The sequence below is a fragment of the Nevskia soli DSM 19509 genome (assembly GCF_000711955.1).
Lineage (GTDB): Bacteria > Pseudomonadota > Gammaproteobacteria > Nevskiales > Nevskiaceae > Nevskia > Nevskia soli.
In genome coordinates, this window is record NZ_JONR01000042.1 from 1 (window position 1) to 44,596 (window position 44,596).

The window sequence follows — 44,596 nt, forward strand, 5'->3', positions numbered from 1 at the left end:
CGGCTGGAAGGCGTCACCTTCGAATTCAACAAGACCCGCCTGCGTCCGGACTCCCAGACCATCCTCAACTGGGTCGTCGGCATCATGCAGAAATACCCGGACATGCAGGTCGAACTGGCCGGCTACACCGACAGCATCGGCGGCACCGCGTACAACCTGAAGCTGTCGCAGCGCCGCGCTGAAGCGGTCAAGGCCTATCTGGTCGAAAAGGGCGTCGACGCCGGCCGCATCCAGGCCAAGGGCTACGGCAAGGAAAACCCCGTCGCCACCAACAGCACCGACGAAGGCCGCGAATACAACCGCCGCGTCGAACTGCACATCCTCAATTGAGCATCGGCAACGGACTTGCCGAAGCAAACGAAACAAACGGAGAAATAGTCATGTCAGGGAAACGTAAATTCGCAATGCTGGGCACGGTGATGCTGGCCGGGCTGGCGCTGGGCGCCTGTACCTCGAACGGTCAGGACCTGGGCGTCAACGACGGCGGCATCACCGCCGGCAGCAGCAGCAGCGGCGGTCCGCCGAACGACGGCACCGGTCCGACCACCATCAACCAGGGCGGCACGCCGACCAATCCCGGTACGCCGGTCACTGGTCACTTCATCTGCACCGGCGGCGCCAAGACCTACGGCAACGTCACCACCGCGGTGGGCTCCAACGGCCTGCTCGGCGGCCCGCTGACCACCCTGCTCGACCGGCTCGGCGGTTCGACCCTCACCACGCTGCTCAACAGTGTGACCGAGCCGAACAACATCATCGACGGCAACCTCAGCACCTTCTCGACGTTCTCGCTGACGGCGGGACTGCTGGGCGGCCTGCTGACCTCGGTGGACGAGTCGGTGGTCCTGCCGAGCGGCACCACGGTGCCGGCCGGCAAGTTCGCGGTGTTCGGCGTTTCCTTCCCCAAGGGCACGGTCGACCTGTCGCTGGTCAACAAGGTCGAGGTGGCTACCTACCTCAACAACAGCACGGGCACCAGCACCTTGCAGGAAGGCCTGATCCTGGATCAGTCGGCGCTGACCCTGCTCGGCGCCATCGGCGGCAGCACGCCGGCGGCGGTGTGGATCGGTGTGGAGACGACCAAGCCTTATGATCGTGCCACCATCTCGCTGACGCCGGGCCTGCTTTCGGTCAGCGTGGGCGATGCCATGCACGTCTTCGAACTGTGCGTCGACGGCCGGCTGCAGTAAGCAGCTGCCCGCGTAGAAGGTTGAGCGACAAACGCTCCCCCAATAGGGAGTGAAGCATTGAAGGGGCCGCCATGCGGCCCCTTTTTTATTGGGCCGCCGTTGTACCTGCCAGGCGGCGGCGGGACTGGCAGGTCTCACCTGCCGTCTTGCCCGCGTCATACTGTCGCCAACGAATCGCATTCAGGAAGCACGATGAGAGGCGAACCATCGAAGATCCGCCCGGGCCGCCTGGCCCTGGCGTGGCTGCTCTGTACCGCCTGCGGCTGCCTTGGCGCGGCGGCGTGGATGCCTCTCTACGGATGGCTGGGGACGGCCTTGCCGACGCTGCCGCCCATGGCGCACTGGCTGCAGGCGGTGCTGGGCCAGGTGCTGATGTACGGCAGCCTGTTCGCCTTCATCGGTGCGGGGATTTACTGCGGCATGCGTTTGTCCCGGACTTTCCTGAGCGCGGTCGAGCTGGAGGTGCTGTTCCGCTTGCCGCGCGATGCGGAAGGGCGCTAAACCGCGCCTTCATTCGTGGGTAGAGGTTCAGGCGGCCCGGGCCAGGGATTCCGCTGCTTCGTCCGGGCCGAAGAAGGCGCAGACCAATTGCCGCTGCAAGGGCGCGCTGTCGACACGGTTCACCGATTGCCAGAAGGCTTCGCTGCCGGCATGGCTGCGGCAGTACCACTGGATGTGCTTGCGCGCGACGCGCAGGCCGGCGGCTTCGCCGTAGAGGGTGTAGAGCGCGTCGAGGTGTTCGAGCAGCAGCTGGCCCACCTCGCGCGGCGAGGGTTCTGCCAGGTGTTCGCCGGTGGCGAGGAAGTGGGCGATCTCGCGGAAGATCCAGGGTCGGCCCTGCGCCGCGCGGCCGATCATCAGGCCGTCGACGCCGGTGTGGCGCAGCACGTCGCGCGCTTTCTCCGGGGTGTCGATGTCGCCGTTGGCCCAGAGCGGGATGCGCACCGATTGCTTGATGGCGGCGATGGTGTCGTATTCGGCCGAGCCGGCATAGAGGTCTTCGCGGGTACGGCCATGCACCGCCAGGGCGGCGATACCGCAATCCTCGGCAATGCGGGCGACGGTGATGCCGTTGCGGTGGGCGCGGGCCCAGCCGGTGCGGATCTTCAGCGTCACCGGTACCGGCACGGCTTCCACCACGGCGCGGCAGATGCGTTCGACCAGGGCCTCGTCGCGCATCAGCGCCGAACCGGATTCGGCGTTGCAGACTTTCTTCGCCGGGCAGCCCATGTTGATGTCGATGATCTGGGCGCCGTGGGCGACGTTGTGGCGCGCGGCCTCGGCCAGGCGCTGCGGATCGGCGCCGGCGATCTGCACGGCGATCAGGCCGGGTTCGCCGCGGTGGTCCATGCGGGTGCGCGACTTCGGCGTGTTCCAGAAGCGCGGGTCGTCGATGGTCATCTCGGAGGCGGCCAGCCCGGCGCCGAGGCGCTTGCACAGCACCCGGAACGGCCGGTCGGTGACGCCGGCCATGGGGGCCAGCGCCAGCGCGGGTTCGATGCGGTAGGGGCCGATCTGCATGGCGCTATTGTCGCCGATCCGGAGGAGGGCGGAAAAAGGAGCCGTGGCCGGGCTGATTGACGGCTGGGCGAGGCGGATTCTTCAAAACCTGCCCCGGACTCGATCCGGGGATGACAAACAAAACGCGATGCGCGGCTGCCTAGCTGCGCTTGTAGACGATCTTCTTGGCGCCGCCTTCGCAGCTGCCGACCACTTTTTGCTCCTTGACCTCGGCGGCGGGGACGACGTCGAGGGTATAGGTCTTCACGCCCTTGGCCTTGATCTTGGCGTCGATCTGCTCCTTGACCGAGTCGCAGGGCGTGGCCCAGGCGGCGGAGGTGGTGAGGAACAACAGTGCGGCGATGGCGAGCTGCTTGTGTTTCACGACGGGTCTCCCTGATATGGCTTGGTGGTGTGCCCCTTTAAGAGCTTATCCGTGAATAAATTGCACCGCCGTCGCAGGCGCGATTCATTCTGTTACAGGCTCTAAGACCATGCCAAGGTAGCAAGAAAACGCGGCAATTTCGTGCAGCGCCGATGAAATTCCGGCGCAGGGCGGGACGGGCCGTGATGCAGTTCACGGACTGGCTTTTTCCCGGCTCTCCTCTATATCCTCAGCGAAACCATCGGCTCCGTTTCATCCGCGGCCCGCTTGCTGGCCCTTCAGTATCGAGATCCCCATGCGCGCATTGATTCCGCTGTGCCTGATCCTTCCCGCGGCGGCGTTCGCGGATGCCGCGCCGACGGCGCCGGCGGATCCGTTCAAGCCGATGGCGTTCCTCGCCGGCCACTGCTGGAAAGGCGATTTTCCGAACCAGCCGCAGACCGACGAGCATTGCTTCGAATGGGTTTACGACGGCCATTTCCTGCGCGACCACCATGTGGTGCACGGCGACGGCCATCCCGACTACCAGGGCGAGACGCTGTATTACTGGGACACCGTCTCCAGGCAGATCCAGTACCTGTACATCGAGAACCAGGGCGGCTACAGCAAGGGCGGAGTGGAGGCCACGGCCGACGGCCTGATGTTTCCACCCACTACCTATAGCGACAACGGCCAGCAGCAGACTTACCGCAGCCATTGGCAGCGCAACGGCGACGATGCCTACGAATCGATCAACGAGCTGAAGACCAAGGATGGTTGGTCGGTGGCGTGGAAGGTGAAGATGCAGAAGCAGCCGGAGGCGCAGAAGTAAGATAGAGCGGCAGGCATTCAGATCTGCGAGGTACGCCTCCCGTCCAGCGGTGGGCGATGACCGGCACTAGCGCCTGACTGTGACGATTGACCAATACTCCATAACGGTAGAAGTGCTGCCGTCTTGATTTTCGTGCTGCAGGATTCGTTTCGAGATACTTCCATGAAAAAGCCGGTTGTGGTTTGGGTTGTGCAGATTGCCCTTGTCCTCATTGCTATTACATACGGGTTGCTGGCTCTTGGATCATTAGCCGGGGGTGCTTCAAGGTGTATATTCCCCCGTGCAAGGCGGCGGCGGTCTGTTGGTTGGTATGGCGGTCTTTTCCGGCGCCGTGTTGCTTCTGATTAAAGCATCGCGACAAAAGATTGCGCGCCGTTCAATAGTTTTGTTTTTTTGGGCGGTACTTGTCATCTATCCCATTACCAATGCGCTTATAGGTGCCGGTTTGTTTCCGCCCAAAGTGCGGATTCCAGATAATCAACTCTCTGGTGCAGCATTTGCGGAGGGTTTGCGCTATCTCTGTCTGCTCCTTCTAATTGTCTGGCTGTCGTTTACCAAGACTGCGAATGACTATCTGGCCGCGCAAGGTGACTCTAACAACATGCAAGCGAGTGATCAGCCGCCGATACGATGAGTCGTTGACTGCCCATTGGCTTTTCGAGTTAACGATTCATATGCATATGCGGAAAATGCGCTTCCGCGCTTGCAAATTGCGGCATAGCATGGTTGCAATCAAGGGATGGTAAAAACCCCTGCGGTAATAGGGTTTTTATGAAACTCCTGCTAATCTACGCAGGCAACACTTTCACAATTCAGAATCACACGAAACACAAGAAGGAGCACAATGAGCGATACGCTGACCCGCAAGGACCTCGTCGAAGTCCTGGCCAAGAAACATGACCTGCCGAAGTCCCGCGTCGATGCCCTGGTGGTTGACCTGCTGGAAGACGTGACCAAGGCCCTGAAGAAGGGTCACAAGGTTGCGCTGTCACAGTTCGGTATCTTCGAAGTGAAGAAGCGCCCGGCGCGCAAGGGCCGCAACCCGGCCACCGGCGCCGCGATCAAGATCCCGGCGAAGAAGAACGTGCGTTTCAAGTCTTCGGCTGGTCTGAAGAAGACCATCGGCGGCTAAATCCCGCGACGGTGTGAAAAGGGGAGCCGCGGCTCCCCTTTTTTTGTGGGTGTGAGGTCGTGCGAATTTTCCACCATGTGGAATCGCGGCAAGCGCGCGACGGTGATCGCCGCGCAGCAGTTCTTTACAAACGGGCGAATCTGCTGCCGGGCTGCGTGTCGGCGGATGGCGGCATCGCCGGATTGCGCCACTGGCACAGGGTCATGCCGGCCTCGTCCTGCACCGTGTAATGGCGCACGAGGTAGCTCATGCTCAGGCGCAGCAGGCGCGCTTCAGCGGTCAGCGAAGCGGGGAATTGCAGGCGCAGACGATCCAGTACCGCCTTGAGCCGCGCCAGGGCCGGGCGCAGTTCGCTGCCGAGCAGGCGCGCGGCTTCGTTGGCGCTCGGATAGGATGCCAGGGTGCGGCCGGAGGCCGAGAGCAGTTCGGCGTTCTGGAAATGCCATTGCGCCCCGTCCAGCAGGGCGTAGCGGACGATCAGCTCCGCACCGGCTTCCAGCTCTTGCTTGATGGTTGTCGCAGGCATCCTGCCTCTCCCGGAATCGGGACATGGAAACCCATGCCGCCGAACAGGGCCGCTCGCAAACGGGCGAAGTCGGCCGTCAGGAATTGTGACATACCTGCTTGCGGCAAATGTGACAGCGTTTTGAGCGGCGCAGCGCTCGGGTGACAGCCGGTAGCGTTCGGCCGGCGGCGTGGTGACGAGGATGACGTCATGTTGACGTCATGATTGTGGTGGGCCGGGACGGGCAGGCCATCGGCTATGCATCCGCCGCAATCCGTTACTTCATCCTGCTGATCACCTCCTACCTGTTTCCCCTGCTGCTGGTGGCGTTCTTCACGCGGCGCCGGCAGGGGCTGCACGATCTGGCGGTGGGCAGCGTGGTCTTGGATCGCCACAGTTACGACCCCGCGCACTTCGATTACGAGCAGGTCGGGAAAAGCCCGCGCGGCGGCGGCGCGGTATTGGTGTTGGCGATCGCGCTGATGGTGTTCGTGTTCTTCGGCGGAATCCTGGCGGCGATCGCCATCCCTGCCTACCAGGACTACACCCTGCGCGCGAAAATCCAGGCGCTGATCCAGCAGGCCGACCCGATCAAGGCGGCGGTGACCAGGCACTACGCCAGCAGCAGCGAGCCGGTGCAGTACGCCGATCTCGGCATGAGCGGGCCGCTGGCGCTGAAGGACGACCAGGGTCTGATCACCGTGAACGCGAATGGGGTCATCACCATCATGCTGGGCATGAAGCCGCCGATCGGGCAGAGCATCCGCCTGACGCCGACGGTGAGTTCGGCCGGCACCGGCTGGAGTTGCGTCAGCGACGACGTGCGCAAGATTTACCTGCCGCCGTCCTGCCGCTGAGGCACGACGGCCCGGAGCGAAACGGGGCTGTGCACGGTTCATGCTTGTGCTTGAGGCGGGAGATTCCGGGAGCACAGCATGTCCGACATGATTTATCTGGGCCGCGATGGCCGGCAGATGGGGCCTTTTGCCTGGGCGCAGATCGCGGCCATGGCTTCGGCGGGGCAGGTGCGGCCGGACGATCTGGCCTGGCACGACGGCATGGCGGGTTGGTTGCCGGCACACCAGGTGCTGACCCGGCTGGGGCTCAGCGTGAGCACCGAGCCGATGCCGCCTTTGTTCGTGGCGCAGGCGCCCGTCCGGCGTGCCGCGGCGAAGCCTGCGAAACCGGCGGTACCGAAAGCGGCCGGCGGCTTCGGCGGCAAGCTGGCGCGGCTGCTGCCTGGCAGATCGGCGTCCAGATCCTGATCGAGTCCTGGACTGCAACGCAGGTGCGATTCGTTGTGTTACAGGCTCTAAGATAGGCGCAGCGTCGGAGCATTTCCGGCCGCAGGAATATCCCGGAAATCGAACCGTCGCATGTCCGCCAAGCGTGAATCCAAGACGCAGCGTCCCTGGCTGCTGTATCTGCTGGAGTGCGCGGGCGACAAGCTGTATATCGGTATCAGCCCGGACCCGGAGGCGCGCTTCCAGCTGCACCTGCGCGGCACCGGGGCGAAATACACGCGGGCCAATCCGCCGCTGCGCATCCTGGCGGCGCAGGTTTATGCGGATCGCTCGGCGGCCTCGGCGGCGGAATATGCACTGAAGCAGCTGCGGCGCGATGCCAAGCTGCTGTGGGCGCGCGAGCGGGCCTGGCCGTTGGCGGCGAAGGTCGCGGCGAAAAAAGCCGTGGCGAAAAAGGCAGTGCGTGCGAAGCGGCCGGCGGCAGGAAAGGCCGCGGCGAAAGCCCCCAAAACTTCAAGCCGCCAGAAGCTGCGGTAGCGCGTCCGGGACGGAGATCAGCAGGCGCAGCAGTTCGTCGAGCCTGGCGCAGTCGTTCTCGCGGCGCACGGCGATGAACAGGGCGGCGGCTTCCGGGTAGCTGCGGCCGAGCCAGTTGAGCCACTGCTTGAGGCGGCCGGGCGCGAAGCGCGGCGGCAGCTTGATCAGCACCTGCCGCCAGAAGTCGCGCAGCAGCGGCACCACCTGCGCCCAGCTCATCGGCACCACGTCATGCCCGTCGCGCGCCGCTGCGATCTGCAGGGCCAGGTCGGGGCGGGCGATGAGGCCGCGGCCGAGCATGATGTCGTCGACGCCGCTGACGGCGCGGCAGCGGCGCCAGTCGTCCAGGCTCCAGATTTCGCCGTTGGCGAAGACCGGCACGGCGACCACGTCCTGGATGCGCGCCACCCATTCCCAGTGCGCTGGCGGCTTGTAGCCGTCGGCCTTGGTGCGGGCATGCACCACGATCTGCGAGGCGCCGCCGTCGGCCAGGGCGCGGGCACAGTCCAGCGCGTCGTCGGTATGGTCGAAGCCCAGGCGCATCTTGGCGGTGACCGGGATTTCCGCCGGCACCGTGCGGCGCACTTCGCGCACGATGGCGTGCAGCAGGCGCGGCTCCTTCAGCAGCACGGCGCCGCCGCGCGAGCGGTTGACGGTCTTGGCCGGGCAACCGAAGTTGAGGTCGATCACCGGTGCGCCGAGGGTGCAGGCGAGGGCGGCATTGTCGGCCAGGCATGCCGGGTCCGAGCCGAGCAGCTGCACCCGCATCGGCGTGCCGGCGCGGGTGCGGGCGCCGCCGGCCAGTTCCGGCGCGAGCTTGTTGAAGTAGGCCGGCGGCAGCAGGGTGTCGTTGACGCGCACGAATTCGGTGACGCACCAGTCGACGCCGCCGACGCGGGTCAGCACGTCGCGCAGGATCTCGTCGACCAGGCCTTCCATCGGTGCGAGTGCGATCTGCATGGGCGTTTCAACAGGGGTAGAGGCCCATTTTAAGGGTTTCGCGGCGGGGGCATATTCATGCCCCTCATTCCGGCTTGCCGGCGCGGCGGCGGGGCGGACGGTTCACTGTGTGATAATCGTAAGGCGGGCGAGGGGCGGCCGGTGGCAAGCTGGCGGCCCCGCGCATCACGATAGCCTCACCATTTCAGGGAACGAAGCCGAAGTGACCGAACCGAACGAGAACAAGCCCAGGATGGACTTGCCCGGCCTGAGCCTGCTGCGGAAGATTCCGCCGATTCCGCGCATTTCCTGGCGCGACCTTGCCGTCACGCTGGGGCCGGTGTTGCTGCTGAGCGTGGCCGCGATCCTGCTGGCGCTGCATTTCGTGCGCCCCGCGCCGCCGAGCAGCCTGACCATCAGCGCCGGGCCGGCCGGCAGCCGCTTCCAGACGGTGGCGGAGAGCTACCGCAAGATCCTGGCGGCCAGCGGCATCAATCTGGTGATCAAGCCGTCCAAGGGCTCGCTGGAAAACCTGGAGCAGCTGATCAATCCCGATTCGGGGGTGGATGTCGCCTTCGTGCAGAGCGGCCTCACCGTCGATGGCGATACCAGCGACCTGGTTTCCCTGGGCGGCGTGTTCTACCAGCCGCTGACGGTGTTCTACCGCGGCCCGAAGCCGTTGACGCTGCTGTCGGAGCTGGAGGGCAAGCGCATCGCCATCGGTTCCGAGGGCAGCGGCACCCGTACGCTGGCGCTGGCCATGCTCAAGGCCAACGGCATCGATGCGAAGGGCAAGACCAAGCTGCTCGACCTCGAAGGCGAGCCGGCGGTGAAGGCGCTGGATGCGCGCCACGTCGATGCCATCTTCCTCTCCGGCGACTCGGCCTCGACCGGCAGCATCCGCCAGATGCTGCATACCGATGGGGTGCGCCTGTTCGATTTTCCGCAGGCCGACGCCTACGTGCGGCGCTTTCCCTACCTGAGCAAGCTGTCCCTGCCGCCGGGCTCGTTCGACCTGGGCGACAACCTGCCGTCGGCGCCCATCTCCATGCTGGCGCCGACGGTGGAACTGGTGGCGCGCTCGGACCTGCACCCGGCGCTGTCGGACCTGCTGATCGACGCGGCGCAGAAGGTGAACGGCAAGGCGTCGCTGCTGCAGAGCGCGGGCGAGTTTCCCTCGGCCCTGCACCACGAGTTCCCGCTCAGCGACGATGCGGCCCGCTACTACAAGTCGGGCAAGAGCTTCGCCTACCGCTTCCTGCCGTTCTGGCTGGCCAGCCTGCTCGATCGCGCCATCGCGGTGCTGGTGCCGATCATCGTGGTGCTGGTGCCGGGCCTGCGCATCGTGCCGGCGCTCTACGGCTGGCGCATCAACAACCGCATCTACCGCCGCTACGGTGAGCTGATGGCGCTGGAGCGCGCGGTGCTGGAGCCGATGTCCGACGAGGAGAAGGAAGCGCTGGTGGCGCGCCTGGGCGAGATCGAGAAAGGCATCATCGGCACCAAGATGCCGGGCGCCTACGCCAACCAGATTTACGTGCTGCGCCAGCACATCAAGTTCGTGCGCGACCAGCTGACCGCAAGCGGTACGGTGGAAGCGCCCAGCCATCCACCGCCTAACCCGATCTGATTGGACCTGGGCAACAAGGCAAGCACATCGTGTTTTTGTGACGCGAGGTTGACGATCGCCGCGGCGAGTTATCATGAAGTCTCATCGCGGGCGGTTGCCGCAAGGTCACATGCCTGTTGGGGCTGTCAGCTAGGGAGTTTCCGAATGCTCGTCAGGGTTGCGATTGCGGCCAGATTGGTCGTGTCTTGCGCACTGTGCTTCGCACTTTCCGCCTGCGCACATGCGCCGCCCAGTGCGCCGAAGCCGCCGAACCCTTTGCAGGATGTGGCGACGGTTACGCTGGATCCATATATCAACCCCGGACGACCGTTTTTCGAATCGGCCAGTGATCGCTGGGCCATGGCGGCGGACCTGGCCTTGACTCCGCCGGGGCTCAGGCCATCCGAGGCGGCGAGATACTCTCAGGGCAGCCCGCCGACGTTTCGATCGATGCTGGAGGCGCATCAGATCGATGTCAACGCCATACTCGCTGCGCAGATACGCAGTGCATTGGCCGCCCAGACACGTTTTCGGGTGGTCGATAGCGACGCGGACGCCTCGTTGCAGATAACGATGCAAAGCTATGGGCTCGGGGTACGTACCGGATTCTCGGACAAGATGAGTGCGTGGCTACGATTCGAGGTCACGCTGACCGACAGAAACGGGCGCCTTCTTTACAAGGAGGACTTCAACGAGAGAAATACGGAGGCGACCCGATACACCCCGGATGAATTTGTCGCTGACCCTGAGCGCATCAGGGCCGCGTTCACCGACGCGGCAGCAGTGGTGGCGGGCATGTTGAAGGATTCAGTGATCGACTTTTCCCAGGACCCTGAGGCGAGGGTTCCCGAGTCTCCCAAGAACGCAGTGATCTTGAAATCCGCCGGCAAGTAGGAATAGCAGGTAGCCCGGGGACGGCGACAGTCAACGCGGCCGATGTGAAGCATCGTGGCGATGCGGACGGAACTCGAGCGCTGCGGCTTTCTGCCGGGATGGATTGCGCAGGGCAGGGCCTGGGACTGATCAGATATTCCTTAAAGGGCGCTGCTGCCGCCAGCGCCGGCCCGGTCCGCCGGGGTGCCGGGCGGGGAGACGAAGGCGGTGCCCGTGGGCATGGGACCGCCGCGTACCACGCCGATGAACATGGGCACCTCGATGATGAAGGTGGCCAGCACGCCGGCGGCGGTGAGGGCCTGGGCAACCCAGGTGGCGAGCAGGCCCCACGGCGGCACCAATGCCAGGAAGGCGACAAACAGAACGCTGGAGGCGAAGCCGCCGAGGGACATGGAGACGAACTGGGCGCGGCTGTTGCGCACATTGTCGAAGCGGAACAGGAACGGGGTTTCGGTCACGCTGGCGGGCAGGACGAAGGTGCCGCCGGCGATCCAGGCGCCGATCAGGTGCCCCCACTCGTGCAGCAGGTAGCCGACGAAGACGGTGAGCAGGCCGGTGGCGATGTGCGCCGCCGCCTGCAGCAGGCCATGCGGCTTGCCCAGGTTGAGGGTGTAAGCCCACAGCGCCAGCGTCAGCGCGATGATCAGGCTGTCGCGCAACACGAAGGCGAAGAAACGGTTCCATTGCTTGTGCATGTCAACTCCTAGCTGCGCGGTGGCAGCGGCAGCAGGGCCGATACCTTGCGCATGTGCTCGCGGTAGGCGGGGCGCCGCTCGACGCTGCGGGTGTCCATCAGGGGAATGCTGGCGAACAGGAACATGGCGCTCATGGCGAGGGCGCCGGGCACGATCCACCACCACTGCGCCGGTGCCGCGGCCAGGCCGAACAGCATCAGGCCCCACCAGAAGCTCAGTTCGCCGAAGTAGTTGGGATGGCGCGACCAGGCCCACAGGCCGCTGGTGATGAAGGTGCCGGGCTGGCGCCTGGCGATGAAGGCGTGCAGTTGCAGGTCGGCGATGGTCTCGATGGCGATGGCGCCGAGGGTGACGACGAAGGCCAGCGCGTCGAGCCAGTCCGGCGGCGCATCGGGGCGGCTCATCACGGCGTAGACCGGCAGGCAGCCGAGGAACACCTGCACGGTGGGGAACAGGTGGATGCCGAACAGGTCGGCCCACACCGCGGCCTTGCCGGCGCGGGCGCGCACGATGGGATAACGCCAGTCCTCGTGGTGCAGGCCGCCCCAGTACACCGACCAGTTGGTGGTGAGGCGGATCGCCCACAGCCACACCAGCGCCATCACCAGTTGCGCGCGCAGGTGGTGCCCGCTGCCGGGATGGCGCCACATCCAGTACAGCGCCAGCAGGGGCGGGATCACGCTCCAGTAGGCGTCGTAGAAGCTGGAATTGCGGTAGCGCAGGCTGAAGGCGAAGATCACCAGGGTGGCGGCGATGTCGGCGGCGAAGGCATCCCAGGCCTGCGGCAGATGCAGTCCGAACAGCACGGCTGCGCCCGCGGCGATGCACAGCGCATAGGCAAGGACAATCGGTGCGAAGTCCGATCTTGCGGCCATCCATCCCCCTCCAGGCTGTGTGGCGCGTGGTTATGGCGCCACTATGCCGCCCTGGCCGAGGGATGGGCCTCATCTGAGTGGATGAGGGTTGCTTGTCCTGTATTTATGAAAGAACCGCTGCCGCTGTTCCTGTTGCGCCCTCAACTCCGGGCCAGGGCGACGATGTCGCGGCTTTCCAGGATGGACTTGGGCGCGCCGCGCTTGGCCGCGACGAGCATGGCCCGGCCGACCGTTTCGGTGGTGGTGACGAGGTTGGGGAAGGCCCGGCGCAACAAGGTCAGCAGCGGCCCGAGCAGGCTGTAGAAGAACTGGTATGAGGGGGTCTTGGAGCGGATACCGTGCAGCGGCTCGATGGCCCCGGGGCGGAACATGTAGGCGGCCTTGAAAGGCAGGCGCAGCAGGGCGTTCTCGGTACGGCCCTTGACCCGCGCCCACATGCTGCGGCCCTGCTCGCTGCTGTCGGTACCGGCGCCGGAGACGTAGATGAAGGTCATCTGCGGGTTGAGCCGCGCCAGCGTTTGCGCCGCGGCCAGGGTGTAGTCGCAGGTGATGCGGGCGTAAGCGTCTTCCTTCATGCCGGCGGAGGAGACGCCGAGGCAGAAGAAGCAGGCGTCGAAGCCGGACAGATCGGCTTCGAGCGAGGCGTATTCCATCAGGTCCGCATGCACGACCTGGCGCAGCTTGGGATGACGGTTGCCGCTGGCGCTGCGGCCGATGGCGGCCACGGATTGCACCTCGGGATCGAGCAGGCATTCGCGCAGCACGCCCTGGCCGACCATGCCGGTGGCGCCGAAGAGGAGGATGTTCATGCCTGGATTCCTTGCTTACTGGATTGCCGATAGGCCAGTCTGCGCCGGTCAGCTGCGCGGAGACATCCCGTGGCCGCGAGTGATGATCCAGTTGCTGCGTTCCGACCACCATGCTGCGCTGGCCAGGAGCAACCAGGCGAGCAGGAACGGCCAGCGGGGTAGCGGGACCGCGTGCGGCGCGGCCGGTGACGGTTCGGTCGCGTGATCCTGAACCAGCCACTGCGTTGCCTGCCGGTCGCGCGCCGCGCGCAGGGCGGCGCCGTCATCGGCGGCGCGGATGTAGAAGGGCCAGCTGGCGCCCGCGCTTTGCAGGACGTGCCAGCCGGACTGGGCCGGCCAGTAGGCGGCGCAGTGTCCGGCATCGATGCTCAGCGCTACCGGTTCGCCGACACCGGGGGCGCGCACGGTGGCGGCGTCACCCAGTCCACACAGCACGGCGCGTTCGCCGGCCCAGGACTGTTGCGGCAGCTCGGGGCCGGGTGGTGGTGGCGCGTGCGGGCGCGCCAGTGGTGAAAGCAGGCTGGCCCACAAGGTGCCGTAGCGCGCCGGTTCGCCGATGAGTTGCAGGCGATAGCTGTCCACCAGGCGCAGGAGGCCGATACGGCCATGGCCGAGGGAGCGCTGCCAGGCTAGGACTTCGCCGTCGTCGGCGGAGAGCAGGGCCGCGGCATCGGGCGCGTCCACGGTGACCGGTGCTTCGGTGAAGGTCTGGCGTTCGTGCAGGCCCAGGCTGTGGTCGATTACGACGTCGTTGGGCATGTCATGCGGGGCCGCCGCGGCGGCGACCTTGTAGCCGAACGCGGCCCAGTCGGCGGCGGTGGCCTCGGCGGGCGGCACGTCGGCGCGCAACAGCAGGCCCAGGCCTTGTTCCACGGCGTTGCGCACGGCGGTTTTCTGCGCGGGCGGCAGCAGCTCCCAGGCGCGGGCGTCGATCAGCAGCAGGTCGGCGGCGGCCAGGCGTTCCGGGGTCAGCTCGATCTGGCCTTGATGGACCGCGACGTTCTGCGTCAGGCCGGTACTGACGCCGAGGTCGAAGCCGGCATCGGCGGCCCAGCGCTGCCAGTACTTGCCTTCGGCGCCGGGTGCGCCCTCCAGCGTCAGCAGCGACAGTTTCGTACCACCGCGTACCAGGATCGGGATGGAGGTGATTTCCTCGGGCTGGCCGGCCTTGATCAGGTGCAGCTCGAAGCGCGCCGCGCCTTCGCCGCGGACGGCGGCGGAAACGCTGAAGCTGCCCTGGGCGTCGGGCAGGGCGGTATCCACCACCGCGCCGGCGGGGTCATGCAATTCCAGACGCGCGCCCTGTGTCGCCATGCGTCCGCTGGCGGTCCATTGCTGGCCGAGGGGTATCGTGGCCGGCGCATGCAGTTCGATCACGCCCTGCTGCGGCGCCGGGTCGAAGCGCAGGTCCATCTGCGCGGCGGCGGGCTGATCGCGCGGCGGCAGGCCGGTGCCGGTCACAGCGAGTTCGCGCAGTTGGGGGTGCAGGGGCAGGGCGGTGGCGAGGTCGGGGACACGTTCGGCGCCTTGCACCTGCGGCGCACCCGGCAGGGCGGCGCGCATTTCGCCGAAGGGCAGGGCGTGCAATTGCTGCGGTGTGGTGCCCGGCGTGACGAGGTGCAGCACGTCGCCGCGGCCGTGCAGTGCCGGCGGGAACAGTGCGCCATAGAGCAGCGCCGCGAGCGGGACTTGCGCCCAGGTGCGCGGACGCCGCCAGCCCCCGTTGCGTGCGCTGGCCCAGGTGCCAGCGAAGGCGCCGAGCGCGAGCAGGGCGGCGCAGTACAGGGGCAGGGATGTGGCGCTCACTTGGCCGCTCCCGGTGCGGGAGATGCGGATAGCGAGTCGAGATACGCGGCGCCCGCCGCGTCGGGTGTGCCGCGCGGCGTGACGGCGGTCGGCGGTGCCGGCAGCAGCGGCCACAGCAGCGACTGCAACTCGCTGCGGCAGGACTGACAGGACGGATCGCTTTGCAGCTTGTCCGCGGCGGCGATGAGGCTCAGGGCGTTGGGCGCGGTATCGGCATGCGCATGCAGCCAGTCCTGCAGGGCCGCGGTATCGACCATGCCGCCGGTAGCGGCGGCGTGATACAGGGTGGTGAGCGTGCTGTCGCGGCTTCGCGCCGCCGGCAGTGCCGCGTTGCGGTCGGCCAGGCCGACGCGGTCGCCGCTGAGGCGGCGCGACAGGTCCGGCTGCGGCAGTTCCAGGCCGGCGCGGGCGAGGTAGATGCGTTCGGCCTGCTGTACCTGCTTGATGTAGTCAAGCGCCTTGTATTCGAAAGGCAGGGCCTGCTCGGGCAGGGCCTGGCGCAGGCGCAGCTCCGCCTGCCACATCTCGTCCAGCGCGGACTTGAGGATCTTGCGCGTCACCGGGTCGAGCAGGGTGGTGGCCTCGGCGATGTCGTGGATGTGGCCGTACTCGTGGAGGATGTTGCCTTCCTTGCCGAAGGCGTCGCTGCCCGGCGCGGTGTTGGGCGGGGCGTCGTGGTCTTCGGCGTCGGCCTCCTTCTTGCCGTCCTTGGGATTTTCCTTGCGCGGGTCGTGCTCGGCGTTGCTCTCGAATTCCTCGCCGAGGAACTGGCCGTAGCGCAGGCGCAGCATCTTCTGGTCGACGCCGAGGGCATCGGCGCGGGCGGTGAAGCGCGAGGCTTCGAGGCCGCCCCGCTCGGCCTGCAGGGCTTCGGTGTCGATGATCAGCTGGCGTTCGCTGCGGAAGAAGGCGGGCGTGGCGTTCTGCACCGGGCCTTCCACGCCGGAGCCCTGCTTCATGGCTTCCTCCGGCCAGCGCAGGATGAAGCTGGTGCTGCGCGTGATGTTGGGCTGCGGCTGGCGGTTGTCGGCCACGCCGAGGCGTACGATCAGGTCATCGCCGCGGGCGAAGCCCATGGCGGTGAGGTCCAAGGCGGTGGAGTAACTGCGATGGCGCGCATCGCCGCGACCGTCCAGCACCAGCTTGCGCTCGGTGGTCTTGACGTTGTCGCCGGAACCCTGCGCCAGCGAGATGGACAGCTCCGCCGGGCCCAGGCCGTAGTCGTCGCTGGCTTCGAACGACAGCTCCCAGGTCTTCTGCTTGCCGGCGAGCAGGTTGAGGGTCTTGTCCGGGGCGTGCACCACCACTTCGGGTGGACGGTCGGGCAGGGCTTCCAGGCGATGCAGGGGCTGGCTGGCGGCGGAGGCGCCGTCCAGTTGCAGGCGGTAGAGGGCCGAGGTGTCGAGCTTGAGCGTGCCTTTCCAGGCCTGGTCCTGCTGCTTCAGCTCGAGCTTGTGCCCGTCGGCGAAGACTAGCGTCACCGTCGCGGCCTGTTGCGCGATGCCGAAGGAGAATTCGAGCGTGCTGCCGGTGGGGGCTTTTACGTCGAGCTGGTCGATGTCGCTGGCAGACAGGCCGGTGTAGGCAGGCGGCAGGATATGGATGCGCGGTGTCACCGCAACTTCCCCCGCGCTTTGCGGGGCGGCGGCCGGGTGCTGCGTGATGATGCCGCGCAGCGCGCTGCCGGCATAGGCCAGGACGGCCAGTGCCAGTCCGGCGCCGCAGGCGAGCAGCAGTTGGCGGCGCGGATAGCGCGGCCGCAGGTCGGGTAGCGCGGTCTGCGCCAGGCGGGCGTCGAGACGAGCGCGCTGCAGAACAGCCATAGGCGACAGGGTGGTCGGATCGCGGAACAGTAGTTCGGCGCTGTCTTCCAGCGTGGGCAGGTGCGCGTCGAGGCCGCGGATCAGCCAGCGCGGATCCAGCGCGCCCCAGGCGCGCAGCGACAGCGCGATCCATGCGAGCAGCAGCAAGCCGGCTGAGGTGGCGGTCGGGACCGGCGAGGTCTGGCGATGGAGCAGTAACAACAGGCCGGCGGCCGGCGGCAGCACGGTCAGCGTGATGATGGCCACGGCGCGCAGCCGGGCGGCAAGCAGCACGCCGCGCAGGGCAGGGGGCAGAGCTGCGCCGCTCATGGCCGCTGCCTCGCGGCGCGCAGGGACAGGATGCGTTCGGCCAGGAACAGCAGGGCGGCGAGCAGCGCCAGCCAGATGTCGAGCGGGGTTGTTGCTGCCGTATTCGGGGCGGCGTCCGCTGCGCGCAGCGGCGACACGCTCGCGGCCGGTGCGCGGTCGGGTGGCGCTGCGTCGTGGCGCAACAGCGCCAGCAGGCGTGTCGGCAGTTCGGGGTTGCGCAGCGCCGCGTTGCGCGTGGGGTCGAGCGCTGCGGAAAACAACAGCAGGCGTCCCTGGCCGAGTGCGATGGGCGTCGGCAGCCCCGCATCGACATCGGATGAGCCGGGCACTGGCTCCGGCGCTGCGGGATCGGCGGCGACCAGCGTGCCGCCCGTGCGCACCCATTGCCGCAGCGGCTCGGGCAAATCCGCGCCGAGCCAGAACAATGCGTCAACGCCGGCCGCGGGCGGAGTATCGGACTGTGCTTCGTCCACTGTCACGTCGAGGCCCGCGGCATGCCAGGCCGCTGCCAGTGCATGCACCAGCGGCAGGCCGGCGGTGTGCTGTGCGTCGTAGCGCAGGGCCAGTTGCAGGTCGTTACCGGTGTGCGCCGGCATTGCCGGTGCCGGGGTATTGCCGGCGACCACGCGCCATTCCACTGCGCGGTGCAGTTGCAGTCGTTCGGCGTCGAGGCCGGAGAGTTCCTGCGGCACCACGACCTGGAGCGCGGCACCGGGCGGCATTTCGGCGTCGAGCTGGCGCAGCAGACTGGAAAAGTCGGCGCCGGCCGGTGCGGGAGTTGCGCGATCAAGGCCTGGAAATGTGGGGGCCAGCCAACGCCATTCCGTGGGTGAGCCTTCGACCGCCGCGCGTGCGGCGGCGGGATCGACGCCAGGCGTCACCACCACCCAGGGCTGGCTTGCGGTGGCCGCGCTGCGCCACACCGGCCCCGCGAGCAGGAACACCAGCGCGGCCAGCAGGAGCAGGCGCGTCGCCAGCAGCAGGCGCTGCTCCAGCCGCACCTGGCTGCGCGGGCGCGCGCCCTGGCCGAGCCAGCGCAGGGCGGCGAAGCGCACCAGCTTCTGTTCCGAGCGGCGCCGCAGGTGGAGCAGCAGCGGCACGGCCAGCGCGGTCAGCGCCAGCAGGGCGCCGGGGGCGAGCAGGGACAGCATCAGTTCGGCGCCGCCCAGCCGCCGGCGCGGAACAGGCGCTGCAGCGGCGCGTCGAGCGCTTCGTCCAGGTAATGATCGCAGTGGCGGATGCCGGCCGCGGCGAGCCGTCGCGACAGGCCGGCGCGCGCGGCCTGGAAGCGGCCGATGAACTCGTCGGCGCCGCCGCGCGCTTCGAGATGCAGTTCCGCGCCGGACTCCGGTTCGTGGAAGCGGTGGCCGCCGAGGAATGGGAAGTCGCGCTCCTCGGCGGTGAGCAGGCCGATGGAAAGCACGTCGCGTCCGGCCGCGGCGAGCCGTTCGGCGAACGCCACCAGGGTGTCGTCGAAATCGTCCGAGAGGGTCAGCACCAGGGTGCCGGGCGCGATGCGTTCCCACAGCGGGCGCACCGCCGTCTCGGTGGGGAGGGTGCCGCCGTGGCGCAGGGCGCGCAGTTCCAGCCATAGCCGGTCGCGGTGGCGCCGGCCGCCACCGGGCATCAGCACCTGCATGCCGGCGCCGCTCAGTGCGGCGAGGCCGAAGCTGTCGCCCTGCTGCAAGGCGATCTCGGCGACGCAGGCGGCGAGGGCGCAGGCGGCGTCGAGCTTGCGGTAATGCGGGCGCGCGGCGTCGGCCTGTTCCATCGAGGCGCTGGCGTCGAGCAGCAGCCAGATGGTCAGCGGGCTTTCGCGCAGGGCATCGCGCACGAAGTAGCGGTCGGAGCGGGCGAACAGCTTCCAGTCCACCTGGCGCGGCTCGTCGCCCTGGCCATAGGCGCGGTACTGCGCAAACTCCAGGCCGGCGCCGCGGCTGTGGCCGGTGTGCTGGCCGATGCCGGCGCTGCGCGAGTTCAGCCGCGTGCCCAGGCGCAGGCCACGCAGGCGCGCACGCACTTCGGCGGGGATCGCGGCCGGGTCGAAGCCGCCGGCGTAGCTGGGTTCGCTCACTTCACGGTCATGCGGGGAAGGGCACCGCGCGCAGCAGGGCTTCGATGACGTCGTCGGCGCTGCGCCGGTCGGCTTCGGCGGCGAAGGACAGCACCAGGCGATGGCGCAGCACCGGCGCGGTCATGGCCTTGACGTCGTCGCGGGTGGCGGCGAGGCGGCCGTGCAACAGCGCGCGCGCCTTGGCGGTGAGCACCAGGGCCTGGCCGGCGCGCGGGCCGGCGCCCCAGCGCAGCCAGGAGGCCAGCTCGGCCGGCGCGCCGGTCTGCGGGCGGGTGGCGCGCACCAGGCGCACGATCCAGTCGAGCACGTCGTCGCCCAGGTGCACCTGGCGGACCAGCTTCTGCAAGGCCAGCACTTCGGCGCCGCTGATCACGGCCTGTACCTCGGCATCGCCCAGGCCGGTGGTCTGGGTCAGGATGGCGCGCTCTTCGATTTCGGTGGGGTAGGCGACGCGCACGTGCAGCAGGAAGCGGTCGAGCTGCGCTTCGGGCAGCGGATAGGTGCCGGCCTGCTCCAGCGGATTCTGCGTCGCCAGCACGAAGAACGGCTCGGGCAGCTTGTGGGTGAGGCCGGCGTAGCTGACGGTGTGCTCCTGCATCGCTTCCAGCAGCGCCGCCTGGGTCTTGGGCGGGGTGCGGTTGAGCTCGTCGGCGAGCAGCAGATTGGTGAACACCGGCCCCTTCTGGAAGCGGAAGTGGCGCTTGCCGGTGCCGTGGTCCTCTTCCAGGATTTCGGTACCGAGGATGTCGCTGGGCATCAGGTCCGGGGTGAACTGGACGCGGCCGAAGTCCAGTGCCAGGGCGCGGCCCAGGGTGCGCGCCAGCAGGGTCTTGCCCAGGCCAGGCACGCCTTCGATGAGGCAGTGGCCGCCGGCCAGCAGGCCGATCAGCAGCTGTTCCACCACGTCGGCCTGGCCGACGATGGCGCGGCCGATGGCGCTGCGCACCTGGCCCAGGCGCTCCAGCTGGCCGCTCACGGCGGCCTCGGTCAGCGGCGCGCTCATGGCGCGCTCCGCTTCAGGCGCTCAAGGCGTAGATCACCACATTGACGCCGAACTTGCTGATGTCCTGCGCGCTGAAGCGCTTGTTGTGCCAGTCGAAATCCCATTCGCATCCGTAATCCTTGTTGCTGTAGAGCACACCGAGGCGACCGCCGATGGTGATGCCCTTGAGGTAGTCGTGTACCAGGTCGTCGCCCCAGCCATTGAGCTCGATGGAGGTGGCGGGCGGCCCGTCGAAGCCGAAGAAGCTGCGATAGATCGCGTGATCCTTGGGCAGCTTCTGCAAGGCGTCCGCGCCGAAGATGGAACCCATCTGCGACTCGAAGGACTTGGCGAAGAGTCCGTCGATGTCGTGGTTGCAGTCGTCGGCGAAGACGAAGCCGCCGTTGCGGACGTAGCGCTCGAAGTTGCGGCGCTCGTCCGGGTTGAACTCCACCAGGCGATGGCCGGCCATGTAGCAGAAGGGCGCGGTGAGCATGCGCGGGTCGGCCAGCGGGATGACGCGCTCCTGCGGATCCACCCGCAGGGTGGTGTATTGCAGCAGCGCGTCGATCAGGTTGGACGGCATGCGCTGGTCCACGTCCCAGTCACCGGACTCGTACATCAGCCGGGTGAACCAGAAGTCGTAGGGGCCGCGCGCACTTGCGGCCGTATCCGGCGGCGATGCCGCGAACGCGGGCAGTGCGGCCGCGGCCGCACTGCCCAGCAGCATGCGCAGGAACTGCGCGCGCGTCGGGTTCCGCCAGGCGGCGCGGTCCCCGGGCGCTCCCATCAAACCGCGTCCGACAGCGAGGTGAAGGTGAACTCGCGCAGCTTCATCGGCGGGATCATCATGACGAAGTTGGATTCGTCGTCGGTGACGCGCACCGGCTTGCCGAATTCCTCGACGTTGTTGAGCATGATCACCGGCGACTCGTTGAAGCGGAAGTTCTTGATCGGATACTTGATCTCGCCGTCCTCGATGTAGAAGGTGCCGTCGCGGGTCAGGCCGGTGAGCAGCACGGTCTGCGGATCGACCAGGCGGATGTACCAGGTGCGGGTCACCAGGATGCCCTTCTTGGTGGTCTTGACCAGGTCCATGGTGGACTTGTCGCCGCCGACCAGGATGATGTTGCCGTGCTTGGCGCTGGGCTGCTTGCCCTTGAGCTTGGCCCAGTAGCGCGAATACTCCAGGCTGTCGACCACGCCCTTGGTGATGATCGGCGTGCGCTGCCGCGCCATGCCTTCCTCATCCCAGGGCACCACGGCGGAGTCCGCGTCCCAGGGATCGGCGTAGAGGGTGACGCGCTCGTCGAAGACCTTTTCGCCGAGGCGGTTGCCGCCGCCTTTCTTGGTCAGGAAGCTGCGGCCCTCGTCGCACTGGCGCGCGTCGAAGCCTTCCATCATGTCGGAGATCAGGTGGGCGCTGGCCGCCGGCTCCAGCACCACCGTGTACTTGCCCGGCTCCAGGGCCTTGGCATCGACCGAGCGCTTGGCCTTGTCGATGGCGATGCCGATCTCGCTCTTGGTGTTGAACGTCGACACGTCGGCCACATTGCGCGCCACCCAGCCGGAGCCCTGGCCGTCGGCGGTGCGCACGGTACAGGTGAAGTTGGCGTCGGTGCTGCGCTGGTAGCCGAAGTTGCCGTTGCTGTTGCAGATGGCGGTGAAGGCCTGGGTGTCGTTGAAGAAGCCTGCCGCAACCAGACTATCCTTGCGGCAGGGCAGGATGCAGTCGGCCGCCACCTGGGCGCGGAAATCGGGGTTGATCGCCGCGGTCTTGTCGGACCAGGTGTTGCTCGGCTTGTACGCCTGCTTGGGAATGGCCGGCATGAATTCCGGGTTTTCCGGGGCCAGCCTGGCCAGCTCCTCGGCGCGGCGCACGCAATGCTCGAGCGAGGCGTCGTCAAAGCGGTTGATGGTGGAGGTGCCGACGCGCTTGCCGTAGGCCACGGACACGGCGAGATCGCAATCGTTGATCACGCCGCTGGTGGAGATGTTGTTGAGCGCGTAACGGATGTTGCCGTCGATCTTGCCGTCCAGGGTGGCCGTGCATTCGTCGGCCTTGGACATCTTCACCACCTTTTCCAGCAGTGCGCGGGCGTCCTGTTCGTTGAACATGTTCATTTGGAGGTCCTTTTATCAGCCGAGGCTGCGGGCGGTGTTGATGACGTTGACGCCGTTGAAGCGCGCCGTGCTGGAGCCGTGCGATACCGCCGATACCTGGATCGGCTGGCCCTTGCCGTCGAAGAACGAACCGCCGAAGCGGAAGTCGCGCTCGTCGCACACGCCGACGCAGGAATTCCAGAACTCCGGCGTGCGGATCTGGTAAGCCACGTCCTCGATCTGCTGGGTGATGGCGCCGTTCTTGATCTCGTAGAACAGCTGGCCGCCGAACTGCGCGTTGTAGCGCTGCTGGTCGATGGAGAAGGAGCCGTCGCCTATGATGTAGATGCCGTTCTCGACGTTCTTGATCATCTCCGCCGCGGTCTGCTTGTCCTTGCCAGGCGCCAGCGAGACGTTGGCCATGCGCTGGAATTGCACGTTGGCCCAGTTGTCGGCGTAGCAGCAGCCCTGCGAGGCCTTGAGGCCGAGGATATGGGCCTGGTCGCGGATCGCCTGGTAGTTGACCAGCACGCCGTCCTTGATCAGGTCCCAGCGCTGGGTCTTCACGCCCTCGTCGTCGTAACCCACGGCGCCCAGGGTATGGGGCTGGGTCTTGTCGGCGAAGATGGTGATCTTGTCGCTGCCGTACTTGAAGTTGCCGGACTTCCACTTGTCCAGGGTGACGAAGCTGGTGCCGGCGAAGTTGGCCTCGTAGCCCAGCACGCGGTCCAGCTCGGTGGGATGGCCGACCGATTCGTGGATGGTCAGCCACAGGTGCGAGGGGTCCAGCACCAGGTCGTACTTGCCGGGCTTGACCGAGGGCGCGCTCAGTTTCTGACGCGCCTGTCTGGCGGCGGCGATGGCGTCGGCATGCATGTCATAGGAAGTGGAATAGACGGTGGCGCCGCCGGGCAGCACGATGCGGCCGTCCTTGCGCGCGTCGAGGTACTCGTAGCCCATCCCCATCGGCGCGGAGAGCCCGCGGCGGATGCGGAATTTTCCGGTCTTCTTGTCCACGGCGGTGACCTGCATCGGCGACCAGATGCGGTGGATGTCCTGGTCGATGTAGGAGCCGTCGGTGGAGGCGAAATATTTCTGCTCGTTGACCAGGAACATGATCGAGCGGATGAAGTCGGCGCCGGACTTCAGCGCGGCGTTGTTGACGCTCATCAGCAGGTCCACTTTCTGCTTGATCGGCACATCCATGGCGTTGCGCACGATCGGCGTGGCCCAGCTCACCTCGCCCACGCCCGGGGTGGGGGCAAGCTGCACCGGCTCGGTCTGGATCTTGGCGTTGGCCTTGGCGATGCCCACCGCCTGCGCCGCGGCGGCGGCGACGCCGTCCTCGGTCAGGTCGTTGGTGGCGGCGAAGCCCCAGGCGCCGTTGGCGATGACGCGGATGCCCGCGCCCAGCGACTCGGTGTTGACGATGTTCTCGACCTTGGTCTCGCGGGTGATCACGAACTGGCGCAGGTAGCGCCCGATGCGCACGTCGCAATAACTGGCGCCGCCCTTGGTGGCCGCGTTCAGCGCCACGTCGGCCAGCTTCTTCTTGAAGCCCACATCCAGCTTGGTGCTCAGCACTTCCGCCGCGACCACGCGCCCGTAGGCGGGCAGCATCAGGGCGCCCATCAGCAGCCCTGTGCCTTTCAACAACTCACGTCTGTCCATACTCATCTCCCTGGAGTGATGGCCCGCCGCCATGCGGGCGGGGGCCAGTAGGGCGCCACGGCGCGGCCGGGGTGCCCTCGACGCATCCTGATTGGTGCAAATCCCCGCGGCCGGCGCCTGGGCCGGCCCTGAAGATGGCGGGGACAAAGTAGTACGATGCTACCGGAAGGCGATTGGTTTAGCGCCTCGACCGATTAATTTGCACGGCATTTAGAAAATAAATGTAAAGCAAGAACGGGGCCGCCAGCCCCCGGAGAAATTCGTATGAAAATCCGCCTGTTCGTAGGCACGGCCGTGGCCGGCCTGCTGGTCGCCGCCGTCGGCGCCGCCCTGCTGCTGCCCACCCCCAGGGTGGCGGCCGGGGACGGCTCGCCGCAGGATGTGGGCTGCGTCAGCACCACCTTCCGCCTGGCCAGTCCCAACGACAAGGTCTGCGTCACCGCCTACCCGGACCCCGCGGTGCCGGGCGTCACCTGCTACCTGAGCCAGGCCCGTACCGGGGGGTATTCCGGGGCGCTGGGGCTGGCGGAGGACCCCTCGCGCTTCTCCATCTCCTGCGCCGCCCCGGGGCCGGTGCCGCTGCCCGCGGGACTGCCGGAGGACGCGGACGTGTTCAGCGAGCGCACTTCGATCATCTTCAAGAAGACCACGGTGCGCCGCTTCATCGACCGCCGCAGCGGCATGCTGGTCTACCTGGGTTATTCCACCAAGATCGTTGAAGGCTCACCGATGAACAGCGTGTCGGTAGTGCCGTTCGTCAAGTAGAAGGCTGGGGCGCCTGCTACAGGTCGTGATTGAAGATCAGTTTGAGCACCACGTCGTCGGTCTGCGAGGTCAGGCCGTAGCCGACGCCGAACTCGACCGAATTGGCCTCGTCCACGTTGTAGTCGGCGACGGCGAACAGGCTTTGTGATTGCTGCGATACCGGGTCGAAATGCCTCAAAGGGCCGAGGTCGCCATAGTGCTCGAGGCCGAAAGCCCATTTTGGGGAGATGTTATAGGCAATGCGTTCGGCGGGAGCGAAATGCAGGGCGCCGAGGCCCTTGAAATCGGAATCCAGGATCGGGTTGAAGATCAGGTCCCACTTGCCTTCGTGCGCGCCGACAATGGGCCGGATTTCGAGGGCGGTGCGGGTGCTCTCCCAATGGTGCACGTTGTAGCTGAACTCGAAGTTCACGCCGTAGAAATACTCCCGCTGGCGGGCGTGAGGCACCACCCACAGCATGCGTAACTTGCCGCCGTCGAATTGCGGATTGCCGTTGTTGGTGACGGTATAGACCGGCAGGTACAGGCCCAGTTCGAGGAAGTCGGCGGCGCCGTACGCCCATTCGAAGGCGCCGTTGATCGAATGGTTCGGCGTCACGCCATCGGGAAAGGCGGGTTGCTTGAGCCCGTCTGGGGTGTAGTTGCCATGCACGGTCAGTTCGAATTTTCCCGGATCGACGATGCCTGCGTCGTAGACCTGTATTTCGTCGGTCTGCGCATGGGTTACAAAAGGCAACGCGGCGCAGACCAGGAGCAGGCGTCCGGCGCATTTCCGGGTGCTGGAGTATCGGTATTTTTTCACGCGGTAGCCGCCGTGCGGCGGAAGCTGATCGATGAACCGATACGAATGTTAGGCGAACAAAACCGGTGTTGCGTCAAAATATAGTGGCAACGATTCGCATTAGTTGACGGCATTGCCGGACGGTCCTTCCGGCTTCACACTTCGCAACATCGAACCCTGGAAAGCGCGATGTCTTCAGGCTTCACCCACCGATTGGCGCAACGCGCGGACATCCCGGCGATAGAACCGCTGATGGTGGCCTCCATCCGAGGCCTGCTGCGTGACTTCCTGCCGCCCGATGCGGTGGAAGCCTCGTTCGACATCATGGGGCTGGACACGCAGCTGATCGATGACGGCACCTACTACATCATCGAATGCGAGGGCGTCATCGCCGGATGCGGCGGCTGGAGCCGGCGGGCGACGCTGTTCGGGGGCGACCATTCCGCCGGGCGGGACGTGGCCCTGCTCGATCCGCGCACCGAACCGGCGCGGGTGCGGGCGATGTATACCAATCCCGCCTTCGCCCGGCGCGGCATCGGGCGGCTGGTGTTGTCGCTGTGCGAGCGGGCGGCCGCGGTGGAGGGGTTTACCCGGGTGCAGCTGGCGGCCACGCTGTCCGGCGAGCCGCTGTACCGCGCCTGCGGTTACGAGGACATCGAGCGCTTCGAGGCGCCGACGCGCTCCGGTTTGCGCATACCGCTGGTGCGCATGGGCAAGCGCATCGAGGCTGTTGCTTGAGCTTTCGCTTGCTCCCGGTTCACTGGGGTGCGGACGTGATAGCGGTTAGTGCGCCCGGCTCATGAGCCCGCGGGCCTGCAGCCACCAGCCGAATTCGTCGACCCAGTGGTCGCTGCTGGTGCCCTGCTGCTTCATGCCGAAGCCGTGGCCACCCTTGTCGAAGACGTGCAGCTCGGCGGGGCGGCCAGCCTTGCGCCAGGCGGCGTAAAGCTGCGTGGCGGTCTCGCCGAAGAGCGGGTCGTCGCTGGCGACGGCCGCGAACAATGGCGGCGCGTCCGAGGGAATGGGCCGGTTGAGGGCGATCATGCCGTAGATCGGCGCGACGAAGGCGGGGCGGGTATCCGCGTCGTACTCGATCGCGACATGCGTGGTGACGATGGCCCCGGCGGAAAAACCCATGAAGCCGATGCGCGTCGGGTCGACGCCGAACTTCGCCGCCTGCTTCTTCACCAGGCGCAGCGCCTGGAAGCCGTCGGCGACCGCGGCATCCTCGCCGGGCAGCTTGGGCAGGTCCGGCGTAGAGCGGTGCATCAGGTGGAAGATTCTCGCGCCCATGTCGATGGCGAACAGGGCCTGGCTCGACGAAGTGTGATCCAGGCGGTACTTGAGCACGAAGGCGGCGACGCCGCGTGCTGCCAGCCAGCGCGCCACGTCGTTCCCTTCCTGGTCGATGGACAGCATCATGAAGGCGCCGCCCGGGGCGATGATGACGCCGGTGCCGGTGGCTTTCGCCGGGTCCGGCAGGAACGGGGTGAGGGTAGGGGCCGTCACGTTGCGCAGCACATGGCCGCCGCCGGAGCTTTCATTGATTTCCGCCGCCGCCGTGGCCGGGTCCACACCCGGCGCGGGGCCGTTGTAGAGCGGGATCGCCGCGGGGGTGGGCGCCTGTGCGGGCGCGTCGGCATAAGCGAAGCCACCGCAGAACCACAGGAAAGTGGCGACAACCAGCAGCGTGTTTCTCTTCACCGGTCGCTCCTCGACGATAACGCTGGCGTGGAATTGGCACCCCCGGATACTTTTTGCGCGGGGTTACACAAATCTGGTTTATTGACGCGAATATACGGCGCCAACCGGTCGAATCGTAATCAATTTTTCGCCTCATCCGATCGGCAAACGCGATCGCGCTGCCATGTGGATGTGCGACCTGGGCGCCGCTGCCTAGCGCCGCGGTGGCGTGCGCAGATCGAGCAGCGGCTGTTCCGGGCTTTGCGCCGGCGGCGCGCAGTTGTTGCAATCGCTGCAACCGGCGCCGCAACCCTTGGCCTGTTCCACCGGCAGGATGCGCAGGCCGAACTGGCGCAGCTTCGCCGGGTGCTGCGCCTTGAGCAGCCACAGGGCGGCGCTGCGCTGCACGCGGCGCCTGGTCTGCGGCGAGAACACGCCCACGGCATAGAACGCGCTCGGAATGACGATGAGCGCGACGATGAGGTATTGCAGGGCGTCGTTCATGGTGTGCTCAGGCCAGGGCGTGCGCGATCTGGTAGGTGATCAGCGAAGCCAGGTAGGCCAGGGCGAACAGGTAGCCGGCCGCCAGGGCCATGGTCTTGATCGAGTTGGTCTCGCGGCGGATCACGGCCAGGGTGGACAGGCACTGCGGCGCGAACACGTACCAGGCCAGCAGCGACAGCGCGGTGGCCAGCGGCCACTGCGCGGCGATGAGGGGTTGCAGCTGGCTGGCGGCCTGATCCGAGTTGGCGGATAAGGCATACACCGTGGCCAGCGAGCTCACCGCCACTTCGCGCGCGGCGAGGCCTGGGATCAGGGCGATGCAGATCTGCCAGTTGAAGCCGATCGGCGCGAACACGTACTGCATGGCGTGGCCGATGCGGCCGGCCAGGCTGTAATCGATGGCGGGGCCGATGAAGCCGGCCGGCGCGGCGGGGAAGCTGGACAGGAACCACAGCACCACGGTCAGCGACAGGATCACCGTGCCGACGCGGCGCAGGAACATCCAGGAGCGCTCCCACAGGCCGATGGCGATGTCGAAGGCGTGCGGCATGCGGTAGGAGGGCAGCTCCAGCAGCAGGGCGTGCTCCTCGATCTCGTGGCCGCGGCGGCGACGCCACAACTTCATGGTGTAGGACACGGCCAGCGCCGAGACGATGCCGGCTGCGTACAGCGCGAACAGCACCAGGCCCTGCAGGCTGAGGAAGCCCCAGACCTTGCGGTCGGCGATGAAGGCGGCGATGAGCAGGGTGTAGACCGGCAGGCGCGCCGAGCAGGTCATCAGCGGCGCCACCAGGATGGTGGCGAGACGGTCGCGCCGGTCCTGGATGGTGCGCGTGGCCATGATGCCGGGAATGGCGCAGGCGAAGCTGGACAGCAGCGGGATGAAGGAGCGCCCGGTGAGTCCGGCGCCGACCATCAGGCGGTCGAGCAGGAAGGCGGCGCGCGGCAGGTAGCCGCTTTCCTCCAGCACCAGGATGAACAGGAACAGCAGCAGGATCTGCGGCAGGAAGGTGATGACGGTGCCGGCGCCGGCGACGATGCCGTCCTGCACCAGGCTGCGCAGCGGGCCGGCGGGCAGGGCGGCGCCGAGCCAGTCACCCAGCACCTGCATGGCGTTGCCGATGCCGTCCATGAAGGGCCGGGCACCGGTGAACACCGCCTGGAACATGACGAACATCAGCACCGCCAGGATCGCCAAGCCCCATACCGGGTGCAGCACCACGCGGTCGAGGGTGTCGTCGATGGCGGCGGTATGGCGCGGCATGCGCACGCATTCGGCCAGCAGGCGGCGCACCTCGGCGTGCAGGTTGCCGTCCGGCGCCATCACCGGGGGCGGGGGCGGCACGCTGTCGATCTGCGCGATCAGGTCGTGCACGCCGTTGCGCTGCACCGCCACGGTGGAGACGATGGGGATGCCCAGCGCCCGCGACAGCTTTTCGCGGTCGATGGTGATGCCGCGGCGCGCGGCGGCGTCGCTCATGTTGAGGGCCAGCACCATCGGCCGGCCGATGCGCATCAGCTCCAGCACGAAACGCAGGTGCAGGCGCAGGTTGGTGGCGTCGGCGACGCAGACCAGCAGGTCCGGCCGCGCTTCCACCGCGTGCTGGCCCAGGCAGACATCGCGGGTGATGGCTTCGTCGGCGCTGGTGGCGTTGAGGCTGTAGGCGCCGGGCAGATCCAGCACCCGCACCAGGCGGCCGCTGGGGGCGAGGAAGCGGCCTTCCTTGCGCTCCACCGTGACGCCGGCGTAGTTCGCCACTTTCTGGCGGCTGCCGGTGAGGCGGTTGAACAGGGCCGTCTTGCCGCAGTTCGGATTGCCGACCAGGGCGATGGACAGCGGCGTGGCGGTAATCGCCGTCGGCGGGAAAGATGCGGCTGGGGCGTTCATGCGTCCTCCGCCTGCACCATCACCCGCGCCGCTTCGGTGCGGCGCAAGGCGAAGCGGGTATAGCCGATCTGCACCAGCACCGGATCGCCGCCCACCGGGCCCTTCGCCACCACCCGCACCGGCTCGCCCTGCACGAAGCCGAGTTCAGCCAGGCGCACCGCGATCGGGTCGTGGGCGCCGTGCGCGGTCACTTCGCGGATGGTCGCGTTGGTGTTTCTGGGCAGGTCGGTCAGCTGGTACACGGAGTCGAACTGAATCTCTAAGTGAGAATTAATCTCAATTATATGCCAATTGCGGCGGATATGTGACGGCGGCGGGCTGTGTGCTTTTGTTAAGAAAGATGACGCAACGGTGCGGCAACGGATTCTTCATGCGCTCTCGCTAGTGTGTGCCCCCAAGCGGCCAAGCCGATACGGAAAAAACAATGATCGAGGCACAGGAAAAGCGGCCCGGGCGGGGCCTGGAAGTCTTCTGCATCGGCCTGATCGGCGCCTGCGTGGCCGGCGTCGCGGGTGCCGCGGGGAATCCGTCGCCGGCAGCCGGCGCGGTCGAGAACCTGGTGGACAACGTCACCGGCACGGCGCTGAACCTCGTGGTGAAGGACCTGGACGTGGTGGGACTGGAAATGCTCGAGCACCCACCTTCTACCTATATGAAGGCGGCCAGCCAGGTTTTCCAGCAGGTGCTGCATCCTTATTACATCGCGCTCAACCAGCGCGCCCGCGACGCGGTGCTGCAGCGCATCGCCTTCAACTGCGCCGAGGACCGGCAGGATCCGGTCAGGCCCGGCCACAGCCTGGCCTTCCCGGTGCAGCTGCTGCCCGCCAGCCGCGACGCCCTGATCTGGCATCGTTACGCCTGCACCTTCCGCATCGACTACCAGGGCCTGCTCGGCCAGGCGCTGAGCTACACCAGCCCGGTCTATACCATCAACCAGCTGGATATCCGCTACGGCGCCGTGGACCTGCAGCCAGCGGTGGCGATGCAGAACTACAACCTCGGCAGCGCCGCCCAGCCGGACTACGCCTGGCTCGGCCGCTACGTGCAGCCGCTCGACCGTTTGCTGCGCGACCACGCCGGCGCCGTACCGGCGCAAGTCATCGCCGGCGTCAATGGCGGCTACGACTACCGCGTCGACGCCTGGGCCAGCGGCACGCCGCACGACAACATCTGCCCGCCGCGCTACGCCCCGGGCCAGGACCGCCAGCGTTTCTTCGCCCAGCATCCGCCGGCGGCGCAATGCGCAATGGACGGCAACGCCCTGCCGCTGTGCGCCAGCGGCGATACCCTGCCGATCACCGATGACCTCGGCGATTCCCTGGTCTATCTCGCCCCCGCGCAGCGCGCCAGGTCCTGGCGCGGCACGCCGTTCCAGTCCTACAACTGCGGCAGCCTGGGCGAGTCGGAGCAGCGCGGCGCCCTGCTGCTCTACAGCGACGACGCCGACGCGCGCCGCACCTCGCCCAGCAAGGACAACGTGGCGGAGCTGGACCTCGACGGCAAGCCGGCGGTGTCCGCCATCGGCTCCGGGCCGCTGCTGATCGATACCAACGGTTTCGTCTACGACGAGGCGCAGTCCGAGGAAGGCCGGCCGATCGACAACTATGAGGTCGGCGGCCAGACCGGCGTGGGCATCGAACGCGGCGCCAAGGGCGCGGTGACCCTGCACCTGATCAACGTCGATGGCCACGACTATACCGAAGGCATGCACGACTGGCTGATGGGCCTGTACTTCCTCAGCCCCTACGCGCAATCCGACGTCGCTGTGGCGCTGGGCAACGGCGGCGACGCGACGCTGTGGATCAACCCCGCCGCCGCGGCGGTGCAGGCGGTGCTGCGCGACACGCACAACGCCAACCACGCCTATTTCGAGGCGCTGTTCGCCCAGAACAGCCACCCGGGCATCGTCTCCAACTGCTCCGGCTTCACCGCGCCGCCCATCGGTTGCAGCGCCCGCCCGGTACATGACGGCCTGTTCCTGTACACACGGCCATAGCGGACGGCATGGCCGGTGGTCGGCATGGCGTATCTGTAAGCTTTCGGTAAGATTAAATACACGCGGCATTTGCCGCGTGTATTGAAACGGAGAGCGAGCATGCGCAGAAAGCTGATGGCAGGGGCAGCGGTACTGGTACTGGCCGGCTGCGGCGGCGATCACCACGACGACGACTTCACCGTGCCGGGTGGCGCCGTGCGTCTACAGTCCACCAATGACGCCTTGCGTGAACTCGGCAATATCTCCACCACCGCCGACCTGGTGAATGTGAGCTCCGCCGCCACTCCGTCCGTGTCGGCGGCACCGGCCGCCCGCGCCTTCGGTCCGCGGCAGATGGCGCACAGTCTGGCTCACCCGGCTGGCGCCCGCGCACGCGTGGCCCTGTTGCCGCGCGCGGCCACCAGCTGCGCCGCGGGCGGCACCGACAACATCGTCAACGGCGGCAGCAAGACCTATTCCTTCAATTATTTTTCCAGCACCGGCACGGTGAATTTCGAGACGCATGCCTATTCGGGCTGCGCCACGGGCAACTCCGACGGCAGCGTGACCACGCTGGACAACCAGCTCGAATCGGGCAGCACCGGCGACAGTACCGCCGGCTATGTACTGTCCGGTACTGGAAATACGCCGCTGCGTGTCCGCACCAGCGAGACCTCGGGCAGCAATTCATTCCTGGCCGACCAGGGCCTGCTCGGCGTGCTGCAGCTGGTCAACGGCACCACCACCACCGATACCCGCGCCACCCTCAGCACCACGCTCAACGTGCAGGAAACCGGCTTCTCCGATTACCACGGCAGCTTCGTACTGGGCTCCGGCAGCAGCTTCTACCAGGTGATCAGCGGCGACAGCAGCATCGCCCTCGCCGGCGACTATGGCTACACCAGCAATGTCGACGGTTGCGGCGGGGGCACCGTCACGGTGTCCACGCCCGCCACGCTGGTCCTCGGCACCACCTCGGCCGGCGGCAGCCTGCCGGTCGGCGGCGCGCTGAAGATCATCTCCGGCAGCGGCAATGTGACCTTCACCTTCAACGCCGATGGCAGCGCCACACTGTCCGGCAGTGTCGGCGGCACTTTGGATGCGAACAGCGTCGGGCAGGCCCTGCAGAACGGCTCGTCCTGCTGAACCGGTTCCGCTGAGCGACTGCCCGGCGCAAGCGCCGGGCAGTCGGCGACACCGCTCAGGGTGAGGGCGGCGAAGGAGCCGGAGCGGGCGGCTGGGCCGGCGCGCCCTGCGGCGCCGGATAGTTCTGCGGTGCGGGCGGGTAGCCGCCCGGCGCCGGTTGTTGCTGGGGATAGTTCTGCTGCTGCGGATAGCCCTGGCCGGAAGGCTGCGGCGGCGGTGCAGGCGGCGCATCGGGTTGCTGGGCCGGCGGCTGGCCGTCCGCCGAGGCCGCAGCCGGCGCGCCGGCCGCGACCGGGCGCCAGGGCGCGGTGCACTGGCTGACGCTCGGATAGTAGCCGGCCGGGTTGTCGCACCAGTACCAGTATTGCTGCTGTTGCACGGCCGGACCGGCTGGTGGAGCCGGCACGACGGTAACGGGCATCGCAGCGGGATCCGGATAGGGATAGACCGGCGCCGGGTACAGGTACCAGTTGCCGCCGATCACCCACCACCAGCCCGGGTTGCCGCCATACCAGCCGTGATACCAGTGGCCGCCATACCAGCCGTTGCCGTAGAAGTGCGGCGAGGGGCCATACCAATAGCGGCCGCCGTAATAGTAGTGACCTCCGCCGTGGTAGTAGCCGCCGCCGTGCGGGCCGTGATCGTAGTGGTCGGCAAAGGCGGCAACAGGGCCTGCGGCGGCGAATGCCAGGCCCAGGCGGAGCAGGGTGCTGATGCGGGGTTTCATGATGCCTCGTGTATTTCCGGGAAGAAGGCTCAGCCGACGATGACGTCGACGCGGCGGTTGTGTTTGCGTCCGGCGGCGGTGGCGTTGCTGTCGCGCGGATGGTCCTCGCCCTTGCCGATGGCGGTGATGCGCTGCGGCGCAACGCCGTGGGCGATGAGGTATTGCATCACCGCGTCGGCGCGGCGCTGCGACAGATCGTGGTTGAAGGCGCTGCTGCCGGTGGAGTCGGTATGGCCTTCGACGACGATATTGCGGCCGGGTTCCTGGTTGATCGAAGCCAGCAGGGCGTCGAGCGTGCCCATCGCCGCCGGCTCCAGGTCCGCCTTGGCGGTGGCGAACAGCACATCGCCGAGGCTGTAGGTGACCTTGCCGGCGGGCGCCTGCACCGGCGCCGCGGCGTTGGCCGGCGCGCTGCGCGCGGCGGCGACCGCCTGCCAGCCGGATGGGCATTCGCCGACGTAGGGGTAGTAGGCCTTGGCGGGCGGGCAGTAATACCAGTAGGCCGAAGGCGCCTGCTGCACCGTGACCACCGGCGGTTCGTAGACCACGGCAGGCGGCCCGTAGTAGTAGGCGGGATCGTAGTAGCCGCCGTAGTAGTAGGCGGGCGGGTAGTAATAGGGGCGGCCGTACCAGCCGGGGCCGTAACCGTAGTAGGGGCCGCCGATGCGGACGCCCACGCCGATCCCCACATGCCCGTGCGCGGCAGCTAGCGGCGGCACGGCCAGCAGGGTCAGGGCGAGGCAGGAAATGGCAGGTTTGAGAAAGCCCATGGCACCGCTCCTTTTGGACTGTGCCAAGGATGTGCCGCGGACATGAATGCCGGCTGAATCGCCGGCCGGAAGTGCCGGTAAACACAGCCTTTTTAACCATTCTTTACACCGCCGGCAGAGGTGTTTGATGGCCGAGGCCGACGGCGCCGAAAGCGGCCCGTCGCGGCTGCGAAACGGTGTGCCGTGGATAGATCCGGGCGGATCGGTGGTGCCGCCGGGCGGGATACCGAAAACATTGTCCGGTGAAGGTTTTATCCGGCTTTCCGCATCCGGGCGCGGGCGCACCGTTCGCCATCCTTCACCCGAGTGGACGATGTGATGCCGGGCTTTTGGCGGAAAAATGCAACCCTCGACATCGGGATGGCCTCTGGAGGAGACCAGGATGGCTGGCACAAAGGATTACGGACTCGGCGAATTCACCTACCCGCGCGGCTGGTTCATGGTCGCGGACGCGGCGGAGGTGAAGGACAAGCCCCTGCCGCTGAAGTTTTTCGGCCAGGATTTCGCGCTGTACCGCGGCAAGAGCGGCAAGATCGTGCTGCTCGACGCCTTCTGCCCGCACATGGGCACGCACCTGGCGAAGAACACCACCTCCTATGTCACCCACGACGGCCAGATCGAGGGCGACTCGATCCGCTGCCCTTACCACGGCTGGCGTTTCGGCGCCGACGGCAAGTGCAACGAAATCCCGTTCTCCAGCCTGCCCATCCCCAAGGCCGCCTGCGTGCGCTCCTGGCCGGTGGTGGAGCGCCTCGGCGCGGTCTTCGTCTGGCACGACCCGGAAGGCGGCGAACCCGAATGGGATGCGCCGGACCTGGCGGAGTGGAACGACGCCGGCTGGGTGCGCCACCAGTGGGATCACCTGGGGCAGCTCAAGTGCCACCAGCAGGAGATCATCGACAACATCGCCGACTGCACCCATCTGCAGCCGGTGCACGGCTCCATCGTCAACTTCTTCGAGAACGAGTTCCGCGGCCACCTCGCCATCCAGCGCCAGGGCGGCCCGCATCGTACCCTGGTGACCAGCGACGGCAAGAGCCCGATCCTGATCACCGACACCGTCTACCACGGCCCCGGCGTGCTGCTGTCGCGCATGTCCGGCACCCATGACGCGGTGATCCTGATCATGCACACCTCGGTCGAGGACGGCACCGTGCAGGTGTGGCACGCCCTGATGGTGCGCTCGCCCAGCAATTCGCCCAAGGTCACCGCGCAGGACACGGAAGCGGCGCGCATGTACCAGGCTGCCGCCCTGCAGGCGTTCTCGCAGGACTTCGAGGTGTGGTCCAACAAGCGCCCCTGCATCAACGGCATGTTCATGCCCAGCGACGGCGCCTTCCGCAAGGCACGCCTCTGGTACAAGCAGTTCTACAACCCGCGCGCGAAGAAGGAAGAGTTCCTCAAGCAGTCCGAAGGCGTTTTCGTCCCGGCCGGCATGAAGGCGGCGCCCGAAGCGGCGCGCGGCAATGTTTCGCTGGCCGATGCGGTGGCGGCCGAGAATCAGGCGCAAGCGGCGTAAAGACCGCTGCGTTTAGTTGTATTGGAAACCCCTCCCGGCGCAAGCGGGGAGGGGTTTTGCTTTTGGATTGGCGGGTGCTGTCAGCCGTGCGGCAACGCCGCTCAGCGCAGCCTGCCCAGCACGCTCAGCGGCTGCGATGAAACTCCATCCGGTGTCGGCATGTATTGCAGTACCTCGAATTGACTCCCGCTGCGTTGCAGGGGATGCATCGGAATCGGGAAATTGACGTCAACGAAGAGGGCCGCAAAGAGATAGCGGCAGCCGGTGGCGCGCAGACGTCCAACGAACTGCGGGTCGGGTACTGTGTCCCTCGGCGGCTGATTGCTGCGCCGCCGCGCGTAGTAATTGATCCAGTCGGGCCGCACCGCAATCACGCAGTCTTCCTGCGGCACCGCGTCGGAAACGTGGCGCAATGCCTCGATCAGGAACAATTCCGTCCCGACGTGCAGCGTTGATTCGGCCGGTGCCGTGGTGTACCAGGATTCATAATCCCGGGCGTCGGGCAAGCCGCTGTCCGCCGCTGCGCTGTAACGATCCGCCGCATCGCTGATCGCCGGCAAGGCCATGCACATCAGCGCCGCCGCCCAGGCCGCGGCGAGCAGGCGTGCCAGCGCTGCGTCCGGCGATTCGCGGCGCCATTCGGCGACGGCCAGGATGGGCTGCACCAGCAGCACCGGCAGCACCACCCAGAGCAGGCGCGGTATCTCGCCGGGATACGGCCACAGCAGCAGGATCGCGGCATAAGCGGCGATGTAGATGCCATCCGGTTTCAGCCTGGCGGCGCGCCATGCCGCCGCGGCCAGGCACAGGCAGCCGATGCTGTCGGTGAGCAGCCCGGCCTGTATGGTTTGACGCAGGTTTTGCGCGAAGCCCTGGCGCAGGAAGAACAGTACGTCATGCAGTTGCCGCTGCAGGAAAGCCCAGGGGTGATGGCCGTAGGAATAGGCCAGGTAGTCACCGTAGCCGTCGCCCTGCGTCTTGTGCAGCGTGTGCCAGAGCAATACCGGCAGCAGTGCCGCCATCATGCTCAACAGCGCGGTGCGCCTCCTGGCCCGCAGCGCGGCAAGAAGCAGCGGCGGCAGCAGGGTGATGCCGATGGTGCGGGTCAGTGTCGCCGCCGCCACGGCGATCGCTGCCACCAGCAGCCATTCTTCACCTGGCTCCCCGTGATACGCGGAGAGCAGTGCCAGCGCCAGCAGGCTCCACAACAGATAAAGGTATTCGGACTGAATCAGCAGCCCCGCCAGCCAACTGCCCGGCAAGGCGGCGAACACCAGCATGAACAGGGCCGCCTGCGCCGCCGAAAATCCCGTGCTGCCCATCCAGGCATACAGCGCGACCAGCCCCAGCAGCAGCGAGGCGGTGGTCAGGGCATGCGCCAGGTGCAAATCGAACGCCGCCCCGGACCAGGCCAGCAGCAGCGGATACAGCGGCGGAAAGCGGCTGAAGGCCGCGGCCATGGTGACAGGATCCGCGGTATGGCCGGACGCGTAGTGCTGCGCCATCACCAGGTAGCTGGTGCCGTCATTGAAGAGCGATCCGATCTCGCCGCTCCAGGTCCAGCAGAAATAGAGCATGGCGATCGGCGCAATTGCGACGATCAGCCAGATGTGACGCCGGAGCAGGGACATGGAGACGGGCAATCCGGTTTCGGCCGGCTGCGCCTGTACGCGTGCGCAGGCGGCGGCTTCGATTTTCAATGACCGCAATTATGACAGTCCGCAACGCCATGCGCCGGCTGCGGCCGACGTGCTCCTCGACTGCGCCGGCCCATGGCGCGCCGATCGAAACTGCCCTGTCGCGTTACACTGGGGCATGACCGAGGAGCAGGAACAAGAGTTCACCTGTTCGTTCTGCGGCAAGGGGCCGCAGGAACTGCGCAGCCTGTTCCGCGGGCCCGAGGCCAACATCTGCGGCGAATGCGTGCGCAGGCTGTACGACATGCTGGACGAAGCCGATGACCCGCAGTCCCTGCAATAAGGCCGGAGGCGCACAACCGTGACCGCCCTGGCCCCCGAAGTGAAGAGCGGTGCCATCGTCGCCCTGCGCCTGTTCGACATCGCCTACGCCATCGACCTGGCGCGGGCCGAAGCCCTGTGGGCGCAGCGGCAGGGCGGGGCGAGCAGCCGCAGCCAGCTCAGCGCCACCCCGGCCAAGGCGGTGGCCTTCGACGTACCACCGGTGCTGCTGCCGCTGGATGCCGTGCCGCTGCACATGGAGGGCCTCGGCGTGAACGCCGTGGCCACGGCGCGGCTGTACGACTTCGGCGTGGTGGCGCTGGCCCTGCGCATCCCGGTGGTGGACCACGATTGGCTTTCCTACACGCGGCTGTGCAACGCCGCGGCCCAGTCCATCGACTCCGCGGTGTGGGAAACGCTGCTGCAGCGCGTGCGCCTGCCCCTGGTCTCGGCCTTCGACCGGCCCTATGCCAGCCGCGTGCAGGAGGACTACCTGCTGGCCATCGTGCAGCAGTGGAGCGAGCCGCTGAAGACGGCGGAGCTGGAGCAGCGCCTGGACCTCGTGCCCCTGCTCTCCGGCGAGCGGCGGCCGCTGTCGGAAGGCGCCCGGCGCGAGCTGCTGCGCCAACGCTTCTCCTATTACGAAGACGATCTCGTGGTGCTGACCTGGGACCGCGCCTTCATCGTCGAGCCGCGCGGCGATTCGGATGTGGCCGACGTGCTGGAAGTGGCCAACGCCCAGCTGCTGGAGCAGCGTTACTACGACGAGTTGCTGGACGACGAGCTGCCGCGCATGTACGACCTGGTGGAGCAGGCGCAGCGCGCCAGCCACTGGTACGCGCCGCGCCGCTTCGCCGACCTGGCGCGCCGCTTCTACACCCTGGTGGCGGAAGTGACCGAGCTGACCGAGAAGGCCGACAACGCCCTCCAGGTCACCGAGGACGTCTACCTCGCCCGCATCTACGCCGCCGCGCTGGAGCAGTTCCGCGTACCCAAGATCGGCGCGGCGGTGGACCGCAAGCTGGCCATCATGCGCGACACCTACACCGCCCTCTACAACGAGGCCGCCGGCCGCCGCGGCGAGCTGATGGAACTGGCCATCATCGTGCTGATCCTGGTCGAGATCGCGCTGGCGCTGGTGCAGAAATTCTGAGCGGCTGCCGGGCGTTTCCGGAGTGGACCTGACACCGATTTGCAACGAAAGTTGACTACGCTGTCAGATCGTCAACCCGCCTCCCTGTCATGACCGCCAATAAATCCGTTCAACAGCGCAGCGCACTGCGCGATCCCTGGGCCCGTACCTTCATTGCCATCGCTTGCGCCAGCCTCGGAGCCTGCGGCGGCAGCGGCGGCACCGATAACGGCGGCAGCAGTAGCGGGAGCAGCGGCGGCAGTTCAGCAACGGTCAGCGGCAAGGTGGTCGGCGCGGCGGTGAAGTATCCGACCGGCTTTGCCAATTCCAGCAAGGCCGGCGTCGACTACGCCAAGAGCACCACCGGTGATTCCGCGGTGTGGACGGCACGGAGCGTCGCCTATGCCGGGGCCAAGGTCTGCGTGGATCTCAACGACAATGGCTTCTGCGATACCGGAGAGGAGACCACCACCACCGGTTCGGACGGCTCCTTCACCCTCAAGTACACGGCGGGCATGCCGCTGACGGCGATCGTCGGCACCGCTGCCGGCGCGACCCGCGACATGGTGCTGCGCGCGGCGCCGGACCAGGTACAGGCTGCCAGCGGTCAGGTGCTGCTCAGCGCCCTGTCGAGCGAAGTGCTGCGCTCCATGGAAACCGACAAGCTCTCCTACGCCGGTGCGCGCCAGGCCATCGCCATGCGCCTGAGCCTGAACAACAGCCCGGCGCTGCCCACCGACGTCAGCGTCACCGCCGACCAAATCGCCGCCGACGTCTCCGCGCTCGGCGACGCCAACGCCCGCAATGCCCTGCTGTTCGAGGAAAGCGCCCTGCAGAACCGCCAGGCGCTGGCGACGACCATGCTGGAGCGCGGTTACGTCAGCGCCATGGCGGTGGACCCGGTGAAGACCATCCAGGATGCCCAGGCTGCCGCGTTCAAGCCCGAGGACATCCCCCGCTACGACCACCTGTTCGTGGTGATTTTCGAGAACCACAGCAACGCCACCATCGACAGTCCGCTCAACGCCAACTTCTACAAGTACCTGCACGTCGACGGCAACCGCGCCGCCAACTACTTCTCCACCGGCAACCCGAGCGAGCCGAACTACATCTCCACCGCCAGCGGCGACACCTGGGGCACCGCCAGCGACGACGGCTGGAATTGCGTGCCGGACGGCGACACCGCCGACCTGCCCACCGACGTCTACAACCCGCGCGGCACCTGCGCCGACGCCGCCAGCCACAACCAGAAGGGCCGCCGCAATCTATTCACCGCGCTCTACCAGGCCGGCCTGGGCGCGCGCGTCTACAGCGAGTCCATGGACCCGGGCCAGGATCCGCGCGTCGACGGCAACGGCAACTCCGCCATCAGCGGCGCCAACAAGGCCTCGGGCAAGATGGAGCCGTTCATCGGCAGCCTCTACCGCACCAAGCACCACCCGGCCATGTACTGGGACGAAGTGCGCAACCGGCCGGACTTCTTCCACAACCTGACGCGCAGCGTCGGCGGCGGCCAGTGGGACGAGGGCATCGCCGCCTACGCCGCCGCCAACAACATCAGCTGGAACACGCACCAGCTCGAGGACGACCTCAAGTCCGGCGACATCGGCGCGCTGAACTACATCATTCCCGACCAGTGCGACGACATCCACACCACCGGCACCGAAGTGGCGGACTGCACCCAGCTCGCCTACTTCGGCAGCGGCATCCAGCGCGGCGACCACTACGCCAAGTACCTGGTCGACACCATCCAGGCCTCGCCGATCTGGAAGAACCCCGCGCGCAAGGTCGGCATCGTGCTGATCTTCGACGAGGGCTCGGTATTCTTCGGCAGTTCCTCCTGCTGCGGCTGGAACGCCGGCGGCGGGGCCACCAGCGGCGCGCCGCTGGGCGAGGGCATCACCACCGCCGTGCCCGCCTACAGCGACGGCAACAAGGGCGACGGCCCCACCATCTTCGCCGTGCTCAACAACCAGCCGTCCGCCCCCAAGGGCATCGTCGACTCGGATTCCTACAGCCACTTCTCCTTCGTGCGCACCCTGCAGGACATGTTCGGCCTGGCCGACCCTGGCGTGCCGGAGTCCTACATGAACCGCTCCAAGTACACCGAGGCCTACATCGCCGCGAACCTGGACAAGCTCACCGAGTACAAGGGCAGCAACAACACCCACTTCGACGCGGTGCGGCCGATGAATCACAACTATGTGATGAAGTTCGGCGACCGCATCTCCGGCGGCGTGCTGCCCGGCATCCCGGGCAGCGGCAGCGTCGGCCTGGGCGCCTTCGCCCTGGGGCCGGATCCGACGCAGACCAGCATCTGGTCGCTGCAATAAGGCGGGTGGGGCGCATCCCACGGCAGGCGCTGTTCCTCGGAACGGCGCTGCTGCTTGCCGCTTGCGGCAAGCATGGCGGCGATGCGGCGCAGGCCCCCGCGGTCCTGTCGCCGCCCGCGCCGTCAGTCGCGCCCGCTGCCGCCCGGCCGGAGCAACTGCTCGGCGCGCGGGCGCAACTCGGCAGGCGGCTGTTCTTCGATCCGGCGCTCTCCGGCTCCGGCCGCCAGTCCTGCGCCACCTGCCACGATCCGGCCCACGCTTACGCCCCGGCCAATGCCCTGCCGGTGCAACTCGGCGGCGCCGATCTGAAAACGCCCGGCACCCGCGCGGTGCCGACGCTGATGTACAAGAAGTACACGCGCGCCTACTCGGACACCTACCAGAACCCGGATCAGGTGAGCCCGCCCGCGCCCGGCGGCGGCTTCGGCTGGGACGGCCGTGCCGACAGCCTGGCCGCGCAGGCCGAGATTCCGCTGCTCGCCCCCAACGAGATGGCCAATGCCGGCCGCGCCGGCGTGGCGGCGAAGCTGCGCAAGGCGGTTTACGCGGAACAGTTCCGCGCGGTGTTCGGCGCCGCGTCCCTGGACGATGACGCCAAGGCTGTCGCGCAGGCCGGTATCGCTTTGCAGGCGTTCCAGATCGAGGACACCAGCTTCCGTCCCTTCAGCAGCAGGTTCGACCGCTACCGCAACAACAAGCAGGGCGGCGCCCTCACCACGCCGGAACTGCGCGGCTTCGCCCTCTACATGTCGCCGGACAAGGGCAACTGCAACGCCTGCCACCTGCTCGGCCCCGGCGACGGCGGCAGCCAGGACATCAGCTCCGACTACTCCTTCGCCGCCATCGGCGTGCCGCGCAACCCGCAAATCCCGGCCAACGCCAACCCGGACTATTTCGACCTCGGCCTGTGCGGCCCGCTGCGCGCCGACCATGCGCCGGCCAGGGCCGGGGCGGCGAGCCCGTATTGCGGCCTGTTCAAGACCCCGGTGCTGCGCAACGCCGCCACGCGCCAGGTGTTCATGCACAACGGCCGCTTCACCTCGCTGCGCGAGGCGGTGCGCTTCTACGCCACGCGCGACACCGATCCCGCGCAGTGGTACCCGAAAGACGCGAACGGCAAGCCGCGCAAGTTCGACGACCTGCCGCCGGTCTACCGCGCCAATCTCGACCGCCAGGCCCCGCTCGACGGCCGCGCCGCCGGCGGCACGCCGGCCCTGAGCGACGGCGACATCGACGACCTCGTCGCCTTCATCGGCACCCTCACCGACGAGGCCTACCTGCCCCTGGCCCAGGCCGCCAGCCAGCTTCCCGAGCCGGTTTCAAAGCCTCCCTGAGCACCCCGGACGCCCAATCAGCGGATAATGCCGCCCCTGGGGGAGTCCACAAGAATGAATGTGTCGTTGGGACCGGAAGTGCCGCGCCGGGGCAATGCCCTGTCGCGCTGGCTGGGCCGCGTGGTGCTGCGGGCGATGGGCTGGCGCCTGCAAGGGGCCGTGCCCAACCTGCCCAAGATGATCCTCATCGGCGCGCCCCATACCACCAACATGGACGGCGTGATCTCCTTCGTGGCGATGACCGCCCTGGGCCTGCGCGCCGGCACCATGGTCAAGGACAGCGCCTTCCACGGCGCCGTCGGCCTGCTGCTGCGCTGGCTCGGCGCCCTGCCCGTGGACCGCAAGAGCGCCAAGGGCGTGGTCGAGCAGACCATCGACGCCTTCAACAGCCGCCCGGCTTTCGTCCTCCTCCTGGCCCCGGAAGGCACGCGCAGCGCCGCCCCGGAGTGGAAACGCGGCTTCTACCACGTCGCCCGCGGTGCTGGCGTGCCGGTAGTGCCGGCCGCCATCGACTACAACCGCAAACGCATCACCTTCGGGCCACCGCTGATTGCCGGCGAAGACTACGACGCGGATTTGCGGACCCTGCTGCGCTTCTACGCGGACCACTCCGCGCCCCGCCATCCCGAGCGCCTGTCCAGGCCTTTGTGCGAAGCGCAGGGCAGGGAATGGCGGCCTTCGAGCGAAGCAGACGAGTAACGTAGGGCGGCCCGTGGCCGCCGCTGCGCCACCCCAAGCCGGCGGCCACAGGCCGCCCTACGTCCGCACTCGCCGTCATCTCACCCTGCAATCCCCATTCCCGCCCACCGACCGTTCCCCCGAAGAACTGACTCGCCTGTCGGCTCCTAACCGTACGCCCCCCGCTTCACCCCTAGAGTCACCCTGCGGGCGGTGATGTGGGGATCGCGCTCCCGTTTGTTGGCATGGAGCGATTGCATGACACCTTTACTGATTGGCTTCGGCGCCGCCGGCATCCGGGCGATGAAGCACCAGCTGATCGCGGCCCCTGCCGCCATGGCGGCCATTGCCGTCGGCAACGACATCGCCCTGGCCAGCCTCGATACGCTGAAGGCCCGGCATTCCATCCACGGCGCCTGGATCAACCTCCCGCCCGAGCTGCGCAACACCAAGGGCTGGCGGCCGATCTTCGACCACAACGTGATGGGCCTGTTCGAGACCCTGCGGCCGCTGCTCTCGGCGCCGCGCATGATCGTGGTCTACGCCGAACTGGGCACGCTGGAGAGCGGCGGCGTGGCAGCGCTGTTCGCGCGCGAGCTGGCGGCCATGCGCATCGGCCATCAGATCATCGCCAACCTGTTCAAGCCGGTCACCGAGAACGGCGCCGCCGTCACCTACCTGGCCGATACCCAGCTCTTCACCCTGGGCCACTGCGCCATGTCCCTGCAGATCGTGGCCGAGGACCGCCTGACCCGCTCCGGCGCATCCGGCGGGGTGGCCGATGCCGGCTTCGGCTTCGCCGACGCCGCCGCGGTGGTGATGTGGAACGAGCACCTCGAACGCGCCAAGCTGCTGGTCGAAGCCAGCGCCAACCAGCGCCGCACCGAAATCGGCCTGGTGGCGATGAACGGCTCGCGCGTGCAGCGCGAGTCCAAAACGGTCGTCGGCATCCGCTAGGAAGTTCTGATGTGGGGGCGCTTTCCCTCGAACCTTCTCTAAACTCCGTTCGCCCCGAGTGCCCGCGCAGCGGGTGTATCGAGGGGCTACGCGCACACTCGCACCCATCGTCATTCCCGCGCAGGCGAATCCAGTTTTGTCTTGTCATCCTGAGCGAAGCGAAGGATCTGGCCTCGTAGCCCTGGAATCTTGGTGTACGCGCTAGTGTCCTGAGTTATAAGTTCGCTGAATTAATTGTAATTTCCGATGTCCTATCCTTGCATTCGAATGCGGGGACATCATGGGACGAGGAAGGCCAAAGCCGGAGCTGAAGCTCACGGCGACAGAAGGTGACCAACTGGCGGAATGGACGCGGCGACACAAGACGTCGCAGGCGCTGGCGTTGCGTGCGCGCATCGTGCTGGCCTGTGCGCAAGGCCAATCCAATCTGGACGTGGCCAGCCGACTGCATATTTCTAAGGCAACCGTGAGCAAATGGCGCGTGCGTTTCGTTGCGCATCGCCTGGATGGTTTGCTCGACGAGCCGCGCGCGGGCGCGCCACGGCAGATTGGC

The 44,596-nt window shown here is 67.2% G+C and carries 46 protein-coding genes and 1 pseudogene; 24 read left to right on the forward strand and 23 right to left on the reverse strand.

Annotated features, from left to right (window positions below; translation table 11 throughout):
* From BP26_RS0118745 to BP26_RS0118755, 3 genes are all read left to right on the forward strand, one after another.
* The coding region (locus BP26_RS0118745; protein WP_029922095.1) for an OmpA family protein at positions 1-330 on the forward strand (330 nt) is incomplete at its 5' end.
* Positions 331-380: 50 nt separating this feature from the next.
* Positions 381-1,190, forward strand: a complete 810-nt coding sequence (locus tag BP26_RS0118750; RefSeq protein WP_157572617.1) for a hypothetical protein — start codon at positions 381-383, stop codon at positions 1,188-1,190.
* A gap of 192 nt (positions 1,191-1,382) precedes the next feature.
* Positions 1,383-1,691, forward strand: coding sequence for a hypothetical protein (locus BP26_RS0118755; protein WP_029922097.1), 309 nt, complete (start codon positions 1,383-1,385; stop codon positions 1,689-1,691).
* 27 nt (positions 1,692-1,718) lie between these two features.
* Here the strand turns inward: BP26_RS0118755 and dusB are convergent, their stop codons facing one another.
* A complete protein-coding gene (gene dusB, locus BP26_RS0118760; RefSeq protein WP_029922098.1) occupies positions 1,719-2,711 on the reverse strand; it encodes a tRNA dihydrouridine synthase DusB in 993 nt (330 codons plus the stop codon).
* Positions 2,712-2,850: 139 nt separating this feature from the next.
* Positions 2,851-3,075, reverse strand: a complete 225-nt coding sequence (locus BP26_RS0118765) for a DUF1161 domain-containing protein (protein WP_029922099.1) — start codon at positions 3,073-3,075, stop codon at positions 2,851-2,853.
* A 295-nt stretch (positions 3,076-3,370) separates the two neighbouring features.
* Between BP26_RS0118765 and BP26_RS0118770 the strand changes: the two genes are divergently transcribed.
* The 3 genes from BP26_RS0118770 (at position 3,371) to BP26_RS0118775 (ending at position 5,018) form a co-directional block, all read left to right on the forward strand.
* On the forward strand, positions 3,371-3,886 hold the full coding sequence (locus BP26_RS0118770) for a hypothetical protein (protein WP_029922100.1): 516 nt from the start codon (positions 3,371-3,373) through the stop codon (positions 3,884-3,886).
* Positions 3,887-4,166: 280 nt separating this feature from the next.
* Positions 4,167-4,520 carry a hypothetical protein gene (locus tag BP26_RS29675; RefSeq protein ID WP_157572618.1) on the forward strand — a complete coding sequence of 118 codons (354 nt, stop codon included), beginning with the start codon at positions 4,167-4,169 and terminating at the stop codon, positions 4,518-4,520.
* A gap of 210 nt (positions 4,521-4,730) precedes the next feature.
* Entirely contained in the window at positions 4,731-5,018 is a 288-nt protein-coding gene (locus BP26_RS0118775) for an HU family DNA-binding protein (RefSeq protein WP_157572619.1), read from the forward strand.
* Between the two features lie 124 nt (positions 5,019-5,142).
* Here the strand turns inward: BP26_RS0118775 and BP26_RS0118780 are convergent, their stop codons facing one another.
* On the reverse strand, positions 5,143-5,544 hold the full coding sequence (locus tag BP26_RS0118780) for a hypothetical protein (protein WP_029922102.1): 402 nt from the start codon (positions 5,542-5,544) through the stop codon (positions 5,143-5,145).
* A gap of 200 nt (positions 5,545-5,744) precedes the next feature.
* Here BP26_RS0118780 and BP26_RS27840 point away from each other — a divergent pair, with 200 nt between their 5' ends.
* From BP26_RS27840 to BP26_RS28785, 3 genes and pseudogenes are all read left to right on the forward strand, one after another.
* Entirely contained in the window at positions 5,745-6,380 is a 636-nt protein-coding gene (locus BP26_RS27840) for a pilin (RefSeq protein WP_051749162.1), read from the forward strand.
* Between the two features lie 78 nt (positions 6,381-6,458).
* Complete coding sequence (locus BP26_RS26885) at positions 6,459-6,788, forward strand: DUF4339 domain-containing protein (RefSeq protein WP_036517384.1); 330 nt, start codon at positions 6,459-6,461, stop codon at positions 6,786-6,788.
* 111 nt (positions 6,789-6,899) lie between these two features.
* Positions 6,900-7,160 (forward strand): annotated as a pseudogene (locus tag BP26_RS28785) (GIY-YIG nuclease family protein); the annotation flags it as partial.
* 120 nt (positions 7,161-7,280) lie between these two features.
* On the opposite strand, the gene BP26_RS0118800 reads toward BP26_RS28785, so the two are convergent.
* Positions 7,281-8,264 carry a tRNA dihydrouridine synthase gene (locus BP26_RS0118800; protein ID WP_029922105.1) on the reverse strand — a complete coding sequence of 328 codons (984 nt, stop codon included), beginning with the start codon at positions 8,262-8,264 and terminating at the stop codon, positions 7,281-7,283.
* 202 nt (positions 8,265-8,466) lie between these two features.
* On the opposite strand from BP26_RS0118800, the gene BP26_RS0118805 reads away from it, so the two are divergent.
* Together BP26_RS0118805 and lptE are read left to right on the forward strand one after the other, a co-directional pair.
* Positions 8,467-9,873, forward strand: a complete 1,407-nt coding sequence (locus BP26_RS0118805) for a TAXI family TRAP transporter solute-binding subunit (protein ID WP_245611842.1) — start codon at positions 8,467-8,469, stop codon at positions 9,871-9,873.
* A gap of 144 nt (positions 9,874-10,017) precedes the next feature.
* The gene (gene lptE / locus BP26_RS0118810; RefSeq protein WP_157572620.1) at positions 10,018-10,746 is read left to right on the forward strand and encodes an LPS assembly lipoprotein LptE; all 729 of its coding nucleotides are present in this window, start codon (positions 10,018-10,020) and stop codon (positions 10,744-10,746) included.
* 140 nt (positions 10,747-10,886) lie between these two features.
* On the opposite strand, the gene BP26_RS0118815 is transcribed toward lptE, so the two are convergent.
* The 11 genes from BP26_RS0118815 to BP26_RS0118865 form a co-directional block, all read right to left on the reverse strand.
* Positions 10,887-11,441: a hypothetical protein gene (locus BP26_RS0118815; protein ID WP_029922108.1), complete on the reverse strand. Its 555-nt coding sequence runs from the start codon at positions 11,439-11,441 to the stop codon at positions 10,887-10,889.
* Positions 11,442-11,449: 8 nt separating this feature from the next.
* On the reverse strand, positions 11,450-12,316 hold the full coding sequence (locus BP26_RS0118820) for a DUF1295 domain-containing protein (protein ID WP_029922109.1): 867 nt from the start codon (positions 12,314-12,316) through the stop codon (positions 11,450-11,452).
* A 140-nt stretch (positions 12,317-12,456) separates the two neighbouring features.
* Positions 12,457-13,125, reverse strand: coding sequence for an NAD(P)H-binding protein (locus BP26_RS0118825; protein ID WP_029922110.1), 669 nt, complete (start codon positions 13,123-13,125; stop codon positions 12,457-12,459).
* Between the two features lie 48 nt (positions 13,126-13,173).
* The gene (locus tag BP26_RS0118830) at positions 13,174-14,931 is read right to left on the reverse strand and encodes a hypothetical protein (protein ID WP_029922111.1); all 1,758 of its coding nucleotides are present in this window, start codon (positions 14,929-14,931) and stop codon (positions 13,174-13,176) included.
* Positions 14,928-17,063, reverse strand: a complete 2,136-nt coding sequence (locus BP26_RS0118835; RefSeq protein ID WP_029922112.1) for a DUF4175 family protein — start codon at positions 17,061-17,063, stop codon at positions 14,928-14,930. Before BP26_RS0118835 ends, BP26_RS0118830 begins: the two co-directional genes overlap by 4 nt.
* The gene (locus BP26_RS0118840; protein ID WP_029922113.1) at positions 17,060-18,214 is read right to left on the reverse strand and encodes a BatA domain-containing protein; all 1,155 of its coding nucleotides are present in this window, start codon (positions 18,212-18,214) and stop codon (positions 17,060-17,062) included. The genes BP26_RS0118835 and BP26_RS0118840 overlap by 4 nt, the downstream gene beginning before the upstream one ends.
* Entirely contained in the window at positions 18,214-19,137 is a 924-nt protein-coding gene (locus BP26_RS0118845; protein WP_029922114.1) for a DUF58 domain-containing protein, read from the reverse strand. Before BP26_RS0118845 ends, BP26_RS0118840 begins: the two co-directional genes overlap by 1 nt.
* Positions 19,138-19,144: 7 nt before the next feature.
* Positions 19,145-20,140 (reverse strand): AAA family ATPase, encoded by a 996-nt coding sequence (locus BP26_RS0118850; protein WP_029922115.1) that lies wholly within the window; start codon positions 20,138-20,140, stop codon positions 19,145-19,147.
* Between the two features lie 13 nt (positions 20,141-20,153).
* Positions 20,154-20,909, reverse strand: a complete 756-nt coding sequence (locus tag BP26_RS0118855; protein WP_245611843.1) for a DUF4159 domain-containing protein — start codon at positions 20,907-20,909, stop codon at positions 20,154-20,156.
* A complete protein-coding gene (locus BP26_RS0118860; protein WP_029922117.1) occupies positions 20,909-22,243 on the reverse strand; it encodes a TldD/PmbA family protein in 1,335 nt (444 codons plus the stop codon). Before BP26_RS0118860 ends, BP26_RS0118855 begins: the two co-directional genes overlap by 1 nt.
* Positions 22,244-22,258: 15 nt before the next feature.
* On the reverse strand, positions 22,259-23,893 hold the full coding sequence (locus BP26_RS0118865; protein WP_029922118.1) for a TldD/PmbA family protein: 1,635 nt from the start codon (positions 23,891-23,893) through the stop codon (positions 22,259-22,261).
* A gap of 264 nt (positions 23,894-24,157) precedes the next feature.
* Here BP26_RS0118865 and BP26_RS0118870 point away from each other — a divergent pair, with 264 nt between their 5' ends.
* A complete protein-coding gene (locus tag BP26_RS0118870; protein ID WP_051749163.1) occupies positions 24,158-24,658 on the forward strand; it encodes a CreA family protein in 501 nt (166 codons plus the stop codon).
* Between the two features lie 16 nt (positions 24,659-24,674).
* Here the strand turns inward: BP26_RS0118870 and BP26_RS0118875 are convergent, their stop codons facing one another.
* Complete coding sequence (locus tag BP26_RS0118875; protein WP_157572621.1) at positions 24,675-25,460, reverse strand: hypothetical protein; 786 nt, start codon at positions 25,458-25,460, stop codon at positions 24,675-24,677.
* 168 nt (positions 25,461-25,628) lie between these two features.
* On the opposite strand from BP26_RS0118875, the gene BP26_RS0118880 reads away from it, so the two are divergent.
* On the forward strand, positions 25,629-26,177 hold the full coding sequence (locus tag BP26_RS0118880) for a GNAT family N-acetyltransferase (RefSeq protein WP_029922121.1): 549 nt from the start codon (positions 25,629-25,631) through the stop codon (positions 26,175-26,177).
* Between the two features lie 45 nt (positions 26,178-26,222).
* Here the strand turns inward: BP26_RS0118880 and BP26_RS0118885 are convergent, their stop codons facing one another.
* The 4 genes from BP26_RS0118885 to BP26_RS0118900 form a co-directional block, all read right to left on the reverse strand.
* Entirely contained in the window at positions 26,223-27,143 is a 921-nt protein-coding gene (locus BP26_RS0118885; RefSeq protein WP_051749165.1) for an alpha/beta hydrolase, read from the reverse strand.
* Between the two features lie 192 nt (positions 27,144-27,335).
* Positions 27,336-27,626 (reverse strand): DUF6587 family protein, encoded by a 291-nt coding sequence (locus BP26_RS0118890; protein ID WP_029922123.1) that lies wholly within the window; start codon positions 27,624-27,626, stop codon positions 27,336-27,338.
* Positions 27,627-27,633: 7 nt separating this feature from the next.
* On the reverse strand, positions 27,634-29,514 hold the full coding sequence (feoB, locus tag BP26_RS0118895; protein ID WP_029922124.1) for a ferrous iron transporter B: 1,881 nt from the start codon (positions 29,512-29,514) through the stop codon (positions 27,634-27,636).
* Positions 29,511-29,747, reverse strand: a complete 237-nt coding sequence (locus BP26_RS0118900) for a FeoA family protein (protein ID WP_366518052.1) — start codon at positions 29,745-29,747, stop codon at positions 29,511-29,513. The genes feoB and BP26_RS0118900 overlap by 4 nt, the downstream gene beginning before the upstream one ends.
* 191 nt (positions 29,748-29,938) lie before the next feature.
* Between BP26_RS0118900 and BP26_RS0118905 the strand changes: the two genes are divergently transcribed.
* The gene (locus tag BP26_RS0118905; protein WP_029922126.1) at positions 29,939-31,510 is read left to right on the forward strand and encodes a hypothetical protein; all 1,572 of its coding nucleotides are present in this window, start codon (positions 29,939-29,941) and stop codon (positions 31,508-31,510) included.
* A 99-nt stretch (positions 31,511-31,609) separates the two neighbouring features.
* Positions 31,610-32,635 carry a hypothetical protein gene (locus BP26_RS0118910; RefSeq protein WP_029922127.1) on the forward strand — a complete coding sequence of 342 codons (1,026 nt, stop codon included), beginning with the start codon at positions 31,610-31,612 and terminating at the stop codon, positions 32,633-32,635.
* Between the two features lie 55 nt (positions 32,636-32,690).
* Here BP26_RS0118910 and BP26_RS30400 read toward each other — a convergent pair whose 3' ends face one another.
* Both BP26_RS30400 and BP26_RS30405 read right to left on the reverse strand, forming a co-directional pair.
* Complete coding sequence (locus tag BP26_RS30400; protein WP_051749166.1) at positions 32,691-33,362, reverse strand: hypothetical protein; 672 nt, start codon at positions 33,360-33,362, stop codon at positions 32,691-32,693.
* Between the two features lie 29 nt (positions 33,363-33,391).
* Positions 33,392-34,132: an OmpA family protein gene (locus tag BP26_RS30405; protein WP_051749167.1), complete on the reverse strand. Its 741-nt coding sequence runs from the start codon at positions 34,130-34,132 to the stop codon at positions 33,392-33,394.
* A 127-nt stretch (positions 34,133-34,259) separates the two neighbouring features.
* Here BP26_RS30405 and BP26_RS29680 point away from each other — a divergent pair, with 127 nt between their 5' ends.
* Complete coding sequence (locus tag BP26_RS29680; RefSeq protein ID WP_157572622.1) at positions 34,260-34,451, forward strand: hypothetical protein; 192 nt, start codon at positions 34,260-34,262, stop codon at positions 34,449-34,451.
* 63 nt (positions 34,452-34,514) lie between these two features.
* Positions 34,515-35,651, forward strand: coding sequence for a 3-ketosteroid-9-alpha-monooxygenase, oxygenase component (locus tag BP26_RS0118925; RefSeq protein ID WP_051749168.1), 1,137 nt, complete (start codon positions 34,515-34,517; stop codon positions 35,649-35,651).
* 101 nt (positions 35,652-35,752) lie between these two features.
* Here the strand turns inward: BP26_RS0118925 and BP26_RS0118930 are convergent, their stop codons facing one another.
* The gene (locus BP26_RS0118930) at positions 35,753-37,282 is read right to left on the reverse strand and encodes a hypothetical protein (protein ID WP_029922131.1); all 1,530 of its coding nucleotides are present in this window, start codon (positions 37,280-37,282) and stop codon (positions 35,753-35,755) included.
* On the opposite strand from BP26_RS0118930, the gene BP26_RS0118935 reads away from it, so the two are divergent.
* From BP26_RS0118935 to BP26_RS28795, 7 genes are all read left to right on the forward strand, one after another.
* Entirely contained in the window at positions 37,281-37,631 is a 351-nt protein-coding gene (locus BP26_RS0118935; RefSeq protein ID WP_029922132.1) for a ClpX C4-type zinc finger protein, read from the forward strand. The two genes, BP26_RS0118930 and BP26_RS0118935, sit on opposite strands and share 2 nt — an antisense overlap.
* 18 nt (positions 37,632-37,649) lie before the next feature.
* A complete protein-coding gene (locus BP26_RS0118940) occupies positions 37,650-38,762 on the forward strand; it encodes a hypothetical protein (RefSeq protein WP_029922133.1) in 1,113 nt (370 codons plus the stop codon).
* An 89-nt stretch (positions 38,763-38,851) separates the two neighbouring features.
* A complete protein-coding gene (locus BP26_RS0118945) occupies positions 38,852-41,074 on the forward strand; it encodes an alkaline phosphatase family protein (RefSeq protein ID WP_051749169.1) in 2,223 nt (740 codons plus the stop codon).
* Between the two features lie 5 nt (positions 41,075-41,079).
* A complete protein-coding gene (locus BP26_RS0118950; protein ID WP_211254973.1) occupies positions 41,080-42,408 on the forward strand; it encodes a cytochrome-c peroxidase in 1,329 nt (442 codons plus the stop codon).
* Between the two features lie 54 nt (positions 42,409-42,462).
* Positions 42,463-43,107, forward strand: coding sequence for a lysophospholipid acyltransferase family protein (locus tag BP26_RS0118955; protein ID WP_036517387.1), 645 nt, complete (start codon positions 42,463-42,465; stop codon positions 43,105-43,107).
* A 237-nt stretch (positions 43,108-43,344) separates the two neighbouring features.
* Positions 43,345-44,043: a hypothetical protein gene (locus BP26_RS0118960; RefSeq protein ID WP_029922136.1), complete on the forward strand. Its 699-nt coding sequence runs from the start codon at positions 43,345-43,347 to the stop codon at positions 44,041-44,043.
* A gap of 280 nt (positions 44,044-44,323) precedes the next feature.
* The coding region (locus BP26_RS28795) for a helix-turn-helix domain-containing protein (protein WP_157572624.1) at positions 44,324-44,596 on the forward strand (273 nt) is incomplete at its 3' end.

Excerpts from the sequence above, each read along its gene's own strand:
- BP26_RS0118780 (WP_029922102.1), bottom strand. The coding sequence starts at position 5,544 with ATGCCTGCGACAACCATCAAGCAAGAGCTGGAAGCCGGTGCGGAGCTG.
- lptE (WP_157572620.1), top strand. The coding sequence starts at position 10,018 with ATGCTCGTCAGGGTTGCGATTGCGGCCAGATTGGTCGTGTCTTGCGCA.
- BP26_RS0118755 (WP_029922097.1), top strand. The coding sequence starts at position 1,383 with ATGAGAGGCGAACCATCGAAGATCCGCCCGGGCCGCCTGGCCCTGGCG.
- BP26_RS0118930 (WP_029922131.1), bottom strand. The coding sequence starts at position 37,282 with ATGTCCCTGCTCCGGCGTCACATCTGGCTGATCGTCGCAATTGCGCCG.
- BP26_RS0118850 (WP_029922115.1), bottom strand. The coding sequence starts at position 20,140 with ATGAGCGCGCCGCTGACCGAGGCCGCCGTGAGCGGCCAGCTGGAGCGC.
- BP26_RS0118935 (WP_029922132.1), top strand. The coding sequence starts at position 37,281 with ATGGAGACGGGCAATCCGGTTTCGGCCGGCTGCGCCTGTACGCGTGCG.
- BP26_RS30405 (WP_051749167.1), bottom strand. The coding sequence starts at position 34,132 with ATGGGCTTTCTCAAACCTGCCATTTCCTGCCTCGCCCTGACCCTGCTG.
- BP26_RS0118905 (WP_029922126.1), top strand. The coding sequence starts at position 29,939 with ATGATCGAGGCACAGGAAAAGCGGCCCGGGCGGGGCCTGGAAGTCTTC.
- BP26_RS30400 (WP_051749166.1), bottom strand. The coding sequence starts at position 33,362 with ATGAAACCCCGCATCAGCACCCTGCTCCGCCTGGGCCTGGCATTCGCC.
- BP26_RS0118880 (WP_029922121.1), top strand. The coding sequence starts at position 25,629 with ATGTCTTCAGGCTTCACCCACCGATTGGCGCAACGCGCGGACATCCCG.
- feoB (WP_029922124.1), bottom strand. The coding sequence starts at position 29,514 with ATGAACGCCCCAGCCGCATCTTTCCCGCCGACGGCGATTACCGCCACG.
- BP26_RS0118750 (WP_157572617.1), top strand. The coding sequence starts at position 381 with ATGTCAGGGAAACGTAAATTCGCAATGCTGGGCACGGTGATGCTGGCC.
- BP26_RS0118925 (WP_051749168.1), top strand. The coding sequence starts at position 34,515 with ATGGCTGGCACAAAGGATTACGGACTCGGCGAATTCACCTACCCGCGC.
- BP26_RS0118815 (WP_029922108.1), bottom strand. The coding sequence starts at position 11,441 with ATGCACAAGCAATGGAACCGTTTCTTCGCCTTCGTGTTGCGCGACAGC.
- BP26_RS0118910 (WP_029922127.1), top strand. The coding sequence starts at position 31,610 with ATGCGCAGAAAGCTGATGGCAGGGGCAGCGGTACTGGTACTGGCCGGC.
- BP26_RS0118865 (WP_029922118.1), bottom strand. The coding sequence starts at position 23,893 with ATGGACAGACGTGAGTTGTTGAAAGGCACAGGGCTGCTGATGGGCGCC.
- dusB (WP_029922098.1), bottom strand. The coding sequence starts at position 2,711 with ATGCAGATCGGCCCCTACCGCATCGAACCCGCGCTGGCGCTGGCCCCC.
- BP26_RS27840 (WP_051749162.1), top strand. The coding sequence starts at position 5,745 with ATGATTGTGGTGGGCCGGGACGGGCAGGCCATCGGCTATGCATCCGCC.
- BP26_RS26885 (WP_036517384.1), top strand. The coding sequence starts at position 6,459 with ATGTCCGACATGATTTATCTGGGCCGCGATGGCCGGCAGATGGGGCCT.
- BP26_RS0118890 (WP_029922123.1), bottom strand. The coding sequence starts at position 27,626 with ATGAACGACGCCCTGCAATACCTCATCGTCGCGCTCATCGTCATTCCG.
- BP26_RS0118825 (WP_029922110.1), bottom strand. The coding sequence starts at position 13,125 with ATGAACATCCTCCTCTTCGGCGCCACCGGCATGGTCGGCCAGGGCGTG.
- BP26_RS0118855 (WP_245611843.1), bottom strand. The coding sequence starts at position 20,909 with ATGGGAGCGCCCGGGGACCGCGCCGCCTGGCGGAACCCGACGCGCGCG.
- BP26_RS0118860 (WP_029922117.1), bottom strand. The coding sequence starts at position 22,243 with ATGAACATGTTCAACGAACAGGACGCCCGCGCACTGCTGGAAAAGGTG.
- BP26_RS0118955 (WP_036517387.1), top strand. The coding sequence starts at position 42,463 with ATGAATGTGTCGTTGGGACCGGAAGTGCCGCGCCGGGGCAATGCCCTG.
- BP26_RS0118960 (WP_029922136.1), top strand. The coding sequence starts at position 43,345 with ATGACACCTTTACTGATTGGCTTCGGCGCCGCCGGCATCCGGGCGATG.
- BP26_RS0118840 (WP_029922113.1), bottom strand. The coding sequence starts at position 18,214 with ATGCTGTCCCTGCTCGCCCCCGGCGCCCTGCTGGCGCTGACCGCGCTG.
- BP26_RS0118820 (WP_029922109.1), bottom strand. The coding sequence starts at position 12,316 with ATGGCCGCAAGATCGGACTTCGCACCGATTGTCCTTGCCTATGCGCTG.
- BP26_RS0118770 (WP_029922100.1), top strand. The coding sequence starts at position 3,371 with ATGCGCGCATTGATTCCGCTGTGCCTGATCCTTCCCGCGGCGGCGTTC.
- BP26_RS0118775 (WP_157572619.1), top strand. The coding sequence starts at position 4,731 with ATGAGCGATACGCTGACCCGCAAGGACCTCGTCGAAGTCCTGGCCAAG.
- BP26_RS29680 (WP_157572622.1), top strand. The coding sequence starts at position 34,260 with ATGGCCGAGGCCGACGGCGCCGAAAGCGGCCCGTCGCGGCTGCGAAAC.
- BP26_RS0118870 (WP_051749163.1), top strand. The coding sequence starts at position 24,158 with ATGAAAATCCGCCTGTTCGTAGGCACGGCCGTGGCCGGCCTGCTGGTC.
- BP26_RS0118835 (WP_029922112.1), bottom strand. The coding sequence starts at position 17,063 with ATGAGCGGCGCAGCTCTGCCCCCTGCCCTGCGCGGCGTGCTGCTTGCC.
- BP26_RS0118945 (WP_051749169.1), top strand. The coding sequence starts at position 38,852 with ATGACCGCCAATAAATCCGTTCAACAGCGCAGCGCACTGCGCGATCCC.
- BP26_RS0118800 (WP_029922105.1), bottom strand. The coding sequence starts at position 8,264 with ATGCAGATCGCACTCGCACCGATGGAAGGCCTGGTCGACGAGATCCTG.